Source organism: Pseudomonas allii, assembly GCF_055380095.1.
This window is the reverse complement of sequence record NZ_AP039450.1, coordinates 6,538,170-6,584,391: the sequence shown is the minus strand read 5'-3', so window position 1 is coordinate 6,584,391 and position 46,222 is coordinate 6,538,170. Positions and strand designations below refer to the sequence as shown.

40 protein-coding genes (1 of these 40 running past the window's edge) are annotated in these 46,222 nt (G+C 60.2%); 28 read left to right on the top strand and 12 right to left on the bottom strand.

Going from position 1 to position 46,222, the window contains the following annotated elements; translation table 11 throughout:
- The first annotated feature begins 485 nt into the window (after positions 1–485).
- The 5 genes from rpmH (at position 486) to mnmE (ending at position 4,414) form a co-directional block, all read left to right on the top strand.
- Positions 486–620 carry a 50S ribosomal protein L34 gene (rpmH, locus tag ACZ445_RS30295; protein WP_003213577.1) on the top strand — a complete coding sequence of 45 codons (135 nt, stop codon included), beginning with the start codon at positions 486–488 and terminating at the stop codon, positions 618–620.
- 13 nt (positions 621–633) lie between these two features.
- Entirely contained in the window at positions 634–1,041 is a 408-nt protein-coding gene (gene rnpA, locus ACZ445_RS30290) for a ribonuclease P protein component (RefSeq protein WP_020302575.1), read from the top strand.
- Positions 1,034–1,279, top strand: a complete 246-nt coding sequence (gene yidD, locus ACZ445_RS30285) for a membrane protein insertion efficiency factor YidD (RefSeq protein WP_003213574.1) — start codon at positions 1,034–1,036, stop codon at positions 1,277–1,279. Before rnpA ends, yidD begins: the two co-directional genes overlap by 8 nt.
- Before the next feature lie 2 nt (positions 1,280–1,281).
- Positions 1,282–2,964 carry a membrane protein insertase YidC gene (yidC, locus tag ACZ445_RS30280; RefSeq protein ID WP_058424366.1) on the top strand — a complete coding sequence of 561 codons (1,683 nt, stop codon included), beginning with the start codon at positions 1,282–1,284 and terminating at the stop codon, positions 2,962–2,964.
- Between the two features lie 79 nt (positions 2,965–3,043).
- Entirely contained in the window at positions 3,044–4,414 is a 1,371-nt protein-coding gene (gene mnmE, locus ACZ445_RS30275; RefSeq protein WP_464707873.1) for a tRNA uridine-5-carboxymethylaminomethyl(34) synthesis GTPase MnmE, read from the top strand.
- A gap of 19 nt (positions 4,415–4,433) precedes the next feature.
- Here the strand turns inward: mnmE and ACZ445_RS30270 are convergent, their stop codons facing one another.
- The 3 genes from ACZ445_RS30270 to ACZ445_RS30260 all read right to left on the bottom strand — a co-directional run bounded on the left by ACZ445_RS30270 (position 4,434) and on the right by ACZ445_RS30260 (position 8,414).
- Positions 4,434–6,872 carry a TonB-dependent siderophore receptor gene (locus ACZ445_RS30270; RefSeq protein WP_058424364.1) on the bottom strand — a complete coding sequence of 813 codons (2,439 nt, stop codon included), beginning with the start codon at positions 6,870–6,872 and terminating at the stop codon, positions 4,434–4,436.
- 91 nt (positions 6,873–6,963) lie between these two features.
- Positions 6,964–7,908, bottom strand: a complete 945-nt coding sequence (locus ACZ445_RS30265; protein ID WP_058424363.1) for a FecR domain-containing protein — start codon at positions 7,906–7,908, stop codon at positions 6,964–6,966.
- Positions 7,908–8,414, bottom strand: coding sequence for a sigma-70 family RNA polymerase sigma factor (locus tag ACZ445_RS30260; RefSeq protein ID WP_058424362.1), 507 nt, complete (start codon positions 8,412–8,414; stop codon positions 7,908–7,910). Before ACZ445_RS30260 ends, ACZ445_RS30265 begins: the two co-directional genes overlap by 1 nt.
- 564 nt (positions 8,415–8,978) lie before the next feature.
- Between ACZ445_RS30260 and mnmG the strand changes: the two genes are divergently transcribed.
- The 19 genes from mnmG (at position 8,979) to ACZ445_RS30165 (ending at position 27,062) form a co-directional block, all read left to right on the top strand.
- A complete protein-coding gene (mnmG, locus tag ACZ445_RS30255) occupies positions 8,979–10,871 on the top strand; it encodes a tRNA uridine-5-carboxymethylaminomethyl(34) synthesis enzyme MnmG (RefSeq protein ID WP_058424466.1) in 1,893 nt (630 codons plus the stop codon).
- Positions 10,868–11,512: a 16S rRNA (guanine(527)-N(7))-methyltransferase RsmG gene (gene rsmG / locus ACZ445_RS30250; protein ID WP_017736234.1), complete on the top strand. Its 645-nt coding sequence runs from the start codon at positions 10,868–10,870 to the stop codon at positions 11,510–11,512. The genes mnmG and rsmG overlap by 4 nt, the downstream gene beginning before the upstream one ends.
- Positions 11,513–11,530: 18 nt before the next feature.
- Positions 11,531–12,328, top strand: coding sequence for a ParA family protein (locus ACZ445_RS30245; protein WP_010207696.1), 798 nt, complete (start codon positions 11,531–11,533; stop codon positions 12,326–12,328).
- A gap of 9 nt (positions 12,329–12,337) precedes the next feature.
- Positions 12,338–13,210, top strand: coding sequence for a ParB/RepB/Spo0J family partition protein (locus ACZ445_RS30240; protein WP_016970690.1), 873 nt, complete (start codon positions 12,338–12,340; stop codon positions 13,208–13,210).
- Between the two features lie 148 nt (positions 13,211–13,358).
- Positions 13,359–13,766 (top strand): F0F1 ATP synthase subunit I, encoded by a 408-nt coding sequence (locus ACZ445_RS30235; protein WP_058424361.1) that lies wholly within the window; start codon positions 13,359–13,361, stop codon positions 13,764–13,766.
- 16 nt (positions 13,767–13,782) lie between these two features.
- Positions 13,783–14,652: a F0F1 ATP synthase subunit A gene (gene atpB, locus ACZ445_RS30230; RefSeq protein WP_058424360.1), complete on the top strand. Its 870-nt coding sequence runs from the start codon at positions 13,783–13,785 to the stop codon at positions 14,650–14,652.
- Positions 14,653–14,786: 134 nt separating this feature from the next.
- Entirely contained in the window at positions 14,787–15,044 is a 258-nt protein-coding gene (gene atpE, locus ACZ445_RS30225) for a F0F1 ATP synthase subunit C (protein ID WP_002555987.1), read from the top strand.
- 57 nt (positions 15,045–15,101) lie between these two features.
- The gene (locus ACZ445_RS30220) at positions 15,102–15,572 is read left to right on the top strand and encodes a F0F1 ATP synthase subunit B (protein ID WP_058424359.1); all 471 of its coding nucleotides are present in this window, start codon (positions 15,102–15,104) and stop codon (positions 15,570–15,572) included.
- Between the two features lie 12 nt (positions 15,573–15,584).
- On the top strand, positions 15,585–16,121 hold the full coding sequence (locus ACZ445_RS30215) for a F0F1 ATP synthase subunit delta (RefSeq protein WP_015886646.1): 537 nt from the start codon (positions 15,585–15,587) through the stop codon (positions 16,119–16,121).
- Positions 16,122–16,142: 21 nt separating this feature from the next.
- Positions 16,143–17,687: a F0F1 ATP synthase subunit alpha gene (atpA, locus tag ACZ445_RS30210; protein ID WP_003177064.1), complete on the top strand. Its 1,545-nt coding sequence runs from the start codon at positions 16,143–16,145 to the stop codon at positions 17,685–17,687.
- Between the two features lie 50 nt (positions 17,688–17,737).
- Positions 17,738–18,598: a F0F1 ATP synthase subunit gamma gene (gene atpG, locus ACZ445_RS30205; protein WP_003233565.1), complete on the top strand. Its 861-nt coding sequence runs from the start codon at positions 17,738–17,740 to the stop codon at positions 18,596–18,598.
- A gap of 27 nt (positions 18,599–18,625) precedes the next feature.
- On the top strand, positions 18,626–20,002 hold the full coding sequence (atpD, locus tag ACZ445_RS30200) for a F0F1 ATP synthase subunit beta (RefSeq protein ID WP_015886645.1): 1,377 nt from the start codon (positions 18,626–18,628) through the stop codon (positions 20,000–20,002).
- Positions 20,003–20,046: 44 nt separating this feature from the next.
- Positions 20,047–20,463: a F0F1 ATP synthase subunit epsilon gene (locus ACZ445_RS30195; protein WP_058424358.1), complete on the top strand. Its 417-nt coding sequence runs from the start codon at positions 20,047–20,049 to the stop codon at positions 20,461–20,463.
- A gap of 123 nt (positions 20,464–20,586) precedes the next feature.
- Positions 20,587–21,954: a bifunctional UDP-N-acetylglucosamine diphosphorylase/glucosamine-1-phosphate N-acetyltransferase GlmU gene (gene glmU / locus ACZ445_RS30190; RefSeq protein ID WP_464707871.1), complete on the top strand. Its 1,368-nt coding sequence runs from the start codon at positions 20,587–20,589 to the stop codon at positions 21,952–21,954.
- 227 nt (positions 21,955–22,181) lie between these two features.
- Complete coding sequence (locus ACZ445_RS30185) at positions 22,182–22,949, top strand: DeoR/GlpR family DNA-binding transcription regulator (protein ID WP_058424356.1); 768 nt, start codon at positions 22,182–22,184, stop codon at positions 22,947–22,949.
- Between the two features lie 10 nt (positions 22,950–22,959).
- Complete coding sequence (gene glmS / locus ACZ445_RS30180) at positions 22,960–24,792, top strand: glutamine--fructose-6-phosphate transaminase (isomerizing) (RefSeq protein ID WP_464704622.1); 1,833 nt, start codon at positions 22,960–22,962, stop codon at positions 24,790–24,792.
- 59 nt (positions 24,793–24,851) lie between these two features.
- On the top strand, positions 24,852–25,217 hold the full coding sequence (locus ACZ445_RS30175) for a hypothetical protein (RefSeq protein ID WP_464704621.1): 366 nt from the start codon (positions 24,852–24,854) through the stop codon (positions 25,215–25,217).
- A gap of 100 nt (positions 25,218–25,317) precedes the next feature.
- Positions 25,318–25,899 carry a LemA family protein gene (locus ACZ445_RS30170; RefSeq protein WP_464704620.1) on the top strand — a complete coding sequence of 194 codons (582 nt, stop codon included), beginning with the start codon at positions 25,318–25,320 and terminating at the stop codon, positions 25,897–25,899.
- A complete protein-coding gene (locus tag ACZ445_RS30165; protein WP_464707869.1) occupies positions 25,896–27,062 on the top strand; it encodes a hypothetical protein in 1,167 nt (388 codons plus the stop codon). The genes ACZ445_RS30170 and ACZ445_RS30165 overlap by 4 nt, the downstream gene beginning before the upstream one ends.
- On the opposite strand, the gene pbpC is transcribed toward ACZ445_RS30165, so the two are convergent.
- The 3 genes from pbpC to ACZ445_RS30150 all read right to left on the bottom strand — a co-directional run bounded on the left by pbpC (position 27,063) and on the right by ACZ445_RS30150 (position 35,855).
- Positions 27,063–29,363 (bottom strand): penicillin-binding protein 1C, encoded by a 2,301-nt coding sequence (pbpC, locus tag ACZ445_RS30160; RefSeq protein ID WP_464707868.1) that lies wholly within the window; start codon positions 29,361–29,363, stop codon positions 27,063–27,065.
- Positions 29,344–35,148: an MG2 domain-containing protein gene (locus tag ACZ445_RS30155; RefSeq protein WP_464707867.1), complete on the bottom strand. Its 5,805-nt coding sequence runs from the start codon at positions 35,146–35,148 to the stop codon at positions 29,344–29,346. The genes pbpC and ACZ445_RS30155 overlap by 20 nt, the downstream gene beginning before the upstream one ends.
- A gap of 77 nt (positions 35,149–35,225) precedes the next feature.
- Complete coding sequence (locus ACZ445_RS30150) at positions 35,226–35,855, bottom strand: LysE family translocator (protein WP_058424349.1); 630 nt, start codon at positions 35,853–35,855, stop codon at positions 35,226–35,228.
- Between the two features lie 137 nt (positions 35,856–35,992).
- Between ACZ445_RS30150 and ACZ445_RS30145 the strand changes: the two genes are divergently transcribed.
- Positions 35,993–36,466, top strand: a complete 474-nt coding sequence (locus ACZ445_RS30145) for an Lrp/AsnC family transcriptional regulator (protein ID WP_029529034.1) — start codon at positions 35,993–35,995, stop codon at positions 36,464–36,466.
- 251 nt (positions 36,467–36,717) lie between these two features.
- Here ACZ445_RS30145 and ACZ445_RS30140 read toward each other — a convergent pair whose 3' ends face one another.
- The 6 genes from ACZ445_RS30140 to ACZ445_RS30115 are packed head-to-tail and all read right to left on the bottom strand — an operon-like array spanning position 36,718 to position 42,399.
- Entirely contained in the window at positions 36,718–37,650 is a 933-nt protein-coding gene (locus ACZ445_RS30140) for a phosphatidate cytidylyltransferase (protein ID WP_017528659.1), read from the bottom strand.
- Between the two features lies 1 nt (position 37,651).
- On the bottom strand, positions 37,652–38,272 hold the full coding sequence (locus ACZ445_RS30135; RefSeq protein ID WP_058424348.1) for a lysophospholipid acyltransferase family protein: 621 nt from the start codon (positions 38,270–38,272) through the stop codon (positions 37,652–37,654).
- A gap of 9 nt (positions 38,273–38,281) precedes the next feature.
- Positions 38,282–38,725 carry a hypothetical protein gene (locus tag ACZ445_RS30130; RefSeq protein ID WP_058424347.1) on the bottom strand — a complete coding sequence of 148 codons (444 nt, stop codon included), beginning with the start codon at positions 38,723–38,725 and terminating at the stop codon, positions 38,282–38,284.
- Positions 38,715–40,013, bottom strand: coding sequence for a phosphatase PAP2/dual specificity phosphatase family protein (locus ACZ445_RS30125; protein WP_058424346.1), 1,299 nt, complete (start codon positions 40,011–40,013; stop codon positions 38,715–38,717). The genes ACZ445_RS30130 and ACZ445_RS30125 overlap by 11 nt, the downstream gene beginning before the upstream one ends.
- Positions 40,014–40,015: 2 nt before the next feature.
- Positions 40,016–41,764, bottom strand: a complete 1,749-nt coding sequence (locus ACZ445_RS30120) for a bifunctional alpha/beta hydrolase/class I SAM-dependent methyltransferase (RefSeq protein WP_058424345.1) — start codon at positions 41,762–41,764, stop codon at positions 40,016–40,018.
- 11 nt (positions 41,765–41,775) lie between these two features.
- The gene (locus ACZ445_RS30115; RefSeq protein WP_058424344.1) at positions 41,776–42,399 is read right to left on the bottom strand and encodes a CDP-alcohol phosphatidyltransferase family protein; all 624 of its coding nucleotides are present in this window, start codon (positions 42,397–42,399) and stop codon (positions 41,776–41,778) included.
- 320 nt (positions 42,400–42,719) lie between these two features.
- On the opposite strand from ACZ445_RS30115, the gene hflK (ACZ445_RS30110) reads away from it, so the two are divergent.
- The 3 genes in view from hflK (ACZ445_RS30110) to hflK (ACZ445_RS30100) are tightly spaced (at most 12 nt apart) and all read left to right on the top strand, a layout consistent with a single transcriptional unit that may run on beyond the window.
- Positions 42,720–44,624, top strand: coding sequence for a protease modulator HflK (gene hflK / locus ACZ445_RS30110; protein WP_179040647.1), 1,905 nt, complete (start codon positions 42,720–42,722; stop codon positions 44,622–44,624).
- A 12-nt stretch (positions 44,625–44,636) separates the two neighbouring features.
- Positions 44,637–45,626: a protease modulator HflC gene (gene hflC / locus ACZ445_RS30105; protein ID WP_058424342.1), complete on the top strand. Its 990-nt coding sequence runs from the start codon at positions 44,637–44,639 to the stop codon at positions 45,624–45,626.
- Positions 45,623–46,222, top strand: partial view of a protease modulator HflK gene (gene hflK / locus ACZ445_RS30100; RefSeq protein ID WP_179030131.1) — the 5' portion only. 435 nt of this gene lie beyond the right edge of the window; the window shows 600 of its 1,035 coding nt (coding positions 1–600); it begins with the start codon at positions 45,623–45,625; the stop codon falls past the right edge of the window. Before hflC ends, hflK (ACZ445_RS30100) begins: the two co-directional genes overlap by 4 nt.

The window sequence follows — 46,222 nt, the reverse complement described above, 5'->3', positions numbered from 1 at the left end:
AATCAACGTCTTAACGGTAATAAAGGCGACCAATGGTCTGTGCATAAGCTCTGTGGATAAGCGTACCTGAGGTCGTTGCACAAGTGGGGGAGAAAGTCTGTGGGTAACTGGCCTGTGGATAACATGCCATTCCACACACAGCTTATCCGACAGCGCAGCACAGGCAGAGCACCGTTTCTCCCCCGGGTTGTCATTCTCTGTACACCATGTGGAATATGGCCTCAAGCAAGTTATCCACAGATGAATGCCTACCTAGCTTTTATAAGCTTTACAGAAAAGCTTTAAATAACTTCCTTCTTTATTCTTATATCTATGCCATGACATACGGAAGCCAAGCGAACAGAAAAGCCCCGATGAGCTGTGGAGATCTAATTAAAGGAAAAGCTGGTTGGAAATTGACCTAGAGGCTTGCTTTCACTAGAATCGCCGGTCTCTTAAAACGGGGGCCATTCCGGCCCGTTGTGGACGAACCAGGTAACAACGCCATGAAACGTACTTTCCAACCAAGCACCATCAAACGCGCCCGCACCCACGGCTTCCGTGCTCGCATGGCTACCAAGAACGGCCGTGCTGTCCTGTCGCGTCGTCGCGCCAAAGGTCGTGCGCGTCTGGCAGTTTGATAATCCGGTACTGGTGGTGAGTCAGGACTTCAGTCGGGAAAAGCGTCTGCTAACCCCCCGGCATTTCAAGGCAGTCTTTGACTCCCCCACCGGCAAGGTTCCGGGGAAAAATCTCCTGCTCCTTGCGCGTAACAACGATCTGGATCACCCCCGACTCGGGTTGGTGATCGGCAAGAAGAGCGTAAAGCTCTCCGTTGAGCGCAATCGCCTCAAGCGTCTGATGCGCGAATCGTTTCGCCTCCACCAGGACACTCTGGTTGGTTGGGATATTGTTATCGTCGCGCGCAAAGGCTTGGGGGACGTAGAAAACCCCGAATTGATTCAGCATTTCGGCAAGCTCTGGAAACGGTTGGCGCGTACCCACAAGCCAGCACCAGCAGTCAGCACCGAAACTGTAGGGGTAGACAGCCTTGATGCGTAAACTGGCCCTCGTTCCGATCCAGTTTTATCGCTATGCCATTAGTCCTCTGATGGCCAACCACTGTCGTTTCTACCCCAGTTGTTCCTGCTACGCGTTAGAGGCCATAGAAAACCATGGTCTTCTGCGCGGTGGCTGGCTGACCTTTCGTCGTTTAGGTCGCTGTCATCCGTGGAATCCCGGTGGTTATGACCCGGTTCCACCTATCCCTACCTCCCGTTCTTCTTCGATGGCCGAGTAATCATGGATATTAAACGCACGATCCTGATCGTCGCCCTGGCAATCGTGTCCTACGTCATGGTTCTTCAGTGGAACCAGGACTATGGCCAGGCTGCCCTGCCGACTCAGAATGTTGCTACCAACCAGGCTGCGCCGGCTATTCCGGACACCCCGCTGGGTAACAATGCGTCCGCGAGTGCCGATGTTCCCAGCGCGAATGGCGAGACAAGCGCCCCTTTAGAAACGCCAGTGGTCACCAACAAAGACCTCATCCACGTCAAAACGGATGTGCTCGACCTGGCTATCGACCCACAAGGTGGTGATATCGCGCAGTTGAAACTGCCGCTGTATCCACGTCGCCAAGACCATCCGGATGTTCCGTTCCAACTGTTCGATAACGGTGGTGAGCGTACTTATCTGGCGCAAAGCGGCCTGACCGGCACCAATGGTCCGGATGCACGTGCTACCGGTCGTCCGATTTACTCGACCGAGCAGAAGACTTATCAACTGGCTGATGGCCAGAACCAGTTGAACGTCGACCTGAAATTCAGTCTCGACGGCGTCAACTACATCAAGCGCTTCAGCTTCACCCGTGGTTTGTATGACTTGAAGGTCACTTACCTGATCGACAACGAAAGCGACAAACCGTGGAGCGGCAACCTGTTTGCCCAACTCAAGCGTGACGCCAGCTCCGATCCTTCTTCCAGCACGGCCACCGGCACCGCGACTTACCTGGGCGCCGCCCTGTGGACAAGTAGCGAGCCGTACAAAAAAGTGTCGATGAAAGATATCGACAAAGGCTCCCTGAAAGAAACCGTCCAAGGTGGCTGGGTTGCCTGGCTGCAACACTACTTCGTGACCGCCTGGATCCCGAACAAGGGTGAAGCCAACCTGGTCCAAACCCGCAAGGACAGCCAAGGTAACTACATCATTGGCTTTACCGGCCCGGCGTTGACCGTCGCGCCTGGTGCCAAGGCTGAAACCAGCGCAACCCTGTACGCCGGCCCGAAAAGCCAGGCTGTGCTGAAAGAGTTGTCCCCAGGTCTTGAGCTGACTGTGGATTACGGCTTCCTGTGGTTCATCGCCCAGCCGATTTTCTGGTTGTTGCAACATATCCACAGCATTGTGGGCAACTGGGGCTTCTCGATCATCTTCCTGACCATGCTGATCAAGGGGATCTTCTTCCCGCTGTCGGCAGCCAGCTACAAGTCGATGGCGCGCATGCGTGCCGTGGCTCCGAAACTGGCGGCGCTGAAAGAACAACATGGCGATGACCGGCAGAAAATGTCGCAGGCCATGATGGAGCTGTACAAGAAAGAGAAGATCAACCCGCTGGGTGGATGCTTGCCGATTCTGGTGCAGATGCCGGTGTTCCTGTCGCTGTACTGGGTACTCCTGGAAAGCGTGGAAATGCGCCAGGCGCCGTTCATCCTGTGGATAACGGACCTGTCGATCAAAGACCCGTTCTTTATCCTGCCGATCATCATGGGCGCGACCATGTTTATCCAGCAGCGCCTGAACCCGACTCCGCCGGATCCGATGCAGGCCAAGGTGATGAAAATGATGCCAATCATCTTCACCTTCTTCTTCCTGTGGTTCCCAGCTGGTCTGGTGCTGTACTGGGTGGTCAACAACGTGTTGTCGATCTCTCAACAGTGGTACATCACACGTAAGATCGAAGCGGCTACCGCAAAAGCCTCTGCGTAACTTACTCTGTGGATAACCACTCAAGACGCCCCCTAGTGGGGCGTTTTGCTTTCTGTCACTTTTGGTCTGGAAACTGTTGATGAGCGCTCCTCGTGAAACCATCGCTGCTGTCGCTACCGCTCAAGGTCGCGGCGGTGTCGGCATCGTTAGAATTTCGGGGCCGCTTGCGGGTGTGGCGGCCAAGGCCATCAGTGGCCGTGAGTTGAAGCCGCGTTATGCACATTACGGCCAGTTCCTGGATGCTGACGGCGGCGTGCTGGACGAAGGATTGGCGCTCTATTTCCCTGGGCCGAACTCATTCACCGGGGAAGATGTGCTGGAGTTGCAGGGACACGGTGGCCCGGTTGTGTTGGATATGTTGCTGCAGCGCTGCCTGCAATTGGGCTGCCGCCTCGCACGTCCAGGGGAATTCAGCGAGCGGGCGTTCCTGAACGACAAGCTGGATCTGGCCCAGGCCGAAGCAATTGCCGACCTGATTGAAGCCAGTTCTGCACAAGCCGCACGTAATGCATTGCGCTCCCTGCAGGGTGCGTTTTCCCTGCGTGTGCATAACTTGACCGAGCAACTGATCAGCCTGCGTATCTACGTCGAGGCGGCGATTGATTTTCCGGAAGAAGAAATCGACTTTCTCGCCGATGGCCACGTATTGGCGATACTGGATAAAGTCCGCGAGGAGTTATCCACAGTGCTGCGGGAAGCCGGGCAGGGTGCCTTGCTGCGAGACGGCATGACCGTCGTGATCGCGGGGCGGCCCAATGCGGGGAAATCCAGCTTGCTCAATGCCCTGGCGGGCCGTGAAGCCGCCATCGTCACTGAGATTGCCGGCACCACACGGGACATCCTGCGCGAACATATCCACATCGACGGCATGCCGCTGCACGTTGTAGACACCGCCGGTTTGCGCGACACCGACGACCAGGTGGAAAAGATCGGTGTGGAACGCGCGCTCAAAGCCATCGGCGAGGCGGATCGGGTATTGCTGGTGGTGGACGCTACGGCGCCCGAGGCTGTGGAACCTTTCGCGCTGTGGCCGGAATTCCTTGAGCACCGTCCGGACCCGGCCAAGATCACCCTGATTCGCAACAAAGCTGACTTGACCGGAGAAGCCATTGCGCTGGAAACCTGCACGGATGGCCACGTCACGATCAGCCTGAGTGCGAAGTCGGCCGGTGAAGGCCTGGAACTGCTGCGCGAGCATCTCAAGGCCTGCATGGGCTACGAGCAGACCTCGGAAAGCAGCTTCAGTGCGCGCCGCAGGCACCTGGAGGCGTTGCGCCATGCGAGCGCAGCGTTGGAGCACGGGCGGGCGCAGTTGACCCTGGCGGGGGCTGGGGAGCTGCTGGCGGAAGATTTGCGTCAGGCGCAGCAGCTGTTAGGCGAAATCACCGGCGCGTTCAGCTCCGATGATTTGTTGGGGCGGATCTTTTCCAGCTTCTGCATCGGTAAATAACCGAGTTATCCACAGCGTCCTACCAGTTGTAAGACACCGTACCGAGCAGGGTACGGCTGTCACCCCAATAGCAGCGGCCCGCATCGTTGCAACCAGATACATATTCCTTGTCGAACAGGTTCTTGGCATTTACATCCACAGACCAGTGTTTGTCGATCTGATAGCCAACGGCTGCGTCCACCAAGGTGACGCTTCCCGCATCCAATTTTCCGTAAAGCGTGGGTGCGGTGTAGGAAAAGGTACTGTCGAAATAACGCACACCACCTCCCAGGGACAAGCCCTTGAGTTGGCCATCGAGGAAGCGGTACTTGCCCCACACTGAGGCCTGGTTACGCGGAACCCCGGTCATCTGGTGGCCCTCGACCAACGATGTCGCCGAATCCTTGGTAATCCTCGCGTCAGTGTAGGTATAGGCTGCGGTGACATTCAGGTTAGGCGTGAGGTTGCTGTTGACCTCTACCTCAGCGCCCTTGGCCCGGCTTTCGCCCACTTGGCGATAGCTATTGGTGGTGGCATCGAGATAAGTGTCGTCTTCCTTGCGCAAGTCATACACCGATACCGTCATCGCCGTATCCCAGCCGATCGGCTCGTACTTCACGCCCACTTCGTACTGGCTGCTGGTGATCGGTTTCAAGGGCGAGCCAGCGTTGGAGATCTGCTGCACGGGGACAAAGGCAGTGGAGTAGCTGACATACGGCGTCAGGCCGTTGTCGAACTGGTACATCACCCCGCCCTGGTAGGTGAACTTGCGGTCATCGGAGCCGGTGTTGCTGGCCTTGTTGACCTTGTCGCGGAAATCGCTGTCGACCCAGTCCTGACGGCCGCCTAGCAGGAAAAGCCAGTGGTCGTACTTGCTCTGGATCTGTGCATAAACGCCTTTCATCTGCTGTTCGAGCAGCGTGTTTTGCACCGCCACCGGCGTCAGCGGGTCACGCAGGTACACCGGGTTATACACATTGATGGTGCCGGCAAACCCCGCGTCCCAATCCTGACTGAACGAAGTGCGGTCATAGCTGGCACCGAACAGCACCGTGTTTTCCAGGCCGCCGATCTGGAATTTGCCTTCCAGCTGGTTATCCAGCGAATAGACCATCGACTTGTTGTAGCGGTCATAAGCGGTCATGTTCAACTGAGTCCCGAAGCCGCGATTGTTCAGCGCGCTGGGCCAGGTTTCATGGCGGTTGATGCGAGACTGCATGTAGCGCGAGTTCTGACGGAACTGCCAGTCGTCGTTGAAGCTGTGGCTGAATTCGTAACCGGTACTCCAGGCTTCGCGTTCAAACGTATTCCAATCCGGGTCGCCGAGCATAGTGTGCTTGGAGAGCTTGCCATTAGGGTTTGTAAGTAAGGTGCCGGCAGCCGGTAGGCCGAGTTCCAAATTAGTGTGGTCTTTCTGGTAATTGGCCAACAGGGTGAGGGTGTTGTAGTCGTCGAAATTCAGGGTCAGTGATGGCGCGATGTACAGGCGATCGTCTGGCACATGGTCGGTCTGCGTATCGGATTTGCGACCGAGCATCACAACCCGACCAAGGATATTGCCGCTGTCATTGAGCGGCCCGGAGATATCCACACCCAACTGGCGCCGATTATTCGAGCCGTAACCCAACTGCACTTCACCTTGCGGCGTAGCAGTAGGGTGTTTGCTCACCAGGTTCACCAGACCGCCAGGAGCATTTTCGCCGTAGAGCAGCGAAGAAGGACCACGGAAGATTTCGACCCGCTCCAGGCCATAGGGCTCACTGGTAGTGTCGTACCGATTACCTTGTACGCGCAGGCCATCGCGCAGCAGGCCGTAGCCGTAGTCCGTAGCATTGAAACCGCGAATGAAGAACAGATCGCCCGCCAGTCCATCACCGGCGGCAAAGGGTGGTGCAAAGATACCGGGCACGTAGCCCAACACTTCGGTCAGGGTTTGCGACTTCTGGTCCTTGATGCGCTGGCCGGTGACGACCGATACCGAACGTGGTGTTTCCGACAGCGGAGTGCTGGTCTTGGTGCCAATCCTACTGTTCTGCGCCTTGTAGCCCACATCTCCAGCGATCTCCTGATTGAAACCGCCCTGTTGATAAGTGCTGACCGTGGTGGGCGCGAGCGTGAGTTCGCCGGTGGAAGCGGCCTGCAGGACATAACTGCCAGGCGCCTGGACTACCGCCTGTAAACCAGAGTTTTGCAGCAGCAGCGCAAAACCCTGGTCCACGGAGTAGTCACCGTCCAGCCCAGCTGTGTTTAAACGCGTGGTTTGTTGAGGTGAAAAAGACAGGATCACATTCGCCTTGGCGGCAAATTGGCTCAAGGCGTTATCCAGGGGGCCGGCCGCAATGACGTAGTGTTGCACCGCGCTGGCGGCCAGGGCGCTTGTGGATAACACCACACCGACAGTGGCGGCCGTGCCGAGCAGCAGGCTGCACGTCATACCGTGATAGGAAAGTCGCTGGCGGAGTTTAGTGGGAACGCGCATAGGTGGTTAAGCCCTGAAGGTGGCATCGTGATTACCTGTAGGGCCGTGTCAGGAAAAAAAAAGATAACCCCGCGTGCTAATATTTTTTCGATCAACCGATTGGCTTCACCGAAACCCAATAGCGAGTGAAGTATTTCACCTGAATCGGCAGGGTGGCCTGCAGATTGGCCAGCACCGCATCGGTGGAATCCAGGCGAAAAGTCCCGGAAACACGCAGATGTGCCGAGGCCAGGTCGCATTGCAGGACACCTGGGCGATAGCGGGCGAGCTCTTCGACAACATCACCGAGTCGTGCATCCAATACGATCAGTTGGCCATCGACCCAGGCTGCCTGGGATGTGCGGTAAACGGCGTTTGGCTGCACTTTTTGGCGATCGAAGTCTGCGCTTTCACCCGCACTGAGCAGCCGAGCCTGGTTGGGCTGGTCACCAGGTGCCACATTCACCCGATCCTCCAGAACGCCAACGCGGGTTGAGTCCTGCAACTGGCGCACGGTAAACCGAGTTCCCAAGGCCTGGATGCGGCCTTGGCGGGTTTCGACATAAAACGGCGTCTGTACGCCCCGCTTGGCGGTGTGGATAAGGACCTCACCTTCGCGCAGGCGGAGCAAACGCTGGCGCCCATCAAACAGCACATCAATCGCCGTGCCGGTATTCAGATCAATGCGCGTGCCGTCGGCCAATTCAATACGCCGGCGTTCACCTACGACCGTCCGATAATCGGCCCACACATTACCCAGAGACGTGTGTTGCTGAACATTCCAACCCAGGTACCCGGTGCCGCCCAGCACCAACATCCACTTGAGCACCTGGCGGCGTTGCTGTGTGGTCGACAATGCGCGGCGGGTGAAATCCGCAGGCAGGGCGCCGAGACTGCGCTGCAGTTGTTCCATCTGGTTCCACGCAGCCTGATGAGACGGGTCGCCGTTGAGCCATCTTTGCCAGGCTTGGCGCTCATCGGCGGTGGGTGTCTGGGATTGAAACTGTACGTACCAACTGGCAGCGGCCTCGAAGGTCTTGCGATCGGGCACCGCCATCACAGGCTGGCCATAATCAGCGCACATTCAGTCAACGCTCGGATCATGTGCTTCTTCACCGTAGTGAGTGAAACCTGAAGTTGATCGGCAATCTGTTGATAAGTCAGCCCCTCAATCTGTGACAGCATGAATATCCGCCGCGCTCGCTCGCCGAGTGCCGACAAAGCTTTATCCACGGCCACCAACGTCTCGATGATGATGGCTTTGTCTTCTTCACTGATGGTTATGGCTTCAGGCCGTTCGGCCAGGGTTTGTTTGTAGGCCTGTTCGATCGCGTGTCGACGGTAACGATCAATCACCAGGCCCCTGGCGATGGTCGCCAGGTAGTCACGCGGCTCAACGATCTGCGCCGCATGCCGCCCGCCCAGAATGCGCACGAACGTATCGTGCGCTACATCGGCCGCATCGCAGGCGTTATGCAACTTCCCTTTGAGCCAGCTATGCAACCAGGAGTGGTGCTGCTCGTAGATGTGCTGGACTGCAGCCATGTGTGAAGAAGAGGACATAGGGCATGACAAGGTAGGTTAATGATAATCGCTATTATTAACTGCCCCGCCGTTTTCTCACAACAGATCTCTTTTTGCTGTGCTCACCACCGAGTGGAAGGTTTCGGTTGGCGTTGTCGTGGACTGAATACAGACGGATTCACCGATTTCTGTGGATTAAGCTCTGTGAATAACCGCCCCTGTGCCCAGTTGATAACAGGCCCTGAAACCTGAGCAAAAACGCCTCTGTGGATAACAACCTGTTTAATCCACAGGCTTAAAGCACTTATCCAAGGGCCTCATTGGCACATGACCACAGACTTTTGAATCGTTGTACACACCGTAAATAAAGGCTTGTATGAATCTATCCACAGAAAGGTTGCTCAGTAGAAATAAACATAAAAACAAAGATTTAATAAATTTCTCTCTTTTAATTTCTATTGTCTGTGATTCATCCACAGCTGGTTAAATTTTGTGCAAAGGGTTCTTTAGGAAGGGCGAAGTCCCTATACTTGCCGCCAAAGCTCTAAAACTCTTTCAACAATCAATTCCTGATTACCTACATAAGCAGGCACGAGGTGCGTGGTGGATTTCCCTTCCCGTTTTGAAGTGATCGTCATCGGCGGCGGTCATGCCGGTACCGAGGCAGCACTGGCGTCAGCACGCATGGGCGTAAAAACCCTGTTGTTGACGCATAACGTGGAAACCCTCGGTGCCATGAGTTGCAACCCCGCCATCGGTGGGATCGGCAAAAGCCATCTGGTCAAGGAAATCGATGCCCTTGGCGGCGTGATGGCCATGGCTACCGATAAAGGTGGTATTCAATTTCGCGTGCTCAACAGCCGCAAAGGTCCGGCCGTACGGGCGACCCGGGCACAAGCCGACCGCATCCTGTACAAGGCCGCAGTGCGCGAAACCCTGGAAAACCAGCCGAACCTGTGGATATTTCAACAGGCAGCGGATGACCTGATCGTCGAACAGGATCAGGTACGCGGTGTAGTCACCCAAATGGGTCTGCGTTTCTTCGCAGAATCCGTGGTGTTGACCACAGGTACATTCCTCGGCGGACTTATCCACATCGGCATGCAGAACTATTCCGGCGGTCGTGCCGGTGATCCGCCGTCGATTGCGTTGGCGAAGCGCCTGCGTGAATTGCCGCTGCGCGTCGGCCGCCTGAAAACCGGGACCCCGCCGCGTATTGACGGGCGTTCCGTGGATTTCTCGGTGATGACCGAACAAGCCGGCGATACACCGATCCCGGTCATGTCGTTCATGGGTTCCAAGGAACAGCATCCGAAGCAGGTGAGCTGCTGGATCACCCATACCAATGCCCGCACCCACGAAATCATTGCCGCGAACCTCGACCGTTCGCCGATGTATTCCGGGGTGATCGAAGGCATTGGCCCGCGGTATTGCCCGTCGATCGAAGACAAGATCCACCGCTTTGCCGACAAGGAAAGCCACCAGGTCTTTATCGAGCCCGAAGGTTTGACCACTCACGAGCTGTACCCGAACGGGATCTCCACTTCGCTACCGTTCGACGTGCAAATCCAGATCGTGCAATCGATTCGCGGCATGGAAAACGCGCACATCGTGCGCCCGGGCTACGCCATCGAGTACGACTACTTCGACCCGCGTGACCTGAAGTACAGCCTGGAAACCAAAGTGATCGGCGGTTTGTTCTTTGCCGGGCAAATCAACGGCACCACCGGTTACGAAGAAGCCGGTGCCCAAGGTTTGCTGGCCGGAACCAACGCTGCATTGCGTGCCCAGGGTAAAGACAGCTGGTGCCCGCGTCGCGATGAGGCGTACATCGGTGTATTGGTCGATGACCTGATTACCCTGGGTACCCAGGAACCGTACCGGATGTTCACGTCCCGGGCGGAATATCGCCTGATCCTGCGCGAAGACAACGCCGACCTGCGTTTGACCGAAAAAGGTCGCGAACTGGGCCTGGTCGATGACGCACGCTGGGAAGCCTTCTGCAAAAAACGCGAAAGCATCGCGTTGGAAGAGCAGCGCCTGAAAAGCACCTGGGTCCGCCCGGACACCGAGCAGGGCGATGCGATTGCCGAAAAATTCGGCACGCCGCTGACCCACGAATACAACTTGCTGAACCTGCTGTCCCGTCCGGAAATCGACTACGCTGGTCTGGTCGAAGTGACCGGGCAGGGCGCTGAAGACCCACAGGTCGCCGAGCAGGTTGAAATCAAGACCAAATACGCCGGTTACATTGACCGCCAGCAGGACGAAATCGCCCGCCTGCGCGCCAGTGAAGACACCAAGCTGCCTGTGGATATCGACTACACCGGGATTTCCGGACTGTCGAAAGAAATCCAAAGCAAGCTGGGGATAACTCGGCCAGAGACCCTGGGCCAGGCTTCACGTATCCCCGGCGTCACCCCGGCAGCGATTTCGCTGTTGATGATTCATTTGAAAAAACGCGGCGCGGGCCGTCAGTTGGAGCAAAGCGCTTGAGTTCGTTGGTCACCTCGCAACATGCCGAAGAGTTATCCACAGGTGCACGCCAGTTGGGCGTCGACCTGACCCCGGCCCAGCACGAATTGCTGTTGGGCTACCTGGCCCTGTTGATCAAATGGAACAAGGCTTACAACCTGACCGCGGTGCGTGATCCCGACGAAATGGTGTCCCGTCACTTGCTCGACAGCTTGAGCGTGATGCCATTCATCGAAAACGGCCGCTGGTTGGACGTGGGCAGTGGCGGCGGCATGCCAGGCATTCCGTTAGCCATCCTGTTTCCCGAGTCCCAAGTGACCTGCCTGGACAGCAATGGCAAGAAAACCCGCTTCCTGACCCAGGTCAAACTCGAACTCAAGCTGGACAACCTGCACGTTATCCACAGTCGCGTTGAAGCCTTCACACCTGAACAGCCTTTTAACGGAATCGTTTCCCGGGCATTCAGCAGCATGGAGAACTTCAGCAACTGGACCCGCCACCTCGGCGACCGCGACACCCGCTGGCTGGCAATGAAGGGCGTCCATCCAAGCGATGAGCTGTTAGCATTGCCGGCAGACTTCCACCTCGATAGCGAACACGCCTTGGCCGTACCCGGTTGCCAAGGCCAACGCCATCTGCTGATACTGCGCCGCACGGCATGATTGGGAACACAAGCAAGAATGGCTAAGGTATTCGCGATAGCGAACCAGAAAGGTGGCGTGGGCAAAACCACCACCTGCATCAACCTCGCAGCATCCCTGGTCGCGACCAAGCGCCGGGTGCTGTTGATCGATCTCGATCCACAGGGCAACGCCACCATGGGGAGCGGTGTGGATAAACACGGCCTGGAAAACTCGGTCTACGACTTGCTGATTGGCGAGTGCGACCTGGCCCAGGCCATGCACTACTCTGAACATGGTGGTTATCAACTGCTGCCGGCCAACCGCGATTTGACTGCGGCGGAAGTGGTGCTGCTGGAAATGCAGATGAAAGAAAGCCGTCTGCGCAGCGCCCTGGCGCCGATCCGTGAGAATTACGACTACATCCTGATCGACTGCCCGCCGTCGCTTTCGATGCTGACATTGAACGCGCTGGTGGCTGCCGATGGGGTGATTATCCCCATGCAGTGCGAGTACTACGCGCTGGAAGGGTTGAGCGACCTTGTGGATAACATCAAGCGCATCGCCGAATTGCTCAACCCGAACCTGCAGATCGAAGGCTTGCTGCGGACCATGTTCGATCCGCGCCTGAGCCTGATGAACGATGTATCGGCGCAGCTCAAGGAGCACTTCGGTGACCAGCTGTACGACACGGTGATCCCGCGCAACATCCGTTTGGCCGAAGCCCCGAGCTACGGCATGCCGGCCCTGGCCTACGACAAACAATCCCGTGGTGCCATTGCCTACCTGGCGCTGGCCGGCGAGATGGTTCGTCGCCAACGCCGCAATTCACGCACTGCTGCAGCCCAGCCAACTTAAGGAATCCCCATGGCCGTCAAGAAACGAGGTCTCGGACGTGGACTGGATGCACTGTTGAGTGGTCCGACCGTCACATCGCTTGAAGAACAAGCGGTGCAGGCCGACGAGCGCGAGCTGCAACACCTGCCGCTGGACCTGATCCAGCGCGGCAAATACCAGCCACGCCGGGACATGGACCCCCAGGCGCTGGAAGAGCTGGCCAATTCGATCAAGGCCCAGGGCGTGATGCAGCCGATCGTGGTACGCCCGATCGGTGGCGGCCGCTTTGAAATCATTGCCGGTGAACGCCGTTGGCGCGCGAGCCAGCAGGCGGGCAAGGAAACCATTCCGGCAATGGTGCGCGATGTGCCGGATGAAACCGCCATCGCCATGGCGTTGATCGAGAATATCCAGCGCGAAGACCTCAACCCAATTGAAGAAGCCATCGCCCTGCAGCGTTTGCAGCAGGAATTCCAGCTGACCCAGCAACAAGTGGCCGAAGCGGTGGGTAAATCCCGTGTGACCGTGTCCAACTTGCTGCGCCTGATCGCGTTGCCGGAAGTCATCAAGACCATGTTGTCCCACGGCGACCTGGAAATGGGCCACGCCCGTGCACTGCTCGGTTTGCCGGAAAATCAACAGGTTGAAGGGGCGCGACACGTTGTCGCACGGGGGCTCACCGTTCGTCAGACCGAGGCCCTGGTTCGCCAATGGCTCAGCGGCAAACCTGCACCGGTCGAAACGGCCAAACCTGATCCGGATATCGCCCGTCTCGAGCAGCGCCTGGCCGAGCGCCTGGGCTCTGCGGTGCAAATTCGCCACGGGAAGAAAGGCAAAGGCCAATTGGTCATCGGATATAACTCCCTTGATGAGCTTCAGGGCGTCCTTGCCCACATCCGCTGAAACATTTGCTTATGTAGCGCGTGATCGGAAATCACTACCCGGCAGTTGAATAGGGGCAGAACCGCCCCTATACTCTGCGCGCATTTTGTCGGCACAAATTATGCCAAGTTATTGATTTCCGGCAGCCGACCATTGAGGAGCAAGAGTGATGGAAACCCGCACGCCAAACACGTTGCCGTTCCATCGCTTGGCCGTTTTTCCGGTTTTATTGGCTCAATTTGTCATCTTGCTGATCGCCGCATTGGCGCTTTGGTATTGGCATGGAGTCGTAGTCGGATATTCAGGACTCTGCGGAGGCCTGATAGCCTTGCTGCCCAATATGTATTTTGCTCACAGGGCCTTTCGGTTTTCCGGCGCCCGAGCAGCCCAGGCTATCGTCCGGTCATTTTATGCCGGCGAGGCGGGGAAACTGATTTTGACGGCAGTGCTGTTTGCACTGACCTTTGCAGGTGTGAAGCCATTGGCGCCGCTGGCTGTATTCGGCGTCTTCGTGTTGACCCAACTGGTCAGCTGGTTCGCTCCCCTGCTAATGAAAACAAGACTTTCGAAACCTTAGGGCGTTTGAGGCAACCATGGCAGAAACAACCGCTTCGGGCTATATCCAGCACCACTTGCAGAACCTGACCTTCGGTCAGCTTCCTAATGGCGGCTGGGGCTTTGCCCACTCCGCAGCAGAAGCCAAAGAAATGGGCTTCTGGGCTTTCCACCTGGATACTCTGGGCTGGTCGGTCGCATTGGGTCTGATCTTCGTCCTGATTTTCCGCATGGCGGCAAAGAAGGCGACTTCCGGTCAGCCAGGTGCTTTGCAGAACTTCGTTGAAGTACTGGTCGAATTCGTCGATGGCAGCGTGAAAGACAGCTTCCACGGCCGCAGCCCGGTGATTGCACCGCTGGCACTGACCATCTTCGTCTGGGTGTTCCTGATGAACGCCGTCGACCTGGTACCGGTCGACTGGATTCCTCAACTGGCCATCCTGATCTCCGGCGACCATCACATTCCATTCCGTGCGGTTTCCACCACGGACCCTAACGCCACCCTGGGCATGGCTCTGTCGGTGTTCGCGTTGATCATTTTCTACAGCATCAAGGTCAAGGGAATCGGCGGCTTCATCGGCGAACTGACCCTGCACCCGTTCGGCAGCAAGAACATCTTCGTTCAAGCCCTGCTGATCCCGGTGAACTTCCTGCTGGAATTCGTGACCCTGGTCGCCAAGCCGATCTCCCTGGCCCTGCGACTGTTCGGCAACATGTATGCCGGCGAGTTGGTGTTCATTCTGATCGCTGTGATGTTCGGCAGTGGTCTGCTCTGGCTTAGCGGCCTGGGCGTGGTTCTGCAGTGGGCGTGGGCTGTGTTCCACATCCTGATCATCACCCTGCAGGCCTTCATCTTCATGATGCTGACCATCGTCTACCTGTCGATGGCGCACGAAGAGAACCATTAAGACCAGTCTCGACTAGTCTGATGTCCTTCCCGGTGAAACGGGAAGGTAGGCCCTACCGGGCTATGAAACGATTTGTTTTACCGCTTTAAAATCTAAAAAACCTAAACCATACGACGTAAAAGTCGGGAGGAAAGATGGAAACTGTAGTTGGTCTAACCGCTATCGCTGTTGCACTGTTGATCGGCCTGGGCGCCCTGGGTACTGCCATTGGTTTCGGCCTGCTGGGCGGCAAATTCCTGGAAGGCGCAGCGCGTCAGCCAGAAATGGTCCCAATGCTGCAAGTTAAAATGTTCATCGTCGCCGGCCTGCTCGACGCCGTGACCATGATCGGCGTTGGTATCGCTCTGTTCTTCACCTTCGCGAACCCCTTCGTTGGTCAACTCGCTGGCTAATCACTCGAATTTTCGAGTTGATTGGAGTGATGGACAACGAATGAGCGAGGTGTTGGCGTGAACATTAATGCAACCCTGATTGGCCAATCCGTTGCGTTCTTCATTTTTGTAGTGTTTTGCATGAAGTTCGTGTGGCCTCCGGTCATCGCGGCTTTGCACGAACGTCAGAAGAAGATCGCTGATGGCTTGGACGCTGCCACCCGTGCAGCTCGCGACCTGGAGTTGGCCCAAGAGAAAGCGGGTCACCAACTGCGCGATGCTAAGGCACAGGCAGCTGAAATCATTGAGCAAGCCAAGAAACGCGGTAACCAGATCGTCGAAGAGGCTGTTGAAAAAGCCCGCGTCGAAGCTGACCGTGTGAAGGCTTCGGCTCATGCCGAGATCGAACAGGAACTGAACGGTGTCAAAGACGCGCTGCGTGCCCAACTGGGTGCTCTGGCGGTCGGCGGTGCTGAGAAGATCCTCGGTGCCACAATCGATCAAAACGCGCACGCGGAGCTGGTTAACAAACTGGCTGCTGAAATTTAAGCGAGGGCGATCATGGCAGAACTGACCACGTTGGCCCGACCTTACGCTAAGGCAGCCTTCGAGCACGCCCAGGCCCACCAGCAGCTGGCCTCTTGGTCAGCCATGCTCGGCCTGGCTGCAGCAGTGTCGCAAGACGACACCATGCAGCGCGTGCTCAAGGCCCCGCGCCTGACGAGCGCAGACAAGGCCGCCACTTTTATTGAAGTGTGCGGCGACAAGTTTGATGTGAAAGTGCAGAACTTCATTCACGTCGTTGCCGAAAACGACCGTCTCCCGCTGTTGCCGGAGATTGCCGCTCTGTTCGACCTGTACAAGGCCGAAGCAGAGAAATCGGTAGACGTTGAAGTGACCAGTGCTTTCGCATTGAACCAAGAACAGCAAGACAAACTCGCCAAGGTTCTCAGTGCACGACTCAATCGGGAAGTGCGCCTGCAAGCTTCGGAGGACGCATCCCTGATTGGTGGTGTTGTTATCCGTGCCGGCGACCTGGTTATCGATGGCTCGATTCGCGGAAAAATCGCGAAACTTGCCGAAGCATTGAAATCTTGAGTTTGAAGGGGCAGCAGAGCAATGCAGCAACTCAATCCTTCCGAAATAAGTGAAATTATCAAGGGCCGCATCGACAAGCTCGATGTGACCTCCCAAGCCCGTAACGAAGGCACTGTCGTCAGCGTATCTGACGGCATCGTGCGGATTCACGGTCTGGCCGACGTCATGTACGGCGAGATGATCGAGTTTCCGGGCGGCGTCTACGGTATGGCCCTCAACCTGGAGCAAGACTCCGTAGGTGCCGTTGTATTGGGCGCGTACACCAGTCTGGCTGAAGGCATGAGCGCCAAGTGCACAGGCCGCATCCTGGAAGTTCCGGTTGGTAAGGAACTGCTGGGTCGCGTAGTCGACGCACTGGGTAACCCTGTTGACGGTAAAGGTCCACTGGGCAACACCGAGACCGACGCGGTCGAGAAAGTTGCTCCAGGCGTGATCTGGCGTAAGTCAGTAGACCAGCCTGTACAGACTGGCTACAAGGCTGTCGATGCCATGATCCCAGTCGGCCGTGGCCAGCGTGAGCTGATCATCGGTGACCGTCAGATCGGTAAAACCGCTCTGGCGATCGACGCGATCATCAACCAGAAGAACAGCGGCATTTTCTGCGTCTACGTCGCTATCGGTCAGAAGCAATCGACCATCGCCAACGTGGTTCGCAAGCTGGAAGAAAACGGCGCCCTGGCCAACACGATCATCGTGGCTGCCAGTGCTTCGGAGTCTCCTGCGCTGCAATTCCTGGCACCGTACTCCGGTTGCACCATGGGTGAATTCTTCCGCGACCGCGGTGAAGACGCGCTGATCGTTTATGACGATCTGTCCAAGCAAGCAGTGGCTTACCGCCAGATTTCCCTGCTGCTGCGCCGTCCACCAGGCCGTGAAGCTTACCCAGGCGACGTGTTCTATCTCCACTCCCGTCTGCTGGAGCGCGCATCCCGCGTTTCGGAAGAGTACGTAGAGAAGTTCACCAACGGCGCAGTGACCGGCAAAACCGGTTCCCTGACCGCACTGCCGATCATCGAAACCCAGGCTGGCGACGTTTCCGCGTTCGTTCCGACCAACGTGATTTCCATCACCGACGGTCAGATCTTCCTGGAATCGGCCATGTTCAACTCGGGCATCCGCCCTGCAGTGAACGCCGGTGTTTCGGTATCCCGTGTGGGTGGTGCCGCTCAGACCAAGATCATCAAGAAGCTGTCCGGTGGTATCCGTACCGCTCTGGCTCAGTACCGTGAACTGGCGGCATTCGCCCAGTTCGCTTCTGACCTGGACGAAGCGACCCGTAAGCAACTTGAGCATGGTCAGCGCGTTACCGAGCTGATGAAGCAGAAGCAATACGCCCCAATGTCGATCGCTGACATGGCGTTGTCGCTGTATGCCGCTGAGCGTGGGTTCCTGACCGACGTTGAAATCGCCAAGGTCGGCAGCTTTGAACAAGCGCTGATTGCTTACTTCAACCGCGATCACGCCGAATTGATGGCGAAGATCAACGTGAAGGGTGACTTCAATGACGATATCGACGCTGGCATGAAAGCCGGTATCGAGAAGTTCAAGGCCACCCAAACCTGGTAAGCCGCAGCGGGAGCCGCAAGGCTCCCGCTTGCTAACCTGATAGGTGTTACATGGCAGGCGCAAAAGAGATTCGCAGTAAGATTGCGAGCATCAAAAGCACGCAAAAAATTACCAGCGCCATGGAAAAAGTGGCGGTCAGCAAAATGCGCAAGGCACAAATGCGCATGGCTGCTAGCCGTCCTTATGCGGAGCGTATCCGCCAGGTAATTGGGCATCTGGCCAACGCCAACCCGGAATACCGCCACCCGTTCATGATCGACCGCGCAGTCAAGCGTGTGGGTTATGTGGTTGTGAGCAGTGACCGTGGTTTGTGCGGTGGTCTGAATACCAACCTGTTCAAGGCCCTGGTCAAGGACATGGCGGTAAACCGCGAAAACGGCGTCGAGATCGATCTGTGTGTCGTTGGTAGCAAGGGTGCGGCCTTTTTCCGTAACTTCGGCGGTAACGTCGTTGCAGCTATCAGCCACCTGGGTGAAGAGCCGTCGATCAATGATTTGATCGGCAGTGTGAAGGTGATGCTGGATGCGTACCTGGAAGGCCGGATTGACCGCCTGTCCGTGGTATCCAACAAGTTCATCAACACCATGACCCAGCAGCCAACCGTGGAGCAGTTGATTCCACTGGTGGCGACTCCGGATCAGGAACTCAAGCACCACTGGGACTACCTCTACGAACCAGACGCCAAAGAGCTGCTTGACGGCTTGATGGTGCGCTACGTGGAGTCGCAGGTGTACCAGGCGGTGGTCGAGAACAACGCAGCTGAACAAGCGGCGCGGATGATCGCGATGAAAAACGCTACCGATAACGCCGGTGATCTGATCAGCGATTTGCAGCTGATCTACAACAAGGCGCGTCAGGCTGCGATCACCCAAGAGATCTCGGAAATCGTCGGCGGCGCTGCCGCGGTTTAACGGTTCAAATATTCAGAGGATCCAGCTATGAGTAGCGGACGTATCGTTCAAATCATCGGCGCCGTTATCGACGTGGAATTTCCACGCGACAGCGTACCGAGCATCTACAACGCGCTGAAAGTACAAGGCGCGGAAACTACTCTGGAAGTTCAGCAGCAGCTGGGCGACGGCGTAGTTCGTACCATTGCGATGGGTTCCACCGAAGGCTTGAAGCGCGGTCTGGACGTTGTCGACACTGGCGCTGCCATCTCCGTACCGGTCGGTAAAGCGACCCTGGGCCGGATCATGGACGTACTGGGCAACCCGATTGACGAAGCTGGCCCGATCGACACCGAAGAGCGCTGGGGCATTCACCGTCCAGCACCTTCGTTCGCCGAACAAGCTGGCGGCAACGACCTGCTGGAAACCGGCATCAAGGTTATCGACTTGGTCTGCCCGTTCGCCAAGGGCGGTAAAGTCGGTCTGTTCGGTGGTGCCGGTGTAGGCAAGACCGTAAACATGATGGAACTGATCCGTAACATCGCCATCGAGCACAGCGGTTATTCCGTGTTCGCCGGTGTGGGTGAGCGTACTCGTGAGGGTAACGACTTCTACCACGAGATGAAGGACTCCAACGTTCTGGACAAAGTGGCACTGGTTTACGGTCAGATGAACGAGCCGCCGGGAAACCGTCTGCGCGTAGCACTGACTGGCCTGACCATGGCCGAGAAGTTCCGTGACGAAGGTAACGACGTTCTGCTGTTCGTCGACAACATCTACCGTTACACCCTGGCCGGTACTGAAGTATCCGCACTGCTGGGCCGTATGCCTTCGGCAGTAGGTTACCAGCCGACCCTGGCTGAAGAGATGGGCGTTCTGCAAGAACGTATCACTTCGACCAAGGAAGGTTCGATCACTTCGATCCAAGCGGTATACGTACCTGCGGATGACTTGACCGACCCGTCGCCAGCGACCACCTTTGCCCACTTGGACGCCACCGTCGTACTGTCCCGTGACATCGCTTCCCTGGGTATCTACCCAGCGGTCGATCCACTCGACTCGACTTCGCGCCAGCTGGACCCGAACGTGATCGGCCAGGAGCATTACGACACCGCTCGCGGCGTTCAGTACGTGCTGCAGCGTTACAAAGAACTGAAGGACATCATTGCGATCCTGGGTATGGACGAGCTGTCGGAAACCGACAAGCAGTTGGTATCCCGCGCTCGTAAGATCCAGCGCTTCTTGTCGCAGCCGTTCTTCGTGGCTGAAGTCTTCACCGGTGCATCGGGTAAATACGTTTCCCTGAAAGACACCATTGCTGGCTTCAAAGGCATCCTCAACGGTGACTACGACCACCTGCCAGAACAAGCGTTCTACATGGTCGGCGGCATCGAAGAAGCGATCGAGAAAGCCAAGAAACTGTAATCCAGGCGCCCGGAAACGGGCGCTCATCAGGTTGAGGCAATCAGATGGCTATGACAGTCCATTGCGATATCGTCAGCGCGGAAGGGGAAATCTTCTCCGGTCTGGTAGAGATGGTGATTGCACACGGCGAACTCGGTGACCTTGGTATTGCCATGGGTCACGCGCCGTTGATCACCAGCTTGAAGCCAGGTCCGATCACGCTGACCAAGCAGGGCGGGGAAAAGGAGGTGTTCTACATCTCTGGTGGTTTCCTCGAGGTTCAGCCGAACATGGTCAAGGTACTTGCCGACACCGTGCAACGTGCTGGCGACCTGGATGAAGCCTCCGCTCAGGAAGCCGTCAAGGCTGCCGAGAAGGCCCTGAACGAAAAGGGTGCGGACTTCGACTACAGCGCTGCTGCTGTACGTCTGGCCGAGGCTGCAGCCCAGCTGCGCACGCTCCAGCAGTTGCGCAAGAAGTAAGCGGCCACGCCGTCTTGTTTCATGCGCGATTGATTAAAAAGGGTAGCCTCGGCTACCCTTTTTCTTTTTTTGCAAAACACTTCTCTGGTCTGAAGCCGGACCGCCCAGGATTGGTAGCCACTCATGTCTCTTGAAATCGTCATTCTCGCCGCAGGCCAGGGCACCCGCATGCGTTCGGCGCTGCCCAAGGTGCTGCACCCGGTTGCCGGCAATTCCATGCTGGGCCATGTTATCCACAGCGCCCGGCAACTGGACCCCCAGCGCATTCACGTAGTGATCGGTCACGGTGCCGACGTGGTGCGTGAGCGTCTCGCCGCAGATGACTTGAATTTCGTTCTACAAGACAAGCAACTCGGTACCGGCCACGCCACCGCGCAGGCCGTGCCGTTTATCACCGCTGACACCGTGCTGATCCTGTATGGCGACGTGCCGCTGATCGAAGTCGAAACGCTGCAACGCCTGCTCAAGCATGTAGTCCCAGGCCAGATGGGCCTGTTGACCGTTGAACTGGAAGACCCCACCGGCTACGGGCGCATTGTGCGCAACGCCGATGGCAAGGTCGCGGCCATCGTTGAGCACAAGGATGCCAGCGAAGCCCAGCGCGCCATTACCGAAGGCAATACAGGGATCCTGGCAGTGCCTGCCAATAAGCTCGCCGACTGGATGAGCCGCCTGTCCAACAACAACGCCCAGGGCGAGTACTACCTCACCGACGTCATCGAGATGGCGGTAAGCGATGGCCTGCTGGTCGCCACCGAGCAACCCCACGACCCGATGGAAGTGCAGGGCGCAAACGACCGCAAGCAGCTTGCAGAGCTTGAACGTCATTACCAACTGCGCGAAGGCCGTCGCCTGATGGCCCAGGGCGTGACCCTGCGCGACCCAGCACGCTTCGATGTACGGGGTGAGGTCACTGTGGGCCGCGACGTGCTGATCGATATCAACGTGATCCTCGAAGGCCGTGTGGTCATCGAAGATGACGTGGTGATCGGCCCGAACTGCGTGATCAAGGACAGCACCCTGCGCAAGGGCGTGGTGATCAAGGCCAACAGTCATATCGACGGGGCTGTGATGGGCGAGGGCAGTGATGCAGGTCCGTTTGCGCGGTTGCGTCCGGGAACAGTGATGGGCGCCAGGGCGCACGTTGGCAATTTCGTCGAGCTGAAAAACGCGAAAATGGGTGACGATGCGAAGGCCGGCCACTTGGCCTACCTCGGTGATGCCGTAATCGGTGCTCGCAGCAACATCGGCGCTGGCGCAATCACCTGCAACTACGACGGTGCCAACAAGTACCAGACCACTATTGGTGAGGACGTATTTATCGGCTCGAATAACTCGCTGATTGCGCCAGTGACTATCGGTGATGGTTCGAACACTGCCGCGGGCTCAACCATCAACCAGGATGTGGATAAGTCCCAACTGGCTGTCGCCCGCTCCCGTCAACGCAACATCGACGGCTGGAAACGCCCGGTCAAAATCCAAAAGACCTGAGTTATCCACAGCCTCCTCAGCGGAAGGTATTCAATGTGGGAGGGGGCTTGCCCCCGATTGCAGACTCTCAGCCTACATCTTGGTAGCTGATAGACCTCAATCGGGGGCAAGCCCCCTCCCACATTTGCTCTGTGTCGTATAAAAATTTGCTGCGTCCCGCTTGACGATCTTTCGCCAATAGGTTTTGATTGCCTTCGTTATCTTTCGAAACGAAACTTATCGTCACCATGTCGAAACGAAATACACCCCAACGGCGCCACAACATCCTGACCTTGCTCAATGAACAGGGCGAAGTCAGCGTGGACGAGTTGGCCAAGCGTTTCGAAACGTCGGAAGTCACGATCCGTAAAGACTTGGCTGCCCTGGAAAGCAACGGCCTGCTGTTACGTCGCTACGGTGGCGCCATCACCATGCCCCAGGAACTGGTGGGCGACGCCACTCAACCCATCTCGGTGTACAAGCGCGCCATCGCGCGTGCCGCCGTGATGCGCCTGCGCGAGCACGCCCGCATCATCATCGACAGCGGCAGCACCACTGCCGCGATGATTCCCGAACTGGGCCACCAGCCCGGCCTGGTGGTGATGACCAACTCCCTGCACGTGGCCAGCGCCTTGAGCGAACTGGAACACGAGCCGGTGCTGCTGATGACCGGCGGCACCTGGGACCCGCATTCGGACTCGTTCCAGGGTCAGGTCGCCGAGCAAGTACTGCGTTCCTACGATTTCGACCAGCTCTTCATTGGTGCCGATGGCATCGACCTGGAGCGCGGCACCACCACTTTCAACGAACTGCTGGGGCTGAGCCGCGTGATGGCCGAGGTCGCCCGTGAAGTGGTGGTGATGGTCGAGTCCGACAAGATCGGCCGAAAGATTCCCAACCTGGAACTGCCCTGGAGCAGCGTCCATACCCTGATCACCGATGATCGCCTGCCGCTCGAGGCCCGCGACCAGATCCAAGCCCGCGGCATTACGCTGATATGCGCGGCAATCATCTAGGAGAAACACCATGTGTGGCATCGTAGGCGCAGTCGCTGAACGCAACATCACTCCCATCCTGCTCGAAGGCCTCAAGCGCCTGGAATACCGTGGCTACGACAGCGCCGGTGTGGCCGTCTTCACCAACGCCGGCAAGCTGGAGCGCATGCGCCGCCCGGGTAAGGTCAGCGAGTTGGAACAGGCCCTGGCCGGCGAGCCACTGGTGGGGCGTCTGGGTATCGCCCACACCCGTTGGGCCACCCACGGTGCGCCGTGCGAGCGCAACGCCCACCCACACTTCTCCGGCGATCTGGCGGTGGTGCATAACGGCATCATCGAAAACCACGAAGTGCTGCGCGAACAACTCAAAGGCCTGGGCTACGTGTTCACTTCAGACACTGACACCGAAGTCATCGCCCACCTGCTCAACCACAAACTCAAGGACCTGGGCGACCTGACTGTCGCCCTCAAGGCCACGGTCAAGGAACTGCACGGCGCCTATGGCCTTGCCGTGGTCAGCGCCAGCCAGCCCGACCGCGTGGTTGCCGCGCGCAGTGGCAGCCCGCTGGTGATCGGCCTGGGCCTGGGCGAGAACTTCCTCGCCTCCGACCAACTGGCGCTGCGCCAAGTCACCGACCGCTTCATGTACCTGGAAGAAGGCGATATTGCTGACATCCGCCGTGAAAGCGTGCAGATCTGGGACGTCAACGGTCAGTCCGTCGAGCGCGAAGCCGTGCAATACCGCGACGGTGCCGAAGCGGCCGACAAGGGCGAATACCGCCACTTCATGCTCAAGGAAATCCACGAGCAACCCGCAGTGGTGCAACGCACCCTCGAAGGTCGCCTGAGCCAGAACCAGGTATTGGTCAATGCCTTCGGCCCACAAGCTGCCGAGCTGTTCGCCAAAGTGCGCAACGTGCAAATCGTCGCCTGCGGCACCAGCTACCACGCCGGCATGGTTGCCCGTTACTGGCTCGAAGAACTGGCCGGCATCCCGTGCCAAGTGGAAGTTGCCAGCGAGTTCCGCTACCGCAAAGTGGTGGTGCAGCCTGACACCCTGTTCGTGACCATCTCCCAGTCCGGTGAAACCGCCGACACCCTGGCCGCGCTGCGCAATGCCAAGGAGCTGGGCTTCCTCGCCAGCCTGGCCATCTGCAACGTCAGCATCAGCTCGCTGGTGCGTGAATCCGACCTGACCCTGCTGACCCAGGCCGGTCGTGAGATCGGCGTGGCGTCCACCAAAGCCTTCACCACCCAGCTGGTTGGCCTGCTGTTGCTGACCCTGTCCCTGGGCCAGGTTCGCGGCACCCTCGCCGAAGGCGTCGAATCCACCCTGGTCGAAGAACTGCGCCGCCTGCCAACCCGCCTGGGTGAAGCCCTGGCCATGGACAGCACCGTGGAAAAAGTCGCCGAGCTGTTCGCCGACAAGAACCACACTCTGTTCCTCGGCCGTGGCGCGCAATACCCGGTGGCGATGGAAGGCTCGCTCAAGCTCAAGGAAATCTCGTACATCCACGCCGAAGCCTACCCGGCCGGAGAACTCAAACACGGCCCATTGGCCCTGGTGGATGACGACATGCCGGTGGTTACCGTGGCGCCGAACAACGAACTGCTGGAGAAGCTCAAGTCCAACCTGCAGGAAGTCCGCGCCCGTGGCGGCCAACTGGTGGTGTTCGCCGACGAAAAAGCCGGCATGGTCAACGGTGAAGGCACTCACGTGATCAACATGCCGCACATCAACGACACGTTGTCGCCGATCCTCTACACCATTCCGCTGCAACTGCTGTCGTACTACGTGGCCGTGCTCAAGGGCACCGACGTGGATCAGCCGCGCAACCTGGCGAAATCGGTGACGGTGGAGTAAGCCGCCATCCCCTGGAGGCCCTCCCGGGTCTCCAGGTTCAGCGAAAGGACGCGACCTCGATGCAAACCTCCTCCCAGATTCACCAGCGTCTGCACAACCGCCGCTTCACCGTCGCCAACAACGCCCACGGGCTGTCCGGTGCGGGCACGGTGTTTCATTACCTTGTGGAAGGTGATGCCATTTCCGGCACTTACCAGGGCGGGCGGATTCGTCTGGGCACGCAAGTCGGGCGAGTGACCGGCCCGGATACAATTGAACTGCTGTTTCAGTGCCTGACCTTGGAAGGTGAGCTGCTGTCCGGTTGGTCGCGTGGCACGGTAGGTATTGATCAGGCTGGGCGGACGACCCTGGCCTTCGAATGGGGCTGGCTGTCTGGCGCTACAGGCGGCGGGGAGTCCATCTACATTGAGTGCGCCTCCCGTTAGCGACCTCTTGTCGGTTCTGCGGGCCAGTGCCCGTCGCGCGATCCGGTTTTACCCCTAGAATGCGACCCTGTGGATAACTCAGCCAGGGAATGCCTTCACCATGAACATCGAACTCCTTATCGCCGGCGTCGTCGTGCTGATCATTGGCGTCGGCCTGGTTGGATGGATGGTGGGGGTCTACAACGGGCTGGTGATGCGGCGTAACGATGTGGACAAGGCCTTCGCCAACATCGACGTGCTGCTCAAGCAGCGGGCCGATCAGATCCCGGACCTGATGCGTGTGGTCCAAACCGCCATGAACCACGAGAACGCCCTGTTCACGCGCTTGAGTGACGCTCGCCAGCAGTACCTCAATGCCAGCAGCCTCAACGATAAGGTCGATGCCTCCAACCAGCTCAACGCGGCGATCAAGTCGGTGATTGCGGTGGCGGAGGGGTATCCCACGTTGATCTCGGGGCCGAACATGGTCGCGCTGCAACAGGCGATCGCGTCGGTGGAGGAGCGTATTGCCGACCGGCGTGAGTTCTTCAATGAGTCGGTCAACCTCTACAACATTGCCATTGCAGTGTTCCCCGACCTGTTCTTTGCGCGGCTGCTCCGTTATCAGCGCATCCCGTTGCTGGCGATCAGCGCCGAAGAAACCCGCTACGAAGGTGTGAAGCTTGAGGTGCCTGGGGCATGAAGACCACGCCGGTAGGCGCCGTGGTGAAAAAGCCGAAGTGGAAAATCGTGCTGGCGCTGGTGATTCTTGCGGGCTTTATCGGTTTGCTGATCTACGCCCCGATGACGGTTGTCGCGTTGTTTTTCCCGATATTTCTGCTGATCTGCCTCCTGACCAGCTTTGGTCCGAGCTTCTACAAGACCGAGCAGCGGCTGGCGACGAGCCAGATTCGTTCACTGGCGATGGGCTTGGTGGAGCTGCGTGGCAAGGTAATGGTGGACAAGCCGTTGTTGTCGCCGGTGCATCACAAGCCGTGCGCCGGCTACGTGTGGATTATCGAGGACGGCGAGAAGGATGACGACGGGCGCTGGAGCTGGAGCCGGTCCAAGAGGGAGGCGTGTTGCAATGACTTTCGCCTGCAGGATGCCAGCGGCGAAATCCCAGTGATTGCCGAGGGCATCGATTTGTTCGGCAACAAGTCGCCCGACGATTACGAGTCGATCGGCAGCTCTCGTCGCCAGGGTGAAATCCTGCTTAGCCAGGACCTCGATGTGATGCTGATCGGCGATGCCTGCGAACGGGACGGCCAGACCGTGATTGCCCAGGGCAAATACCCCAAGGCCGTGTTCGGTGTGGCGCTGACCGAGGATGTGGAAAGTCGCCGCGTGCTGGCGCCGCTGTGGCGTGCTGGCGGGTTCTATGCCGCCTTCGCAGGAATGATCGGCGTGGGCATCATGGCCCTCACACCCGAGCAGATTGCCCAGTTGCATTTGCCGGGGCCGGACACTTATCACCAGATGGTAGAACTCGGCCCGCTGTATCGTTTGCTGGCCTGGTTGTACCGCGAAGGCGGTTTCCAGATCCCGTTCATGGCCGCGTTTGGCTTCTTCCTGGCGATCATCATGGTGATGATGGCCACTCGCCTGGTCCTGCCCAAAGGCATACGCATGGCCTTGGGTCGTGTGTTGGGGGCATGGATGGGGCTGGGCATGGTGATTGGCGGCGTGGTGACCCTGCTGCTGTTCGTGGCCCATGTGGACACGCTGAAGCTGTTTCTGGTGTGGATGCTGATCCTGCTGGGCACCCTGGTGTTTTCTATCTTTGAACAACGAAAACTGGCTGGGGCGTACAACCATTTTGCCAAGCGTGTGGGCAAGGCCAACTTCGGTGACGAAGACGCCTGATCACGGCACAAACTCCACCTTCAACCCCCGACTCGCACTGCGCCCCTGATCATCACTGACCCGCAACCGGTACTCCCCCGACTTGCCCGGCCGCCAGTTCAGTGTGGCTTGCGGCGAACCCTGGCCGATCAAGGTTTGATCAGCAAACCAATACAGCGTCGCTGCATCGCTGGCCGCATTGGCATTCAGCGGGATGCTTTCCTGGGGTTGAGACAAGCGCAATTGGTAGCTCACCTGGGTCAACGGCGAGCGGATTTGCGGCGCTTCACTCTGGTCACTCAGACGGTTGGGCTGGCAGTTTCTCATGACACTGGGCGGCGTGCGCCGGGGTAGGCCGGCGGCGCGGTACAGGCGTTGCACGTCGCTGGGCCAGAACTCGAAGACTTCTTCGCGGGTGTACTGTGGATCAAACGGCGGGCAGGCGGCCTTGCCGGTGCGGGTGTCGATCAGCACCGGGCGGTGCAGGTTGGACACGCGAATCGGCGAGACGCCGGGGATGTACCAGGTCTTGCGGGTTTGCGGGCACCAACGGTTGGGCAGTTCGCCGGACGCGGCGCAGACGTCGATGCGCACCAGCCCGGCGGGCGGTTTGTCAGGCTTGATGACGGTGGTGGGCAAGGCCAGGGGCAGGGCGTCGGCGATGCGGAAGAACAGTGGCGCAGCGGTCTTGGCGCCGATAAACGCCGGGTTCGGGCGGCCATCGAAGTTACCCACCCACACCACCAGCACGTAAGGGCCGACCAGCCCGGCACTCCAGGCATCGTGAAAGCCCCAGGAGGTGCCGGTTTTCCAGGCGGTGCGCCAATGGCGGCCGGGCAGGCCATCCGGGCGTGGATTACGGCGCAGCATGTCGCGCACCATGAAGGCGGCCTGGGGCGTGAGCAACGGCGCACCGGTGGACTGCGGCTGTTCCTGCAAATAGCGCAGCGGCCGCAGGTGCCCGTCACCGGCCAGCATCACATACAGCCGCGCCAGTTCTTCCGGGCTCATCTCGCCGCCACCGAGGGCCAGGGCCAGGCCGTAGTGGCTCTCGTCGCGCAGGCCCTTGATGCCGGCGCGTTGCAGCAGTCCATACAAGGAGGGCGATTTGACTTGGCTGGCGAGCCACACCGCCGGAATGTTGCGACTACGGATCAACGCATCTCGCGCTGTCAGTGGGCCGACAAAACTGCCGTCGAAATTTTCCGGCTGGAAGTAGCCGAAGTTACTGGGCAAGTCTTTAAGGATGCTCATGGGGTGGATGACCCCCTGATCCAGCGCCAACCCGTAAAGAAACGGTTTGAGCGTCGACCCCGGTGAGCGTCGCGACAGCACGCCATTGACCTGGCCGTGCAGGCTTGTGGATAAGTAATCCGCCGAACCCACCAGCGCCTTGACGCTCTGGTCGCGGCTGTCGATCAGTATCGCCGTGGCGTTTTCCACCCCTGTGCTGCGCCGCTCGGCGATAAACCCGGTGATCAGGCGTTCGAGCAATTGCTGCAACGGCAGGTTGAGGGTGCTGTTCAGTTCATTGCCGGTTTGGGAGGCCAGCAGTTGTTCACTCAAGTGCGGAGCGAGGAACGGGATCTGCTGGCGGTTACGCGCTTCCAGAGGCAAATCGAGCAAACTGTCGTTACGCGGGTCCTGTGGATAAGTCTCGCGCCAGTCCGCCATCAAGCGCAGCCGCGCATGTTGCAGTGACGGCCCGAAGCGCGCCCGACGCCCCGGCTGCTGCGGAATCACCGCCAGCGCCAGGGCTTCGGACAACGACAGCTGCGCCGCCGACTTGCCGAAGTAGATACGGCTCGCCGCCTCGGCCCCTTCGATATTGCCGCCCATGGGCGCCAGGTTCAGGTAGGCCTCAAGGATGTCGTGCTTGCTGTAGCGCGCCTCCAGCCACAGCGCCAGCGCCATCTGCTGCAACTTGCCCGGCACCTGGCGCGTGTTCAGGTCCCACAGGCGCCGGGCCAGTTGCATGCTCAAGGTCGAGCCGCCCTGGCGCTGGCCACCGCTGTAGGTGGCCGTGGCCGCGCGCAGCAACGCCGGGGGATTGATCCCCGGGTGCCAGTAGAAATTGCGGTCCTCCTTGAGCAGCAAGGCTTCGACCAGTGACGGCGAGATCCGCTCCAGCGGTAGCCACAGGCGGTATTGACCGTCATCCGCCAGCGTCATGCGCAACAGCGAACCGTCGTCGGCCAACACCACCCGCGATGAAGTGACCGCGTGTTCCAGCGGGGCATGCGGCCAAAGCCGCAGCCCCACCAGCCCCACCGCCGCTACAAGCAGCGGCGGCGCCAGGCGTTTAAGGCTTGGTAATTTCAAGCTGGCCTACTTTGCCGCGCCCTTGCAGGGTGGTTTCGTACATGCCTTCGGCGTAGGCCGGTGGCGTGTTGAAGGTGCCGGCGTTGGTGGCGCGCACGCGGTAGACGAAGGTGCCTACATCGCGCAATGCGGTGCCGTACAACACCACGCGATCATCACGCACATCCACATACTCCGGCTGCCAGTTGCTCAGCTCGGTTTCCCCGATGGGAGCTTGCCAGCTTTGTTCTTCCTGGTTGTCTGCTTCCACGTACTCGGACTCTTCGCCCTCACTTTCCTCCGTGCTGGCGTCTTCCGGCTCCGGCGGCAAGTTATACACAGGCTCGACACCGCCAGGCAGCAGGTCCACCACGGCCACTTGTTGTACCTGATCGCGGTCGGTAGCGCGCAGGCGCAGGCGTACCAGGAACTCATCACCCACCGCGACCTTGCTCACCGGCTCGCCCTTGAGGTCGAGGTATTCGTGGATGATTTCCAGGCCATTGTTGATCGGCTTGAGCTTGGCGCCCTTGTCGAAACCGGCTTCGCTGAGCATGTAGAACGCCGCTGGGCCGTCGGATTTTTCCATCAACAGCTTTTGCGTGGCGCCCGGCACGGCGGCGCGTGGTGGCTGGCCGGCCATTTCCAGCAATTGCTGCTGCTTGTCACCCAGCCAGGCAGTGGCCTTGAGGGTCATGTCGCTTTGCGCACGCTGGCCGTAGTTGTCCAGGGCACGCAGCAGCAGGGCCGCAGACAGTGAGTTGTAACGCTGCTCGTTGAGGCGCTTGCCGAGTTTATCCAGCAGAGCTGCAGGCACATCGTCCATCAGCTCTGGGAAATGTCGCGCCAACAGGTGCAGGTGTTCGGCGTCATGCACCAGCGGGTCGTAGTACAAACCGTCGCTGTCCCACTTATCCACAAGGGAACGCCATGGAATCTTGCGGAACAGGCTATCGGCCTGGCGATCCTGCTTGAGCAGCTTGTAGCTGGCAGCCAGGTAAGCGGCGCCGAGGTCGTTCTGCCAGCTGTCCTTGAAGTAGCTTTCGTAGCGTTCGCGGATATCGCTCAATGCACCACTCACCAGAATCCCCTGACGGCTCAGCAGGTAACTGGCGTAGGCGCGGTTGCGCAATTCCGACAGGCCTTCGCTAGGACCGTTGGCCAGGTCGGTCAGATACGCGTTCGAGCGCACCAGCAGGTCTTCCGGCACCGGCAGCCCGCGCTCCTTGGCTTCGATCAGGAAGTCGGTGGCGTAGAGGCTGGCGTACGGCGCCACATCCGGGTTGGCCGCCCACAAGCCAAAGCCACCGGCCTGGTTCTGACGCTGGCGCAGCATGCGTACCGCACTGCCGAAAGCGTGCTCGGCTTCAGGCGCGTTGCCGCCCCAGATCAACGCCGGCATGGCCTTGGACACCAGTTGCTCGGTGCAGGCGTAACCGTAGTCGTCCAGGTAATGCTTGAGACCGTTGGCCCATACCAGCGGCGAGGCTGCCACACCCAGTTGCACATCGCGCAGTTGGCTGAACAGTTCGCGGGTCGGTTTCAGCTCTTTGCTGGCGCTGTCGAAGCGGCCCAGGCTCAGGGCGACGCGATGTTCGCTCAGTGGCCGGATCGAGGTGGTTTCAGCGACCTGGATGCGCTTGCCATCCGGCAATACCGCGACAAAGCGCAAATCCGCCGAGCCGAGGGTGTCGCCGACCTTGATCTTGAACTCGGCCGTGCCTTCCTTGCGCGGTTGCAGGGACAGCGTGCTGCCCTTGTCACCCTGCACCACCAGACCGTTGCTGGTCTGCACTTCAAATTTCACGTCCGCCGCCGCGTCGAGGTTGCTGAACACCCCGGCGCTGACGTTGAACACATCCCCCGGCGCCACAAAGGCCGGCACGTTCGGCGTGATCACGATGGGCCCGCGTACGTCGGTACTGGCTTCGCTCACACCCACGCTGTCACTGTCCACGGCCACCGCAAACAGGTGCAGCTTGCCGTTGAAGCTGTCCGGCACCTGGTAATGCAGCACGGTTTCGCCGGCCGGCAAGTCCACCAGCCCGGACCACCAGGCCACTGGGGGCTGATGTTTACGCTTGAACGGGTTGAGGTGATTGGCCAGCGCACCTTCGGTATCGCCACCGGGCGCTGCCCCACTGAGCAGGCGGCTGAATTCCGGCAGGATCAGGTCAAGGATCTGACTGGTGCCGACTTCCAGCGCGCGCTTCTGGAAGAAGAAGCCCAGTGGGTCCGGTGTCTGGTAGCGCGCCACTTGCAGGATGCCTTCATCAACGGCGTATACCACGGCCCGGCCCGGGCGGTCGGCGTTGACCTTGATATCCAGCGTCTGCCCCGGTTCGATCTTCGCCGGCCCCTCCACCTTCAAGGCCATGCGCCGCGCATCCAGGTTGATGCTGAACGGCACCACGCCATAGGACAGCGGGCTCATGTACACCTCGGCCGAACCCATGTCGCGCACAAACTGCACGTTGACGTAGGCATTGCCCTCAAGCCCTGCGGGAACACGGATATGTTGCACGCTGTTGGTGCTGTCGGCCTTGAACCACTGCTGGGTGTAGACCTTGTCGCGCTCGATGGTGATCAAGCCGGCGCCGGTGTACGGGGCACGGATACTGATGGCGATCTCATCACCGGTGGCATAGCTGCGTTTATCCAGGCGCAGTTGCAGCTCGGCGTTGCGCTCCAGGGAGCGCGAGGTGTTGCCACGTCCGGCCACGCTGTAGTCGATCTGGTTGAGCAGGTTGCCGTTGGCGTCCTTGAGTTGCAGGGTAAAGTCGCCCGGCGCTGACGTGTTCAGGGTCTGCTTGGCGCCTTCTTTCGTCATCACCAACGGTGACGCGGGCTGGCTGATATTCTTGATGCGCGACTCGTACTTGTAGGTGCCGTTGGACTGTTTCACCAGCACCGACACATAACGGTGCTCGACCACTTCACTGGTCAGGCCGTCCACCGCCAGCGGTGTCAGGTCTGGCGCGACAGCCAGCCATTGCACTTGGCGCGGTGCGTCCTTGGCGACGTACGACAGCGAGTCCTGACTTTTCACACCCACCAGGTAGGGCGCGGACGACACCAGCAGGGCACTTTGCGCCGCCACGTTGCGACCGCCTTCGGCTTCGAACACCTGGGTCATCACCTGCAAACGATAGGTGCTGTTGGCGAAGCGCTGCAGGTTGAGGTCGAGCACGGCCTGGCCGTTGTCGTCGACGGTGGTTTCGGCCAGGTCCTCGGTCGTGGCGTCTTCCAGGGAATCGTTAAGGCGGAAGCGGTAGTCCGGGTAGCGATCAAACGCCGCGAGCGTCGGGCTGAGTGACATCTTTGCGGTAACACGACGGCCGGCTGCCGGAGCGCCGAACAGGTGCATGGCGGTGACCTTGGCCACCACCTGGTCCGGTGGAATCCAGCCCTGCACCGGGGTGTCATGCAGGCTCAGGCTGACCTTCATGCGGTCCGGTTCGAAGTCGCGGACCTTGAAGCTCACGCTGCCCAGGTCGGTGCGGGTCTGTTTCTGGCCAATCAACTGCAAGGTCGCGGTGTACTCCCCGGCGGGGGCGACTTCGCTGCTGGGGAAATCAAAGGTTTCAAAACCACTGGCGGACAGCTTCAGCGGCTGGCGAATCACCTCCAGGCCACGCGGGTCGGTGATTTGCAGCTCCACCGGCAGGCCTTGCAGCAGGCCCTTCCAGTTGCCGCTGCGCACGATCATGCCCAGGTGCGCGGTTTCACCGGGCCGGTACAGGCCACGGTCGGTAAACAGATAGGCGCTGAGGCGATCAATCGCACCGTCTTCTTCCAGTCCGCCTACGTCGAAACGCGACAAATCCAACTGCTGAGACTGGCGGGCGATCGGCAGGAACGACTGGTCATTGCCGCGCGTGACCACATACATCAGCGGCGTTTTCTCACGACGCAATTCATCCAGCTTGGCGAAGTGCGCGTGGCCTTCGGCGTCGGTGCGGCCACTGCTCACTGGCAAACCGTTACGGCCGATGATGTCCACTTGTGCGTCGGACACTGGTGAACCATTGCCGATCGACTGCACGTACACGTCATGGCTGCCATCGCTTGAGCGCTTGGCGATGATGCCCAGGTCCGTCACCACGATGAAGCGCAGGTCGCTGGTGCTGCTGCGGTCGTACTCGAATGTGCGCGGGGAGGGGTCATCCTGCGGGCTGAGCTTGAGCACGAAAATGCCGCGCCGACCGCCGTTGGCGGTGAGGTAGTGGCTGAGGTCCACATTGTCGTAGACGGTTTTCGCCGGGTCATTGGACGACAGCGGGATGTCCAACGCCTGACGCTCGACCATGCGATCAAAATATTCGTTGCCGAAGTTCGGCCGGGCAAAGCTGCCGCTGCTCTGGTCCACCAGGTGTTGCAACTGGTTGGGCAACAGGCGGGCGATTTCCACATGGGCGCCGGGCACGCCACGGGCCATGAAGCCCAGGCGTTTTTCACCGTTGAGGCTGAGCAAGGCGCCGTCGGACAAGAACTGCAAGGTACGCGGATACGCCGGCATGCTGATCAGCGACGCCGTAGGATTTTTTGCCAGATAGCCGCCGATGGCTTCCAGGTTGGCGGGTACGCGCACATACACCGCGCGACCGGCCGGGGCCTTGAACTTGAAGGCGTGCAGGGTGTTCAGCGGTTCGACGCTGGGCACGTGGGTCAGGTTGACCTTGGTGCTGCGGGCGAGCAGGGCGTCATCGATGTCGTTGCTGTTGTAGGGGCGCGTGTCGTCCTGGGCTTTTTCCGGCAGGAGCCAGGCCTGCACCTTACCGGCGATGGTCTCATCGGCCACGGCGCTGGAACTGCTGAACATCAGCACCGGCTCCGGCTCGCCACGTTGGTTGTCGACAAAGCTCACTTCGGCGCTGGTAAAGGTCAGGCGGTAGCGACCGGGCACGGTGACTTCCGCCACCAGCGGTGCGGTGCTGGCGTTGCCGCCGTCGCGGGCCTTGATGCCTTCGTCGAGCTTGGCGTTGACCGGCGTGCTTTCCAGCGGTGTGGCCAGGGCGGCGGAGCGTACGTAGGCGTTGAGTTTCTTCTCGTCGAAGGTGATTTCCGGCCGGTTGGGCAACTGGGCGTCGCGGTAGGCCAGGCCTTTGCCGAGGGTTACTGTGACGCGCTTGCGTAGGCTGTCTTCATCTACCGGGTGGGAAAAACGGAAGGTCGCCACCAGCTGTTTCAGCGTCGGGTTGGACGGGTCCTGGTACAGCTCGTTTTGCGCCAGGGTGGCACGGAACGGTTGGGTGGAGAACTGCGTGCTGTACTGGTCCAGCAACACGCCGTCGGCCAGCAGGTTTTTCTTCGCCAGGTCGAGGGTGTAATGGGCGTCGATGGGCCAGTCTTTGTCCGGTACGAACAACAGGCTGCGGTCGTCCGCCCAGCGCCAGGTGCCCGCCACCGCAGGTTTTAGGGTGATACCCTCGGTGACCGGCTTGCCGATGGCCGCCAGCGGGGCCACGGATTCGCCGAAACGCACCTGCAAGTTATCCACAACTGGCGTGGGTTGGGTGTAGTCGGTGAGGTTCGGTTTGTGCAGCGAATAGCTCGCGGTATGCGGTTGCGGCAGGTTGGAATACCAGTGCCAGCCGTAGAAACCAGCGGCCGCCAGCAACACCAGGCCTACTACGCCGGCACCGGTTTGACGTGGATAAGCACGGGCCTTGCTGCCCAGGTTCGCCAGCCCACGGCCGACTGCACGCAGCCAGGCCGGCGGATGCCATTGGCCAAAAATGGCCCCCACCACAGTCAATAACGCACCGACAATACGGCGGCTGATCGCGTTGAACGAATCGAACATGGTGAGCATCCCTGGCTAAGTGCGGCGTATCTTACACGCGTCTTTGATACAAAAGATGACGCAGATACGCCCACCCGCTAGGCGTGTTGCACAAAGGTGAGGCGCACCGCAAAACCGATCAAAAGACTGCCGAATAACCACTGCTGCACACGCTGCGCCGAGCGATTGCGTGCCAGCCACTGACCGATGCGCGCACCGGCCAGGGCGTAGCAGCAGTCGAAGGCGAAACCGACGGCCACCAGGATCACGCCCAGCACCGCAAACTGTGCCGCCACCGGGCTGGCCTGGGGGTTGATGAACTGGGGCAGCAGGACCGAACAGAACAGCAGGGCCTTTGGGTTGAACAGGTTGGTGAGCAGGCCGCGTTGAAAGGCTGCACGCCAGGCGTGGGCCGGTGTGGCGCCATGGGCCGTGTCGAGTGCCGGCAGCATGTTCGCTCGCAAGCACTGCACGCCGAGCCACAGCAGATACGCCGCGCCGCCGAGGCGCACCACGTCGAAGGTCCATGGCGCGACCTTGAATAACGTCGCCAATCCCATGCCCGCCAGCGCCACATGACAGGCGCGGGCCAAGCCCAGGCCAATCGCCGTAGTCAGCGCCAAGGCCTTGCCCTGGCGTGCGCCGGTTTGCAGCAACAGGATCATGTCCGGCCCCGGCAGTAGATACGCCACTGAAAGAGCCACCAGGAATAACCAGAGTTCCGCCATGTTTCACCCCCCCTTGTGTGTCGGCCAATTCTAGGGCGCCAGGGCGGGGCAGGTGCTTGCGTAGTCAGCCGGAAAGTCGTCTATTCTTGGCACTCTCTGCCACTGATTATCAAATCGGCCATTCATTTATGCCAAATCTGAAACTCGATGCGTTTGACCGCAAGATTCTCGAAGCCCTGCAACGCGACGGCCGCTTGAGCAATGTGCAGCTGGCGGACGAGATCGGGCTTTCTGCCTCACCCTGCCTGCGGCGCGTGCGGCTGCTGGAAGAAGCCGGCGTGATTCGCGGCTACCAGGCCACTCTGGATCGCGACGAAGTAGGCCTGGGGATGATGGTGTTCGTGGGCGTGAAGGTGGAGCGGCATAACGACACCGAGGCCAATGCCTTTCGCGAGGCGGTGATGGCGTTGCCGGAAGTGATCTCGGCGTTCCTGGTGTCGGGGGAGTCGGACTTTCTGTTGCAGGTGGTGGTGCCGGATTTGCGCGGGTATGAGCGATTCGTCACGGGTAGTTTGTTGAAGCTACCGGGGGTGAGGGACATCCGCAGCAACTTCGCGATCCAGACCGTGAAAACCCCAGGGGCGTTGCCGCTGGGGCATTTGCCGGGCTGATGCCTGTGAAGCACTGTAGGAGCGAGCTTGCTCGCGAAAAACGTCAACGATAACGCGCGCATTTCCATCAGGGAGCCGGCGGCCTTGAGGGAATGATTCAACCTTTCGGCACAGTGCCACAGAGCGAATGTGGGAGGGGACTTGCCCCCGATTGCTGTGTGTCAGCTACCCATGTGTTGTCTGGCACACCGTCATCGGGGGGCAAGCCCCCTCCCACATGTTGATCGTTATTTGGCCTTAGAGCGGTGACCTCAGGTCCACCAGTAGCGCACCAGGTGGAAGAAGATCGGCGCCGCAAAGCACACCGAATCCAGCCGATCCAGCATCCCGCCGTGCCCTTCGATCATATGGCCCCAGTCCTTCACGCCTCGGTCGCGCTTGATCGCCGACATCACGATGCCGCCGGCAAAGCCGAGCAGGTTGATCAGCAGCGCAATCAGGAACGACTGCCACGGGTTGAACGGTGTGGTCCACCACAGTGCTGCGCCGATCAGGGATGACAGCAGAATCCCACCGACGAAGCCTTCGACGGTTTTGGACGGCGACAGGTTGGGCGCGATCTTGTGTTTGCCGAACAACTTCCCACACACGTACTGCAAAACGTCCGACAGCTGCACCACGATCACCAGGTAGGCGATCAGCAGCAGGTTGCGACCTTCGTAGCCGGGGATGTCTAGGGTGAGCAGGGCGGGCACAAACGACACGCAGAACACGGCGATCATCAGGCCCCATTGCACTTTCGAGGCGCGTTCGAGGAAGTGCGTGCTATCGCCGCCCAGGGAGGCGAGGATCGGCAGCAGCAGGAACACGTACACGGGGATGAAGATCGAGAACAGCCCGTACCAGTCCGAATAGATCAGCAGGTATTGCAGCGGCAGCGCCAGGTAGAACGCGGCGACCAGCGCGGGGTAATCGCTGCGGCGGGTGGGGGTAAGGGTGAGGAATTCGCGCAGGGCGTAGAACGAGACGGCGTAGAACAGCAAGATCACCGCGCCGGTGCCGAGCCAGAAGGCGATGCCGATGACCACCACCATCACCCACCAGGCGTTGATGCGGGCGTTGAGGTTGTCGATCACCGCGTTGGGCGTACCACGGGTGCGCAGTTTGAGGATCAGGCCGATCAGCGAGGCCAGCACCAGAATCGCGCCGATACCGCCGAACAACATCAGGGTTTGGCTATCCATGTCAGACGTGCTCCGGAGCGAGGGCGAGCAGAGCATCGCGGGTACGGGCCAGGAAGGCGGCTTTGTCTTCGCCGTCTTCCAATTGCAGCGGGGCGCCGAAGCTGGTGGTGCACAACAAAGGCAGCGGCAGCACGCGGCCCTTGGGCATGACGCGGTTGAGGTTAGCGATCCACACGGGGATCAACTCGGCCTGTGGGTAACTTTTCGCCAGGTGGTACACGCCGCTTTTGAACGGCAGCAGGCCGTCTTCGAGGTTGCGCGTACCTTCCGGGAAAATGATCAGCGAGTCACCGCCTTCCAGGGCGTTGAGCATCGGCTGCAAGGGGTTATCCACAGGGTCCTTGCGCTCGCGGTCGATCAACACTCCGTTGAATACGCGGTTGATGATGTAGCGGCGCAGGGCGCTCTTGCTCCAGTAATCACTGCCGGCCACCGGGCGCGTGAATTTGCGCAGGTTTTGCGGCAATGACGCCCACAGCAATACAAAGTCGCCGTGGCTGCTGTGGTTGGCGAAGTAGATGCGTTGCACCGGCACCGGCGCGCAGCCCAACCACAGGCTGCGGGCGCCGGTGACGGTGCGGGCCATGGAGGTAATCAGCGTGGCGACCACGGGTTCGAACATGGGGATTCCTTATCCGGCGAAAGGCAGCCAGGGGCTGGCGAGGATCACGCCCAGGGTCAGCAGCGCTTGCGCGCCGAGCAGCCAGGCTTGTTTGCGCAACAGTTTGAGGGCGCCGCGACGGCGTTCGGTCCAGGGCCGGCCGACACGCTTGGCCGATTGCAAGCCGAGGGTCAGCAGGGCCTGGTCGAGGTCCGGTGTGCGCTCGATGTCGCGGGCCAGCAGGGCGAACAGGTCGGCGTCGAACGCCACGCGCAGCGCCCAGTACTTTTGCAGCAGCCCGAGGATAATCATCCACAGGCTGAGCAGCAGGCAGGTGATCGAAATACTCGCCATCAGCAACTGCGCCAGGCCGAACAGCACACCGGCCAGGGTCAGGCCTGTGGATAACTGATCCAGCGAACGACCACGACGCAGCAGGCTGGCGACCACCTGCAGTTCCATATCAGCGGGCATGAGGCAAACCCTCCAACGCTTCTCGGTGTGCGGGGTGCAGGACCACATTGGTCCGTGCTGTACGAATGATAGTCAGCGCCTGCTCTACCGTCGCGGCGCGCCCGGTGTGCAGCAACCAGGCGGCGACGGCGGTAGCGCTGCGCGAGTAGCCGAGGGCGCAGCACACCAGCACGGGGCCGCTGACGCGCAGGCGCTCGATGGCTTGGGCGGCTAGCAGGCATTCGGCAGGCGTGGGTGCGATCAGGTCCAGCACCGGGATGGATTGATAGGCGCGCCCCTGTGGATTAATCGGCAATTCGGCACACAGATCGACGATGGCCGTGAAGGGCGCTTGCTCGCTTGTGGTAGGAATACGCCCGAGCCAGACGTTATCCACAATCAGGTCGGGCTGTGGATGTTTGCGTGTCCACAGGCGCGAGTTGATCCAGGCGGCGGCCAGATACGGTGCATACAGCCAGCGTGCGGCGGGTGTAAGTCGGCCATCAGTGCGTTTCTGGAAACCCGCAGCGCCCAGCACGAAGTAATTGGCCTTGATCAATGCAAGGGCAACCGCTGGCCACAGTAGCCACAGCCAGGCGCCGCCCAATACAAATGCTGGAATCGCCAACAGCACCGCGCCAAGTCCATAGCGCACGCCCAACCGCCAACGCTTGGGATCCCGCGTCAGCCGTGCACTCAACAAAGGGCTCGGATGTTCCGCCGGCCACAACCACACGCAGATCCACCCGGCGAGGGCACCTGTGGGTAAGTCGATAAAGTGATGTTGATAAGTGGTCAGCACCGAAATGCCGATCAACCCGAACCAGCCGTGCACCAGCCAACGCCAGAAACCCTGGGTGTGACGCTGGTACATGACCCACAGGATCACCAGCAGCGCGATGTGCAGCGACGGTGCCTGGTTGAACGGTTTGTCAAACCCGGCCAGCACCGCGAACAGCCAGCCGAACACACCGTCCAGTTCCGGCCGTTCGAAGGTGAAGCGCAGCGGCCAGATCAGGAAGCAGCTCACTGCAATGACCTGCGCACTCAGCAGGCGTAGCGCATGCTGCTTCAACTCATGCCGGGTGCTGGGCAACAACAACGAAAACCCATAAAGCAGGTCGATGGACCAGTAAGGCACGATGGTCCACGCCCAGAACGGCATATGGGTTTCCCAGCCGAACACCAGCGTGCCGACGTCGCTACGCTGGCTGGTGACCCAGGTGGCAAAGCCGTAGGTGCTGAAGAACAGCGGCGCCAACAGCAGCAGCCACAGCACCGCGGGTTTAAATAAACCGGGTTCGCGCATGTTCAGATCTTCTGTGCCAGGGACACGGTGAAAATGCCCCACTCATCCACACGCTGGGTGATCTTGCGGAAACCGGCGGCTTCCACCAGTTGATCCATTTCTGCCTGGCTGCGCCGGCGCATGACCCAGGCCTGGCCCTGGCGATGGCTGGTCAGGGCACGGGCGATCAATTCCAACTGTGGGTGCCACGGTTGGCCGGTGTAGACCAGGTAACCGCCGGGCTCCACTGCTTCAGCCAGCCCGGCCAGCGAACCGCCGACCATGCCGTTATCGGCAAACAATTCATACAGCCCTGACACCACCGCCAGGGTTGGCTTGGGGTCGAGTGCTGCCAGGTCCAGGCGGTCGAACGCATCACCTTTGACGAACTGCGCTATATCCCCCAAACCCTTCTCGCGAATCAACGCGCCACCGTCGCGCACATTGATGTCGCTGTAGTCGCGCAGCAGGATCGATTCCGGCAGTGGCGACACGCCCTGCAAGGCTTCCAGGATGTAGCGGCCATGACCGGCGGCGATATCGACGATGCGCACTTCACGATCTTCACCACGCAACTTGGCCATGGCCAGGCGCAGCAGTTCCTCCACATTCAGCTTGCGCTGGCGAATACCGCGCCAGCCGATGGAGTTGAGGTAATTGGTGTCGATCATCCGCCCCAGCCCGCCTTTGCCGGTAGGCGTGTTGCGGTACACGTAGTCCAGAGTGCTGCCGGAGTCGAAACCGGTGTCGAAGCCCAGTTTCACCCCGTCCGACAGGTTCTTGCCCAGGCCCATGCTGGCGCGGGTCATGCGCCAGTAGAGGTCGCGCAGCGAGTTGCGCGGCAGCGGTGCGGCGAGGGCTTCGGACTCGGCGCAGGTGGCGCCGAGTTTGTCGGCGTCCAGCAGTGAAGCGCGGTCCAGCGGGTGTTCGAAGTTCTGCAGGATGAAGCGCCGGGCGCTGCTCACGGCGCTGGCGCGATCACGTTCGCCGAGGGTGTCGTGGAAGAAACCGGGGAGGATGTGCAGCTCTTTTTTCAGGCTGCCCAGGCGGTCGAAGAATTGCTGCTGGGGTTTGCGATGCACCACGAAGTCGGAGCCGGAGACCAGCAACTGGGTCGGCACCTGGATCGCCTGGGCATCGGCGACCACACGGTCGGCCGCTTCATACAGGCCCAGCAGTACATTCACCGAGATGGCCTTGGTAATCAGCGGGTCGCTGTCGTAGGACGCCACGCGTTCCGGGTCATGGCTGAGAAACTTGGCCTTGACATAGCTGTTGACGAAAAAGTTGCCGCGAAACTTGCGCATCAACGCCAGGCCCGGCCGGGCGAAGGGCACGTAGAGCTTGACCTTGAACGCCGGCGAGGCGAGCACCAGGGCACGGATTTTCGGCGCGTAATCGTGCACCCATGTCGCCGCAATCACTGCGCCGACGCTTTGGGCGATGACGGCGAAGTTTTCTTCCTCGATGCTGTAGGTAGCGCTGATATGGTCGCAGAAGGTCTGCACATCGCGGGCGCTGGTGGCGAAGCTGGGGCTGTCACCGCGCTCGCCGGGAGACTGGCCGTGACCACGGGCGTCCCAGGCGAAGAAGTCGAATTGCGGCAGGTTCAGCTCATCCACCAAGTGGGCGATACGCCCCGAGTGCTCATGGCCGCGATGGAACAGCACGATGGCCTGGCGCTGGCCGGTGTTTTCCGTGGCCGGCCAGTGCCGATAAAAAAGCTCGACGCCATCATGGGTACTGAAGGTGTGCTGCTGCTGTTCGCGCATCGCAAAAGTCCTTATGCAATCGGTGAGGTTTCTTGTTGTTCTTTAAGGCCCTGGCGCACCCGGTTGACCAGGGTGTAGGCGAGCAGGGCGGCCACCAGCCACATCACCGCGTCGACCCAGCCGGCGCCCAGCCAGCCCAGTGCCACACCTGTGGCCAATACGCCGAGTACAAAGGCACGATCACTCTTGCCCATCGGCCCGTCATAGCGGCGCGATGCACCGACCATCGGCCCGAGCACACCGGCGTACTCGCTGAACACCGCCAGCAGCGCCACCAGCAGCACCGGCGCCAGGCTCACACCGGGGATCAGCGCGAATGGCAGGATCAGCGCGCTGTCGGCGATGACGTCGCACAGTTCATTGAGGTAGGCACCTAGGCGCGACTGCTGGCCGAATTCCCGGGCGAGCATGCCGTCGATGGCGTTGAGGGCCATGCGCAGGATCATCCACAGCGGAATCAGCGCGAACAGCCACAGGTGGGTGGCGAAGCTGGCGATCAGCAGGCCGACCAGCAGCGAAACCACGCCGGCCAAAACGGTGATCTGGTTGGCAGTGGTGCCATTGTCGTAGAGGCGCTGCACCAGTGGCCGCAGCAGGTTTTGAAAACGCGGTTTGAGCTGATAGATCGAAATCATGGGGGGTGACGCTTCCTTGTCCGTGAGCCCGCGAAAAACTGTTCTGGAGTGTGCCGATTAATCCTGGCCTGCACCAGTGATGGCGCGTGTTTCTGGGGGTTTAGTCACGATCTTGACGGTGCGGGAGATCAAATGTGGGAGGGGGCTTGCCCCCGAGGGCGATGGGCCAGTTGAAACCGGTGTTGGCTGACACACCGCTATCGGGGGCAAGCCCCCTCCCACAGGGGAACGGTGTACCGCTCAACGCGATGTTTATCGAACAAAAATTTCACGCTCCGTGTTATATCGTAACGAACTGTGTTCGGGTGGGCGTTGAGTCGATGCAAGTGGATCTGGAAGCTGACGGTGCTTCGGTGGAAGGCCTTCCGCGTTTTCAACAAGGGCAGTTCCATGCCCGTCGATTGCGCCAGGCCGGTATCAGCCTGACGGTGCTGGCCGTTGCCGGTTGGGTGCTGGCGCTGTTTGTCGCGCTGTTTGCGCCGCTGTCGATCTGGCCGGTGGTGTTGATCAACTGTGCGTCGGCGTTGCTGTTGCTGGTGGCCGGGCTGCAGTCGGCGTGGTGGGTCGCGGATTGGCGCGCCCAGGCGTTGGAAGAACCTGCGGTTGAAGTGCCGCTTGAAGACCCAGGCCGCTATGCACGCTTTATGCTGCGTTTTGCCAAGCAGATCGGCGCACCCGTGTTGTGGCTTGGTGGCTGGTCGTTGCTGGCGTTGATCAGCGTTGTCGAATTCTGGAACCTGGGGTTGCCTGCCGCATCGGTCGGCCAGTCGGCCAGCATCGGCGCCGCGCTGGCGTTGGCCTTGGCGTTTGGCTTGCTGGTGTTCGAACGTCGGCTGGCTCAGGAAACCGCCGCGCAATGGCCGGAAGCCGCGCAGCTCGCGCAGTTGAGCCGGATGGCGATTGTGTGCCTGGTGCTCAGTGCGATTTGCCTGCTGTTTGCTGGTGCCGAGTCCGTTTGGCCATTGCGCCTGGCGGTGTTGATCGGCTTGCTGCCCGCGCTGGTCTCGCTGGAGTTTGTGCTCAGGGCCGTGTTGTCGCTGTTCAGCCCACGCCAGCCGCGCCTCGAACCGCGCCTGATGGCCCAGAGCTTTATCGCCGGGCTGCTGCGCTGGCCGCCGCAACCCTTGCTCGCCTTGCAGCACGAATTGCACAACCGCTTCGGCATCGATCTGCGCCAGATCTGGGCGTTTACCTACATGCGCCGGGCGTTCCTGCCGGTGCTGCTGGTGGTGCTGGCAGTAGGTTGGACACTGACCGGCGTGCATGAAGTGCCGCTGCAAGGCCGTGGGATTTATGAACGCTTCGGTAAACCCATCCAGGTATTCGGCCCCGGTTTGCATGCGGGCTTGCCCTGGCCGTTGGGCCGTGTGATCAGCGTCGAAAACGGCGTAGTGCATGAGCTCGCCACCAGTGTCAGCGAAGCCGCCACGCCGGAACTGGCGCCCGCTGAAGGCCCGGCGCCGCTGATCGCCAACCGCCTGTGGGACGCCAGCCATGTGAACGACAAGTCCCAGGTGATCGCCAGCAGCAGCGGCGACAAGCAGAGCTTTCAGATCGTCAACATGGACGTGCGTTTCGTCTACCGCATCGGCCTCACCGACCAGGCCGCGCTCGCTGCCACCTATAACAGCGCCAATGTGCCGAGCCTGATCCGCAGCACCGCCAGCCGCATACTGGTGCATGACTTTGCCTCGCGCACCCTCGACGAGCTGCTCGGCGAGCAACGTACGAGCCTTGCCAACGAAATCGGTCGCGCCGTGCAGGCCGACCTGCAAAGACTCGACAGCGGCGTGGAAATCCTCGCCACGGTGGTCGAGGCGATCCACCCACCGGCCGGCGCCGCCAACGCCTATCACGGCGTGCAAGCTGCGCAGATCGGCGCCCAGGCGCTGATCTCCCGCGAGCGCGGCGCGGCCAGTGAGCAAACCAACCAGGCCTTGCTGCAAGCCAGCACCGCACGCGACCAGGCCACGGCCACCGCCCGCGAAGTCAACGCTGGTGCCCAAGCCGCCGACCTGCGTTTTGCCGCCGAACAAAAGGCCTACGCCACCGCCGGCCAGGCGTTCGTGCTGGAACAGTACCTGGGTCAACTCAGCCAGGGCCTGGCCCACGCCAAGCTGCTTATTCTGGATCATCGCCTGGGCGCCGATGGCGCGCCAACGATCGATCTGCGTTCTTTTACCTTGCCGGCCGATCCTTCGCAGCCGCGTAAAGCCGTTCAATAAGGAGTCGGTCCGTTGAGCGCTCATTCTCACGATCACGGTCATCATCATGGCCATCACCACCACCATCATCACGCTGATGAGCAAGCTGCCGGCCCATTCCCCTGGCGGCGCATGGCCTGGGCGGTGCTGCTGGTGCTGTTTGCGGTCGCGGCCGCCAGCCTGGTGCAGGTACGGTCCGGCGAGGCCACGGTGATTACCCGGTTCGGCAACCCGGCGCGGGTGTTGCTGGAGCCCGGCCTGGGTTGGCGTTGGCCGGCGCCGTTCGAAGCGGCGATCCCGGTGGACTTGCGCTTGCGCACCACTTCCAGCGGTTTGCAGGACGTGGGCACCCGCGATGGCCTGCGCATCATCGTGCAGGCCTACGTGGCTTGGCAGGTGCAGGGCGATGCGGACAATGTGCAGCGCTTCATGCGTGCGGTGCAGAACCAGCCGGATGAAGCGGCGCGGCAGATCCGGACCTTCGTTGGCTCGGCGCTGGAAACCACGGCGGCCAGCTTCGACCTGTCGAGCCTGATCAACACCGACGCCAGCCAGGTACGCATCGCTGATTTCGAAGCACAACTGCGTCAGCAGATTGATCAACAATTGCTCAATACCTACGGCGTGCGCGTGGTCCAAGTCGGTATCGAACGGCTGACGCTGCCGTCGGTGACCCTGACGGCCACCGTCGACCGCATGCGTGCCGAGCGTGAAACCATCGCCACCGAACGCACCGCCGTGGGCAAGCGCGAGGCGGCGCAGATCCGCTCTGCCGCCGAGCGCGATGCGCGCATCGTGCAGGCCGACGCCACGGTGAAAGCCGCCGACATCGAAGCGCAATCCCGGGTCGAAGCCGCGCAGATCTATGGCCGCGCCTACGCCGGCAATCCGCAGTTGTATAACCTGCTGCGCTCGCTGGATACCTTGGGCACCGTGGTCACGCCGGGTACCAAGATCATCCTGCGCACCGACGCTGCACCGTTCCGCGCCTTGGTGGATGGGCCGAAGGACATCCAGCCATGATCGAGCGTGACAGCCCGGACAGCCCATGGATCCAGGCCGGGCGCCTGACCTTCCTGGCGCTCTACGCGGTGACGGTGCTGGCGGCACTGGCCTGGGCGTTTTCCAATGTGCGCCAGATCGACCCGCAGAACCGCGCCGTGGTGCTGCACTTCGGCGCCCTCGACCGCATTCAGAATGCCGGGCTGTTGCTGGCCTGGCCGCAGCCGTTCGAGCAGGTGGTGCTGTTGCCGGCGGCGGACCGGGTGATCGAGCGTCGGGTGGAGAACCTGTTGCGTTCCGATGCGGCGACCCAGGCCGACCGCGTGGCCAGTTTCGCCACGCCGTTGAGTGATGCACTGGCCGGTTCCGGTTACCTGCTGACCGGCGATGCCGGCGTGGTGCAGTTGGATGTGCGGGTGTTTTATAAAGTCACCGAGCCTTACGCCTTTGTGTTGCAGGGTGAGCATGTGCTGCCGGCCCTGGACCGGTTGGTGACCCGCAGCGCCGTGGCCCTGACCGCTGCGCGTGACCTGGACACGATCCTGGTGGCCCGCCCCGAGCTGATCGGCACCGACAACGGCGCCGCCGAACGTCGCGAACGGCTGCGCGGCGACCTG

What these genes read in the sequence shown, in the direction of transcription:
- rpmH (WP_003213577.1), top strand. Translation starts at nt 486, where the DNA reads ATGAAACGTACTTTCCAACCAAGCACCATCAAACGCGCCCGCACCCAC.
- yidD (WP_003213574.1), top strand. Translation starts at nt 1,034, where the DNA reads ATGCGTAAACTGGCCCTCGTTCCGATCCAGTTTTATCGCTATGCCATT.
- yidC (WP_058424366.1), top strand. Translation starts at nt 1,282, where the DNA reads ATGGATATTAAACGCACGATCCTGATCGTCGCCCTGGCAATCGTGTCC.
- mnmE (WP_464707873.1), top strand. Translation starts at nt 3,044, where the DNA reads ATGAGCGCTCCTCGTGAAACCATCGCTGCTGTCGCTACCGCTCAAGGT.
- ACZ445_RS30270 (WP_058424364.1), bottom strand. Translation starts at nt 6,872, where the DNA reads ATGCGCGTTCCCACTAAACTCCGCCAGCGACTTTCCTATCACGGTATG.
- ACZ445_RS30265 (WP_058424363.1), bottom strand. Translation starts at nt 7,908, where the DNA reads ATGGCGGTGCCCGATCGCAAGACCTTCGAGGCCGCTGCCAGTTGGTAC.
- ACZ445_RS30260 (WP_058424362.1), bottom strand. Translation starts at nt 8,414, where the DNA reads ATGTCCTCTTCTTCACACATGGCTGCAGTCCAGCACATCTACGAGCAG.
- ACZ445_RS30245 (WP_010207696.1), top strand. Translation starts at nt 11,531, where the DNA reads ATGGCTAAGGTATTCGCGATAGCGAACCAGAAAGGTGGCGTGGGCAAA.
- ACZ445_RS30240 (WP_016970690.1), top strand. Translation starts at nt 12,338, where the DNA reads ATGGCCGTCAAGAAACGAGGTCTCGGACGTGGACTGGATGCACTGTTG.
- ACZ445_RS30235 (WP_058424361.1), top strand. Translation starts at nt 13,359, where the DNA reads ATGGAAACCCGCACGCCAAACACGTTGCCGTTCCATCGCTTGGCCGTT.
- atpB (WP_058424360.1), top strand. Translation starts at nt 13,783, where the DNA reads ATGGCAGAAACAACCGCTTCGGGCTATATCCAGCACCACTTGCAGAAC.
- atpE (WP_002555987.1), top strand. Translation starts at nt 14,787, where the DNA reads ATGGAAACTGTAGTTGGTCTAACCGCTATCGCTGTTGCACTGTTGATC.
- ACZ445_RS30215 (WP_015886646.1), top strand. Translation starts at nt 15,585, where the DNA reads ATGGCAGAACTGACCACGTTGGCCCGACCTTACGCTAAGGCAGCCTTC.
- atpA (WP_003177064.1), top strand. Translation starts at nt 16,143, where the DNA reads ATGCAGCAACTCAATCCTTCCGAAATAAGTGAAATTATCAAGGGCCGC.
- atpG (WP_003233565.1), top strand. Translation starts at nt 17,738, where the DNA reads ATGGCAGGCGCAAAAGAGATTCGCAGTAAGATTGCGAGCATCAAAAGC.
- atpD (WP_015886645.1), top strand. Translation starts at nt 18,626, where the DNA reads ATGAGTAGCGGACGTATCGTTCAAATCATCGGCGCCGTTATCGACGTG.
- ACZ445_RS30195 (WP_058424358.1), top strand. Translation starts at nt 20,047, where the DNA reads ATGGCTATGACAGTCCATTGCGATATCGTCAGCGCGGAAGGGGAAATC.
- glmU (WP_464707871.1), top strand. Translation starts at nt 20,587, where the DNA reads ATGTCTCTTGAAATCGTCATTCTCGCCGCAGGCCAGGGCACCCGCATG.
- ACZ445_RS30185 (WP_058424356.1), top strand. Translation starts at nt 22,182, where the DNA reads ATGTCGAAACGAAATACACCCCAACGGCGCCACAACATCCTGACCTTG.
- glmS (WP_464704622.1), top strand. Translation starts at nt 22,960, where the DNA reads ATGTGTGGCATCGTAGGCGCAGTCGCTGAACGCAACATCACTCCCATC.
- ACZ445_RS30175 (WP_464704621.1), top strand. Translation starts at nt 24,852, where the DNA reads ATGCAAACCTCCTCCCAGATTCACCAGCGTCTGCACAACCGCCGCTTC.
- ACZ445_RS30170 (WP_464704620.1), top strand. Translation starts at nt 25,318, where the DNA reads ATGAACATCGAACTCCTTATCGCCGGCGTCGTCGTGCTGATCATTGGC.
- ACZ445_RS30165 (WP_464707869.1), top strand. Translation starts at nt 25,896, where the DNA reads ATGAAGACCACGCCGGTAGGCGCCGTGGTGAAAAAGCCGAAGTGGAAA.
- ACZ445_RS30155 (WP_464707867.1), bottom strand. Translation starts at nt 35,148, where the DNA reads ATGTTCGATTCGTTCAACGCGATCAGCCGCCGTATTGTCGGTGCGTTA.
- ACZ445_RS30150 (WP_058424349.1), bottom strand. Translation starts at nt 35,855, where the DNA reads ATGGCGGAACTCTGGTTATTCCTGGTGGCTCTTTCAGTGGCGTATCTA.
- ACZ445_RS30140 (WP_017528659.1), bottom strand. Translation starts at nt 37,650, where the DNA reads ATGGATAGCCAAACCCTGATGTTGTTCGGCGGTATCGGCGCGATTCTG.
- ACZ445_RS30135 (WP_058424348.1), bottom strand. Translation starts at nt 38,272, where the DNA reads ATGTTCGAACCCGTGGTCGCCACGCTGATTACCTCCATGGCCCGCACC.
- ACZ445_RS30130 (WP_058424347.1), bottom strand. Translation starts at nt 38,725, where the DNA reads ATGCCCGCTGATATGGAACTGCAGGTGGTCGCCAGCCTGCTGCGTCGT.
- ACZ445_RS30125 (WP_058424346.1), bottom strand. Translation starts at nt 40,013, where the DNA reads ATGCGCGAACCCGGTTTATTTAAACCCGCGGTGCTGTGGCTGCTGCTG.
- ACZ445_RS30120 (WP_058424345.1), bottom strand. Translation starts at nt 41,764, where the DNA reads ATGCGCGAACAGCAGCAGCACACCTTCAGTACCCATGATGGCGTCGAG.
- ACZ445_RS30115 (WP_058424344.1), bottom strand. Translation starts at nt 42,399, where the DNA reads ATGATTTCGATCTATCAGCTCAAACCGCGTTTTCAAAACCTGCTGCGG.
- hflK (WP_179040647.1), top strand. Translation starts at nt 42,720, where the DNA reads ATGCAAGTGGATCTGGAAGCTGACGGTGCTTCGGTGGAAGGCCTTCCG.